At 69.9% G+C, this 57,671-nt stretch carries 46 protein-coding genes, 1 tRNA gene and 1 riboswitch (2 of these 48 running past the window's edge); of the genes, 16 read left to right on the forward strand and 31 right to left on the reverse strand.

Annotated features, from left to right (window positions below):
- The 3 genes from AB0B50_RS30800 to AB0B50_RS30810 form a co-directional block, all read left to right on the forward strand.
- On the forward strand, nt 1-233 hold the end of the coding sequence (locus tag AB0B50_RS30800) for a mobilization protein (RefSeq protein WP_362339016.1). It extends 397 nt beyond the left edge of the window; only the last 233 of its 630 coding nucleotides appear in the window; its start codon lies off the left edge, out of view; its stop codon occupies nt 231-233.
- Nucleotides 230-1,957, forward strand: a complete 1,728-nt coding sequence (locus AB0B50_RS30805; protein ID WP_362339018.1) for a relaxase/mobilization nuclease domain-containing protein — start codon at nt 230-232, stop codon at nt 1,955-1,957. Before AB0B50_RS30800 ends, AB0B50_RS30805 begins: the two co-directional genes overlap by 4 nt.
- 143 nt (nt 1,958-2,100) lie before the next feature.
- Entirely contained in the window at nt 2,101-2,433 is a 333-nt protein-coding gene (locus tag AB0B50_RS30810) for a hypothetical protein (protein WP_362339020.1), read from the forward strand.
- Nucleotides 2,434-2,789: 356 nt separating this feature from the next.
- Here the strand turns inward: AB0B50_RS30810 and AB0B50_RS30815 are convergent, their stop codons facing one another.
- From AB0B50_RS30815 to AB0B50_RS30895, 17 genes are all read right to left on the reverse strand, one after another.
- Entirely contained in the window at nt 2,790-3,167 is a 378-nt protein-coding gene (locus AB0B50_RS30815; RefSeq protein ID WP_362339022.1) for a hypothetical protein, read from the reverse strand.
- A 248-nt stretch (nt 3,168-3,415) separates the two neighbouring features.
- On the reverse strand, nt 3,416-3,796 hold the full coding sequence (locus AB0B50_RS30820; RefSeq protein ID WP_362339023.1) for a hypothetical protein: 381 nt from the start codon (nt 3,794-3,796) through the stop codon (nt 3,416-3,418).
- Nucleotides 3,797-3,990: 194 nt separating this feature from the next.
- A complete protein-coding gene (locus AB0B50_RS30825) occupies nt 3,991-4,740 on the reverse strand; it encodes a DUF317 domain-containing protein (protein ID WP_362339025.1) in 750 nt (249 codons plus the stop codon).
- Nucleotides 4,741-4,903: 163 nt separating this feature from the next.
- Complete coding sequence (locus AB0B50_RS30830; protein ID WP_362339027.1) at nt 4,904-5,602, reverse strand: restriction endonuclease; 699 nt, start codon at nt 5,600-5,602, stop codon at nt 4,904-4,906.
- Nucleotides 5,599-5,820: a hypothetical protein gene (locus AB0B50_RS30835; protein WP_362339029.1), complete on the reverse strand. Its 222-nt coding sequence runs from the start codon at nt 5,818-5,820 to the stop codon at nt 5,599-5,601. Before AB0B50_RS30835 ends, AB0B50_RS30830 begins: the two co-directional genes overlap by 4 nt.
- Before the next feature lie 866 nt (nt 5,821-6,686).
- On the reverse strand, nt 6,687-8,138 hold the full coding sequence (locus AB0B50_RS30840; protein WP_362339116.1) for an amino acid permease: 1,452 nt from the start codon (nt 8,136-8,138) through the stop codon (nt 6,687-6,689).
- Between the two features lie 122 nt (nt 8,139-8,260).
- A complete protein-coding gene (locus AB0B50_RS30845; protein WP_362339031.1) occupies nt 8,261-9,190 on the reverse strand; it encodes a hypothetical protein in 930 nt (309 codons plus the stop codon).
- Nucleotides 9,191-9,273: 83 nt separating this feature from the next.
- The gene (locus AB0B50_RS30850) at nt 9,274-9,924 is read right to left on the reverse strand and encodes a Sua5/YciO/YrdC/YwlC family protein (protein WP_362339032.1); all 651 of its coding nucleotides are present in this window, start codon (nt 9,922-9,924) and stop codon (nt 9,274-9,276) included.
- Nucleotides 9,925-9,928: 4 nt separating this feature from the next.
- On the reverse strand, nt 9,929-10,693 hold the full coding sequence (locus AB0B50_RS30855) for a phytanoyl-CoA dioxygenase family protein (protein ID WP_362339034.1): 765 nt from the start codon (nt 10,691-10,693) through the stop codon (nt 9,929-9,931).
- Nucleotides 10,677-11,513, reverse strand: coding sequence for a creatininase family protein (locus AB0B50_RS30860; RefSeq protein WP_362339036.1), 837 nt, complete (start codon nt 11,511-11,513; stop codon nt 10,677-10,679). Before AB0B50_RS30860 ends, AB0B50_RS30855 begins: the two co-directional genes overlap by 17 nt.
- Nucleotides 11,510-12,307, reverse strand: a complete 798-nt coding sequence (locus AB0B50_RS30865; RefSeq protein ID WP_362339038.1) for a methyltransferase domain-containing protein — start codon at nt 12,305-12,307, stop codon at nt 11,510-11,512. The genes AB0B50_RS30860 and AB0B50_RS30865 overlap by 4 nt, the downstream gene beginning before the upstream one ends.
- On the reverse strand, nt 12,304-12,969 hold the full coding sequence (locus tag AB0B50_RS30870) for an HAD family hydrolase (RefSeq protein ID WP_362339039.1): 666 nt from the start codon (nt 12,967-12,969) through the stop codon (nt 12,304-12,306). The genes AB0B50_RS30865 and AB0B50_RS30870 overlap by 4 nt, the downstream gene beginning before the upstream one ends.
- Nucleotides 12,969-13,412 carry a hypothetical protein gene (locus AB0B50_RS30875; RefSeq protein ID WP_362339041.1) on the reverse strand — a complete coding sequence of 148 codons (444 nt, stop codon included), beginning with the start codon at nt 13,410-13,412 and terminating at the stop codon, nt 12,969-12,971. Before AB0B50_RS30875 ends, AB0B50_RS30870 begins: the two co-directional genes overlap by 1 nt.
- Nucleotides 13,394-14,464: an enolase C-terminal domain-like protein gene (locus tag AB0B50_RS30880; protein ID WP_362339043.1), complete on the reverse strand. Its 1,071-nt coding sequence runs from the start codon at nt 14,462-14,464 to the stop codon at nt 13,394-13,396. Before AB0B50_RS30880 ends, AB0B50_RS30875 begins: the two co-directional genes overlap by 19 nt.
- Entirely contained in the window at nt 14,461-16,512 is a 2,052-nt protein-coding gene (locus tag AB0B50_RS30885) for a hypothetical protein (protein WP_362339044.1), read from the reverse strand. Before AB0B50_RS30885 ends, AB0B50_RS30880 begins: the two co-directional genes overlap by 4 nt.
- On the reverse strand, nt 16,509-17,555 hold the full coding sequence (locus tag AB0B50_RS30890) for a hypothetical protein (RefSeq protein WP_362339046.1): 1,047 nt from the start codon (nt 17,553-17,555) through the stop codon (nt 16,509-16,511). Before AB0B50_RS30890 ends, AB0B50_RS30885 begins: the two co-directional genes overlap by 4 nt.
- 200 nt (nt 17,556-17,755) lie before the next feature.
- On the reverse strand, nt 17,756-18,454 hold the full coding sequence (locus tag AB0B50_RS30895) for a haloacid dehalogenase-like hydrolase (protein WP_362339048.1): 699 nt from the start codon (nt 18,452-18,454) through the stop codon (nt 17,756-17,758).
- A 96-nt stretch (nt 18,455-18,550) separates the two neighbouring features.
- Between AB0B50_RS30895 and AB0B50_RS30900 the strand changes: the two genes are divergently transcribed.
- Nucleotides 18,551-19,330: an XRE family transcriptional regulator gene (locus AB0B50_RS30900; RefSeq protein ID WP_362339049.1), complete on the forward strand. Its 780-nt coding sequence runs from the start codon at nt 18,551-18,553 to the stop codon at nt 19,328-19,330.
- Complete coding sequence (locus tag AB0B50_RS30905; protein ID WP_362339051.1) at nt 19,317-19,784, forward strand: NUDIX domain-containing protein; 468 nt, start codon at nt 19,317-19,319, stop codon at nt 19,782-19,784. Before AB0B50_RS30900 ends, AB0B50_RS30905 begins: the two co-directional genes overlap by 14 nt.
- Nucleotides 19,785-19,788: 4 nt before the next feature.
- On the opposite strand, the gene AB0B50_RS30910 is transcribed toward AB0B50_RS30905, so the two are convergent.
- Nucleotides 19,789-20,352, reverse strand: a complete 564-nt coding sequence (locus tag AB0B50_RS30910; RefSeq protein WP_362339053.1) for an HD domain-containing protein — start codon at nt 20,350-20,352, stop codon at nt 19,789-19,791.
- Between the two features lie 268 nt (nt 20,353-20,620).
- On the opposite strand from AB0B50_RS30910, the gene AB0B50_RS30915 reads away from it, so the two are divergent.
- From AB0B50_RS30915 to AB0B50_RS30925, 3 genes are read left to right on the forward strand one after another with little or no spacing between them, the layout of a single operon-like run.
- A complete protein-coding gene (locus AB0B50_RS30915; protein WP_362339055.1) occupies nt 20,621-21,820 on the forward strand; it encodes a hypothetical protein in 1,200 nt (399 codons plus the stop codon).
- The gene (locus AB0B50_RS30920) at nt 21,821-25,180 is read left to right on the forward strand and encodes a hypothetical protein (protein WP_362339056.1); all 3,360 of its coding nucleotides are present in this window, start codon (nt 21,821-21,823) and stop codon (nt 25,178-25,180) included. It abuts the gene before it with no gap.
- 7 nt (nt 25,181-25,187) lie between these two features.
- A complete protein-coding gene (locus tag AB0B50_RS30925; protein WP_362339058.1) occupies nt 25,188-27,887 on the forward strand; it encodes an RNaseH domain-containing protein in 2,700 nt (899 codons plus the stop codon).
- A 164-nt stretch (nt 27,888-28,051) separates the two neighbouring features.
- On the opposite strand, the gene AB0B50_RS30930 is transcribed toward AB0B50_RS30925, so the two are convergent.
- The 7 genes from AB0B50_RS30930 to AB0B50_RS30960 all read right to left on the reverse strand — a co-directional run bounded on the left by AB0B50_RS30930 (nt 28,052) and on the right by AB0B50_RS30960 (nt 35,724).
- Nucleotides 28,052-28,270 (reverse strand): DUF397 domain-containing protein, encoded by a 219-nt coding sequence (locus AB0B50_RS30930; RefSeq protein ID WP_362339060.1) that lies wholly within the window; start codon nt 28,268-28,270, stop codon nt 28,052-28,054.
- Complete coding sequence (locus AB0B50_RS30935) at nt 28,270-30,678, reverse strand: tetratricopeptide repeat protein (protein ID WP_362339062.1); 2,409 nt, start codon at nt 30,676-30,678, stop codon at nt 28,270-28,272. The genes AB0B50_RS30930 and AB0B50_RS30935 overlap by 1 nt, the downstream gene beginning before the upstream one ends.
- A 70-nt stretch (nt 30,679-30,748) precedes the next feature.
- The gene (locus AB0B50_RS30940; RefSeq protein WP_362339064.1) at nt 30,749-30,952 is read right to left on the reverse strand and encodes a DUF397 domain-containing protein; all 204 of its coding nucleotides are present in this window, start codon (nt 30,950-30,952) and stop codon (nt 30,749-30,751) included.
- Nucleotides 30,953-30,995: 43 nt separating this feature from the next.
- Complete coding sequence (locus AB0B50_RS30945) at nt 30,996-33,269, reverse strand: tetratricopeptide repeat protein (RefSeq protein WP_362339065.1); 2,274 nt, start codon at nt 33,267-33,269, stop codon at nt 30,996-30,998.
- Nucleotides 33,270-33,334: 65 nt separating this feature from the next.
- The gene (locus AB0B50_RS30950) at nt 33,335-33,742 is read right to left on the reverse strand and encodes a hypothetical protein (protein WP_362339067.1); all 408 of its coding nucleotides are present in this window, start codon (nt 33,740-33,742) and stop codon (nt 33,335-33,337) included.
- A gap of 1,293 nt (nt 33,743-35,035) precedes the next feature.
- Nucleotides 35,036-35,479 (reverse strand): PIN domain-containing protein, encoded by a 444-nt coding sequence (locus AB0B50_RS30955; protein ID WP_362339068.1) that lies wholly within the window; start codon nt 35,477-35,479, stop codon nt 35,036-35,038.
- A complete protein-coding gene (locus AB0B50_RS30960) occupies nt 35,476-35,724 on the reverse strand; it encodes a type II toxin-antitoxin system prevent-host-death family antitoxin (RefSeq protein ID WP_362339070.1) in 249 nt (82 codons plus the stop codon). Before AB0B50_RS30960 ends, AB0B50_RS30955 begins: the two co-directional genes overlap by 4 nt.
- 450 nt (nt 35,725-36,174) lie before the next feature.
- Between AB0B50_RS30960 and AB0B50_RS30965 the strand changes: the two genes are divergently transcribed.
- From AB0B50_RS30965 to AB0B50_RS30990, 6 genes are all read left to right on the forward strand, one after another.
- Complete coding sequence (locus AB0B50_RS30965) at nt 36,175-37,701, forward strand: MFS transporter (RefSeq protein ID WP_362339072.1); 1,527 nt, start codon at nt 36,175-36,177, stop codon at nt 37,699-37,701.
- Between the two features lie 234 nt (nt 37,702-37,935).
- Nucleotides 37,936-39,120 carry an alginate lyase family protein gene (locus AB0B50_RS30970; RefSeq protein ID WP_362339074.1) on the forward strand — a complete coding sequence of 395 codons (1,185 nt, stop codon included), beginning with the start codon at nt 37,936-37,938 and terminating at the stop codon, nt 39,118-39,120.
- A gap of 46 nt (nt 39,121-39,166) precedes the next feature.
- Nucleotides 39,167-39,240: transfer RNA gene (locus tag AB0B50_RS30975), tRNA-Met, on the forward strand.
- Nucleotides 39,241-39,458: 218 nt separating this feature from the next.
- Nucleotides 39,459-40,613, forward strand: a complete 1,155-nt coding sequence (locus AB0B50_RS30980; protein WP_362339076.1) for a PP2C family protein-serine/threonine phosphatase — start codon at nt 39,459-39,461, stop codon at nt 40,611-40,613.
- A gap of 221 nt (nt 40,614-40,834) precedes the next feature.
- Nucleotides 40,835-40,982: riboswitch (cyclic di-AMP (ydaO/yuaA leader) on the forward strand.
- 11 nt (nt 40,983-40,993) lie between these two features.
- A complete protein-coding gene (locus tag AB0B50_RS30985) occupies nt 40,994-42,067 on the forward strand; it encodes a M23 family metallopeptidase (RefSeq protein ID WP_362339078.1) in 1,074 nt (357 codons plus the stop codon).
- 183 nt (nt 42,068-42,250) lie between these two features.
- Nucleotides 42,251-43,195 (forward strand): aldo/keto reductase, encoded by a 945-nt coding sequence (locus AB0B50_RS30990; RefSeq protein WP_362339080.1) that lies wholly within the window; start codon nt 42,251-42,253, stop codon nt 43,193-43,195.
- Nucleotides 43,196-43,208: 13 nt separating this feature from the next.
- Here the strand turns inward: AB0B50_RS30990 and AB0B50_RS30995 are convergent, their stop codons facing one another.
- The 4 genes from AB0B50_RS30995 to AB0B50_RS31010 form a co-directional block, all read right to left on the reverse strand.
- Nucleotides 43,209-44,561 carry a PrsW family intramembrane metalloprotease gene (locus AB0B50_RS30995; RefSeq protein WP_362339082.1) on the reverse strand — a complete coding sequence of 451 codons (1,353 nt, stop codon included), beginning with the start codon at nt 44,559-44,561 and terminating at the stop codon, nt 43,209-43,211.
- A 42-nt stretch (nt 44,562-44,603) separates the two neighbouring features.
- The gene (gene trmB, locus AB0B50_RS31000; protein ID WP_362339084.1) at nt 44,604-45,428 is read right to left on the reverse strand and encodes a tRNA (guanosine(46)-N7)-methyltransferase TrmB; all 825 of its coding nucleotides are present in this window, start codon (nt 45,426-45,428) and stop codon (nt 44,604-44,606) included.
- Nucleotides 45,429-45,617: 189 nt separating this feature from the next.
- Nucleotides 45,618-46,835 (reverse strand): L-2-hydroxyglutarate oxidase, encoded by a 1,218-nt coding sequence (gene lhgO, locus AB0B50_RS31005; protein WP_362339086.1) that lies wholly within the window; start codon nt 46,833-46,835, stop codon nt 45,618-45,620.
- Between the two features lie 252 nt (nt 46,836-47,087).
- Nucleotides 47,088-48,536 (reverse strand): MFS transporter, encoded by a 1,449-nt coding sequence (locus AB0B50_RS31010; RefSeq protein ID WP_362339088.1) that lies wholly within the window; start codon nt 48,534-48,536, stop codon nt 47,088-47,090.
- A gap of 799 nt (nt 48,537-49,335) precedes the next feature.
- Here AB0B50_RS31010 and AB0B50_RS31015 point away from each other — a divergent pair.
- Both AB0B50_RS31015 and AB0B50_RS31020 read left to right on the forward strand, forming a co-directional pair.
- Nucleotides 49,336-51,420, forward strand: a complete 2,085-nt coding sequence (locus AB0B50_RS31015; RefSeq protein WP_362339090.1) for an asparagine synthase-related protein — start codon at nt 49,336-49,338, stop codon at nt 51,418-51,420.
- Between the two features lie 145 nt (nt 51,421-51,565).
- Nucleotides 51,566-55,009, forward strand: a complete 3,444-nt coding sequence (locus tag AB0B50_RS31020) for a BTAD domain-containing putative transcriptional regulator (RefSeq protein WP_362339092.1) — start codon at nt 51,566-51,568, stop codon at nt 55,007-55,009.
- A 19-nt stretch (nt 55,010-55,028) separates the two neighbouring features.
- Here the strand turns inward: AB0B50_RS31020 and AB0B50_RS31025 are convergent, their stop codons facing one another.
- Both AB0B50_RS31025 and AB0B50_RS31030 read right to left on the reverse strand, forming a co-directional pair.
- Nucleotides 55,029-57,008: a sigma-70 family RNA polymerase sigma factor gene (locus AB0B50_RS31025; RefSeq protein ID WP_362339094.1), complete on the reverse strand. Its 1,980-nt coding sequence runs from the start codon at nt 57,006-57,008 to the stop codon at nt 55,029-55,031.
- A gap of 237 nt (nt 57,009-57,245) precedes the next feature.
- Nucleotides 57,246-57,671, reverse strand: partial view of a helix-turn-helix domain-containing protein gene (locus AB0B50_RS31030; protein ID WP_362339096.1) — the 3' portion only. The gene runs 345 nt beyond the window's last position; the window shows 426 of its 771 coding nt (coding positions 346-771); its start codon lies beyond the right edge, outside the window; it ends in the stop codon at nt 57,246-57,248.

Genomic DNA, 57,671 nt, shown 5'->3' on the forward strand with positions numbered 1-57,671 from the left:
GCACCGCCGCGACCATCGCCACCGACCGCGACGTGCTGACCGAGTTGTTCGCCATGCGCCGCCAGCTCGGCTGGGCTGGCAGCAATCTCAACCAGGTCGCCAAGGCCCTCAACTCCGGTGGCGACGTACCGCATCTGGGAGAGGTGCTCGCCGACATCCGGCATGCGGCCAACGCCGTGAAGGAGGCCGCCGACCGGGTCACCCACCAGGAGCAAGAGGGTGAGGCGGCTTGATCCCCAGCATCCACCGCCAGGGCAGCAGCACCCTGGGCCTGCTCCGCTACCTCTACAGCAAGGGCACGAACGAGGAACACGTCGACCCGCACCTGGTCGCCTCCTTCGACCACATGGCCCCCGACCCCGGCCGCGACCCCAAGGCCACGAAGGAGGACCTCCAGCAGCTCCTCGACCAGCCCCTCCACCTGCTCGACCAAGACCGACGCCCCGACAAGCACGTGTGGCACTGCTCGGTGCGTGCCGCCCCCGACGACCCGATCCTGAGCGACGAGCAGTGGGCCGACATCGCCCGCCGCACCGTCGCGGCCACCGGCATCGACCCCGGCGACGGCGCGGGCTGCCGCTGGGCAGCCGTGCGCCACGCAGATGACCACATCCACATCATCGCCACCCTCGTACGCGAAGACGGCCGCCGCCCCGACCACCACCGCTCCGGCAAACGCGCCCAGCAAGAGGCCCGCCGCATCGAAGCCGACTACGGCCTCCACCGCGTCACCCCCGGCGACGGCACCGCCCCCAAGCCTCCCACCAGCGCCGAACGCCACAAGGCCGAACGCCAGGGCCGCGACCGCCCCGCCCGCGAGGAACTGCGCGAGACCGTCCGCCGCGCACTCGCGGGTGCCACCTCCACAGAGGAGTTCCTCGGCCGACTCAAGGACGCCGGGCTCCTCGTGCAGACCAAGGTGCTGCCCTCCGGGGACCTGCAGGGCTACAAGGTCGCCCTGCCCGACGACCACGCCAAGGGCAAGAAGCCGGTCTTCTACGCGGGCTCCACCCTCGCACCCGACCTGTCCCTGCCCCGCGTCCAGAAACGCTTCACCACCGGACCCGCCACACCCGAGACCGCCGACAGCGAGCGGCCGGAGAACCCTGCCGCCAGTGCGTCGGCACCTGCCGCGGCCCGGCGCACCACCGCCCACACGGCCTGGGCGGCGCTGCTCGTGATTGACCACAGCGGCGACGACGGCACCGTGGCCGCCCAGATTGCCGCGACCGGCGAGGTCCTCAACGCCCTCGCCAAGACCTCAGCCCTGAACACCCGCAGCGAACTACGTCAGGCAGCCTGGGAGTTCGAGCGGGCCGCCCTCTCCCACACCCGAGAACAGTTCCGCCACGCCCAAGACCTGCGCCGCGCCGCCCGCGACCTGGTCAACAGCGGGCCCGCACTGGGCCGGAGTGAGGACGGCGCCGGCACCGCGATGGCCATCGACATGCTCTTCTTCCTCGCCATCGCCGTCGCGCACTGGCACGCCCAGCGCCAGCACGCCCAGCAGGCCGAGGCCGCCCACCGGGCCGCCGAGCACCTGCAAGCGGCCTACCAGCAGGCCGCCGGTGAACCTCTCATGGTGCTGCGCGAGCGGGGCCGCCGTATCGCCCCGTCCCTGCGCCGCCACCACGCCACCACCGTGCGCGCAGCCCTGCCCGAGCTCGCCGAGACCATCCTGGCCGAGCCCGGCTGGGATGCCCTGGCCGCCACCCTCGCCGACGCCACGCAGGCAGGCCACGATCCCCACGCCCTCCTCGAAGAGGCCGCCGCCCGCCGGGAGCTGGACACCGCCGAATCCATCAGCGATGTCCTCCTCTGGCGCCTGCGCCGCACCGCCAACCTGCCCGGATACGCCCCGCACAGCCCCCAGCAAGCGGGCCGACGCACCCTCTCCCCCGCGCCTGCCACACAGCCGGTGGCCCGGTCGGCGAACGCCTCCGCTCGTCGGCGATGACCGCACAAGTCGCCGGAACATAGCCGATGATCCCCGGTTACCGAAACCGGGGATTCTCCGGAGCCTTGAACCAAGCACCCCCACCCCACCCCACCCCTGTGAGGAGAACCCCTATGCCCGCATCCACCCCTCGCCCCCATGTCATGGCCCTGCTGTTCGACACGGATTTCAACCGCCCTGAGGATTCCCTCGTCTACCGCCACCTCGACGGACGCCTCTTCACCGAGGAGGAACAGGCCATCATCCGTGACGCCACCATCGAAGAGCTCCAGGCCGCCGGCGTGTATGTCCACAACCCCGAAGCCGGAACCGAGGCCGCAGCAGCCGCACGGAAACTGGTCGAGCTTCTGCTCAGGTACGTCGTCTCCCACAGTGAAGTCCTCATCCCCTTCATGACCCACGAGGACATGCTCGAGTACGACCGGCTGGCCAACATCGTCGCTGCAGGCGCCGACCGTCTCCCGCACGGGGACTGAGCACACAGACAAGGCCCCAGCACGAAACCCGGCGGCCGGCGGCCACAAGTGCTCCCCGCCACCAGCCGCACCCGTCCATCTGGTCGGCCAGCACCCTCAACACCACGCGCCCATCACAGCCGACCCTCGCCCCCCGCACATGCCGCAGGCCCGACCGGAAACACCGGTCGGGCCTGCGGCATACCCACGCAACTCACGTGGTCACACGGGCTTTCGCCACTGCCTTCTCCACATGGGCATCGACCAGCGCGGCCGACCCCGAGAGCACCACGACGACCGTCCCGATGCGTACGGCCGTCTGCTTGACGACGCTGCTGCGCCCACCAGTAGTAAAGGTGAGCAGATGGCTCCACCGCTCATCCCCCCCCCCGCGGGGCAGGCACCCTCCGCGGCACGACCGTGACAGGAGTGCCACCAGCGAGCACTTCGTAGGCCGAGCAAGCCGTCATCGCCTCGACGATCCGGCTCACGCCGCGGGAGAGCTCCCCCTTGGTGGCGCTGTACAGCTCCTCTGCCAGCTCCGAACCGCTGCCGCCCGCGTACGTGAAGGACACCTTCGCCTGGCGAGGGAAGGTGAGGCTGCCCCCAGCCGCTGCCTCGCCGAGCTTGGCCAGCGCGGGGCAACCAGTCACCGTGACGTCGTCGTGCCGCTCGGGCTGTTCCAGCCTGCGGATGTAGCCCTCGCCCAGGTCGCTCTCGTCCAGGAGCCGATCACGCAGCGCGGCCGAGGACAAAGGCGTGCCCGCCGGGGTACTCCTGTGCCCCTGGCGGGCAGCAGCCGAGGAGGTCGGGGCCGTGGCGGGAGTGCTGCCGACAGAGCAGCCTGCCAGGGCCAGGACAGCGAGGGCACTCAGGTGGAGGACGGCTGTGGTGTGAAAGCGCATGTGAAACCCCAGAGTTGGTGCCGAGCGGACGGTCTGACTGGGCCGGCCCTCCAGGCGCCGGCGATACGCAGGAACAGGGGAGTCGGGTTTCTGGGGATTCAGTGGCCGAGGTGGCGCAGGCCGTCCTCAAGATTCGGGTGGTAGCAGTCGGCCGGACCGGAGTTGCGGTTGTACCAGGCCGAATCCAGACGCCGCTCACGCGTGTAGTGGTCGGCCTGGCAGCGCAGCCAGATCGCACCGTCGCGCATGTTGAAGACGACCCAGTTCCGGTACGCGCCGCACGTCGGGCACGCATGGACCTCCCCGTCGATGACGAGCGGCTGGTCCCAACGCATCATGAACCCGGAGACATCCTGCAGGGACGGCGCGCGGAAGTCCGGCGGCAGGAAGTCGGCCACCACCGCCGCCTCCGGCACAGCGGCCGTGGCCGCGCCAGAGACCGGGCCATGAAGGTCGGGCGCCGGCAGTTCGGCGTGCATCGCAAGCATCGCCTGGCCCGCACGCTGGGCCTCACGCCACTCACGGTCGGCGCGAGCACGGCGCCGGATCATTCGGAACATACGAACTCCATCTCCGTCATCAATCAAGGCAGGGAACAGGCAGGTCAGGGAACAGGCGCGTCAGGGACCCGGCAACGAGCGGCACAGCGGCCGCTCCAGGGCCGTGGGTCGGCTCAGCTGCGGTGGATGACGCTGAGCCGGCCCTCGGCGCTCTTGGGCAACGTGCGGCGGGGCACCGGGATGGGCGAGGCGAGCGAGGAGGCGAACGCGGCGACCAGGTCATGGGGGACGCTGGCACTGAAGCTGGCACACCACAGATACGGGGCGCCGAGCACGGGTTCCGCCCATGCCTGCCAGCCCAGCAGGTCGTGGCGGAGGTCTGCGTCCTGGATGAGCGGCGGCAGCGGCTCCAGAGAGACGCTGCAGGAGAACCCGGGGTCCATAGCGGTGGTACGGGGCCGGTCCACGTCGCGGATCCAGCCCTGGGCACCGAGCGCGGCAAGGACCGACTCCGGCCCCTCGAATCCGACATCAGGCGCCTCAGAGGCATCGAGCGCGACGAGGAGATCGGCGAGCGCCTCGTGCGGGACGTCGGCGGTGAAGTACGCGTTCCACTCCGTCATCGCAGAAGCGGCATCCGGGCGGGCGCTCAGCTGCCAGGCAACCGGCAGTCCACCCAGCTCGAACGGATAGCCGGCGAGAATCCACTCGGCACCGCACAGCCCGTCCGGGCGCACATACAGCAGGGTGTTGCGGGAGGTTGGCCACATACGCCAGCCGAGACTGACCAAGATGCCGCCGATCTGCTCGGCGAGGACGCCGTCGTTACCGGCAAGGTGGCGCGGGGTGACCCAGTACACCGGGTCCGTCGTATCGGGGCGGGAGGGAGTGGTGGGGTGGTGCGGATACAGGGGCGCCTCCACAGGCTCGGGGGTAGAAGTCCCAACAGGGCGTTGTAGGTTGGCATGCCGTTCCGCAGGGCACCAGTCCTTGCCGGGCTATTCCTGTCTGCCTCCGGCGAACTGCTGAAATGGCGACCAGATTTGCCCCCGGTAAGCACCCTGCGGCCATTGCGCTGTCCCCGAGTCAGGAGAGCTGCGTCGGCCGACGCGGCGGTGGGATGCGGTCCAGCAGGTCCCACAGCGGGCGCGAGCCTGCGGCCCACTCTCCGAGCATGCGGCGGTCGACGAGATGGATGCGGTGCTCCCTGCCCCAGGGGATCGCCTTGGAGGAGAAGCGGCCGTTGGTGAGGACGACGGCAATGTCCGCCCCATGAATCTGCCGGGCGGTGCCGTTGACCTGCTGGAGCACCCCGACGCCGACGGCTGAGCCACGGTCACCGTCGCGGCGATGCTTGCACTGGATCGCCCACACGCGGCCCGCCGGGTCGACGGCACGCACATCGCAGGCGTTGTCCCCGGCGCCGCCAAGCTGCTCGGCCTGGCAGCCATCCCGGCGCATCAAATCCCGTATGGCGAACTCGAACGCGCGGTGATCCAGGGCATCTATCTCGGCGATACCCAGCCGCAGGGCCTGGGCACGGACGCGTGCCCACTCCGCCCGCTGCCGTACCTGCCGGAACCACAGGCCACCCCCGCCGGTGGCGACCAGCGCGGCGAGGGCGAGGACCCACCAGTGCACGAGCAGCCACTGCACGACCGCGGCGACCAGGCCGATCGCAACGACCGCAGCCACCAGCAACGCGACCTGCTCGTCCTGCTTCCTGGAACGACGGAGCACCGGACGACGCCGCGAGGTGCGCCGTACCGGGCGGCGGCGGCTCATCGGAGCCCGCCGGGCTGTGCGGGAGCGGTGGAAGGGGAGCGGTGCGGCGGAGGCGTCCTGACCTCGCCCTCGAACTTGATGCCGCCCTCGGAGGCTCCCCAGACCAGGAGCGCGACGATGGCCGCGATCGTGAGCTGACGCCCGGATCCGGGATAGGACCTGGTGTGCGCTCGTACCGGGACACCGCCCCGCACGTGCGCCTTCACCTGAACCGCCATGGAAGAACTCCCCCTCCAGCCAAGGTTGTTGGTCGCGAATCCCCGCGTAGTTCGCATGACAGCACGCAGCACTGACATCACGTCAGGGATCGATCACCGGGAGTGCATCGCTTTCGGTCAGGACGGCCGCGCACCCATGCGTCGGGGAGTCGGCGACCTGCGACTTCCATGGCCCATTCGGCTGACTTCAGCCGTTTCCACCGTTCTCGGACGGTCGGGTGGCGGACGCCCCGGGCATCCAGTCACTGCGCAGAGCCGGGGCAGCCCGAAACCTCAGCGCACGCTATTGCCGGGCTCGGGCACGTTCGAATGGGCCGGTCTTGTCCGGTCAGGGGAGGGCGTGGCTGTGCTGTCGTGGTCGCTGACCAGCCACGCACCAACGAGGAGGCCCACGACGAGTAGGACCAGGTGACGGTTCTTCCTCCACCAGGTCGGTGAGTTGGGCTTGGTTATTACGTACTCCACGCGCGGGGGCTTCGGCACGGAGGTCCTCCCTCTCTTCTCGAGCATCCCGGAAGAGGCGTGGTGGTGCCCTGGTCCGGGAGCGTGTGAACGTGCAGGCATAGGTGCTTGCGGGAGCGGAGTTGCCGACAGGCAGTGACCCAAGTCGCAGTGATGGCCGCGGGCTTGCGGGTTGGAACGCTCGGGCATGGACAGTTCCCGCTGCCAAGCGGGTTGCCTCGTATCGGCCTGGAGTCAAGTGTGGAATACGAGGTCGCCGGAGGGCCACAGGATTAGCGGTGCTACAGACGTGACGAGCACTGCGAGCCGGAGGTACTCGACCGAGCGGCCAGGGCTGTCGCACTCAGACGTCGCCTGGCCCGCACCGCTTTGGCGCGGGCCAGGCGATGCCTACTGAAGCCGATCTATGAGCGAGCCGCTTCTTGTCCGTGAGCGTGATCGCGAGCGGGGCTGGCGTTGCGGGGGTGGGCTGGGTTGAGGAACCACTTGCGGGCCGAGGTGAGCCACCAGGTGCCGCAGAAGGCGACGACGACGCCGACCGCGATCGGGGCGTAGTTGAAGGTGTCCACGGTGACCGGGGAGCTCTGCGGCAGCATGAACAGCACCGTGATCACCACGACCCAGGCAATGGCGATCGCGCCGACGATGGTGGACCAGGAGCCGAGGTGCCAGGGGCCGCGCTCGAACCGGCTCCCCAGGCGCAGCCGCAGGAAGGTCGGGATCACATACGCGATGTACAGGCCGATGGTCGCGATAGAGGTGACGGCCGCGTACGCGGTGCTGTTCCACAGGTAGGGCAGGCCGAGGACGAAGGCGCCGCCAGTTGCGAGCCAGACGGCGTTGGTGGGGGTGCGAGTGGCGGGGTTGAGCTTGTGCCAGGTCCTGGAGAAGGGCAGCGCACCGTCGCGCGAGAAGGCGTAGATCATGCGGGAGTTGGCCGTCACCGAGGCCATGCCGCAGAACAGCTGGGCGACGATGATCACCACGAGGAGCCACTTGCCAGCCGCTGCACCAAGCGCGTCCATGAGGATCTGTGCCGGGGGTACGCCGGTGCCGGAGTCGAGGGCGCCGGTGTAGGAGTCGATGGCGTAGGTGAAGCCGAAGAGGAGGACGAATCCGGCGGCGAGGGAGACGAGGATGGAGCGGACGATGCCCTTGGGGCCGGCGGTGGCCGCGTCGATGGTTTCCTCGGTCATGTGGGCGGAGGCGTCGTAGCCGGTGAAGGTGTACTGCGCCATCAGCAGCCCGATGAGCACCACGTACACGCTCGACGAGAAGCCGGTGTTGTTAACGAACTCGCCGAGGACGAAGTGAGTCGACTGGTGGTGGTCGGGGATGAGCACCAGGGCGCCGCAGATGACGACGACGCCGAGGATGTGCCACCAGATGGACACCTCGTTGAGGAAGGCGACGATGCGCACGCCGAACGTGTTGAGGATGCCGTGCAGGACCAGGATGATCCCGAACAGCGTGATGGTGTGCCCCGGCGTGGCCTCGAATCCGAACTGGAGATCAAGCAGGGCATTGAGGAAGTTGGCGGCGCCGAAGTCGATACCCGCGGTGACTGCTATCTGGCCCAGGGTGTTGAACCAGCCGGTGAACCACGCCCACGCTGCCGCCGACCGCCTGGGAGCCATGCGGTGGGCCCAGAAGTACAGGCCAGCGCTGGTGGGGTAGGAGGAGCAGACTTCGGCCATGGACAGTCCGACGAAGAGGGTCATGAGGCCGACGAATAACCAGCCCCACATGATGACCGCGGGGCCGCCGGTGTTCATGCCGTAGCCGTACATGGTCATGCAGCCGGACAGGATGGAGATGATCGTGAAGCTGACGCCGAAGTTCGCGCGGCCGGACATCGAGCGCGACAGCGTCTGCTGGTAGCCGAGTTGCTTGAGGCGTTCCTCGTCGGAGACGCGGGAGACATCGAGAGGCACAGGGGGTTCCGTCCTTCGCAGGTAAGAGGGGATGGTTCGGGTGCTCACTGGCCTCGGCGCCGCGGCGGGCTGTAGGCCCAGCCGCGGTGCCGCAGGAAGAGGTCGCGGGCCTGGCCGCAGTACGACCACGGCACCTGCGTGGCGTACGGGCCGATCGCGTCGAAGACCTCCAGGGCCTCGTGATGGCGGTTCGCGAACGACAGCGCGTGAGCGAGGTAGTTGGCGTCATCCGCGAAGCAGGCGTGCGGGCGCGGTGCTCGGTAGCGCCACCAGCGCTCCAGCACCACGTCGATCTGCGGGCAGTCGACCCAGGGGTGGATCGTCAGGCCGTACGTCTTCTGGTCCCGCTCCTGGCGGGACCGGTGGGCTTCTGCCAGGACGACCAGGGGCAGGACGGCGATGGGCAAGCCCTGGGGAGCGATGGATGCCTGCTCCTCAGCCCACCACGCGGCCTCGCCCGGCTTGCCGTGGTGGCGGGCGAGCAGGTAAGTGACGACCTCGTGGTGCGCTTCGCGGTTCCACGGGTCGCGCTGCTTGATCTCCTCCCACACGCGGCCGAGCGTGTTCCGGTCGGGAGCATGAGTACGAAGTAGCGCGAGCATGACAATCAGTGGGGCGACATCCCGCGACCACATGTCCAGCGCGGTGCGGCAGGTGGCCCAGGCTTCCTCCATCAGCCCCCAGCCGCTGTCGCGCCCGGCGATCATCGCGCGCAGGGCCTGCACGTTCGCAAGGAGAGCCAGCGCGTGTGGTGAGCGCGGTTCGGCCTTCGCCCAGGTGTCGGCGAACCTGAGCCGCGCCCCCGCTTCGGCGAGGACCTGGAGGCGGAAGACCCGGCGGTCCCAGTCCGACCCAGTGGAGGTCAGGAGATCGCGCGGGCCCTCCCAGCGGCCCATGGAGGCGTCTTCGAGGACCCGCCGTAGCGCCTCGTCATCCCGTGCAGGGTGCGCGTCGAGGAGTTGTCTGGGGTTCATCCCTTCTCATCCCCGTCCCCACTCGGCCGCCGGCCTCCGGGGCCTCGCTATCCGTCTTCGCGCAACGCGGTTCGGTAGCTCCATCAGGAAGGCCGCACTTCCCGCCCAAGAGCCGCGGTAACGGCCCGCTGGTGGACGAGGCCGGTGCGCACGAGCTTGGCCTCCGGGGTGAAGCAGTCCACGATCGTCATGTGGTTGGCCGCGGGGCATACCCCGCCGTCGACGATGACGGACACCGCGAGGCCGGAGGCGGCGAGGAAGGCGTGGACCTCGGCGAGGGTCACGGCGGGACCACGGTCGTTCGGACCGGCGTCGCCGGAGATGTTGGCCGTCGTCGCGGCGACGGGGACCTTGGCCCGTGCCGCCAGTTCGCCGAGGACTCCGGGAGCCATGGTGGTGAGCGCCGGCGAGCCGACAGCGGCATGGCGTGCGGCGTCGTCGGGGTCTCGCCAGGGCAGGAGGAGTGCGAGGTCGCCGGGCCAGAACTGCTGGGCGAGTTTCCGTGCCTCGGCACCGAGTTGGAAGTGCTGCTCGCAGACGGCGAGCGAGGGAACGACGTAGGCGAGGGACTTGCCGCTGGGGCGCCGCTTGCCCGTGAAGATGCTGCCGGAGGCGTCCGCGTTGCTGGCGTCGGCGCAGATCATGTACCAGCGGTTGGTGGGGACGATGACGAGCTCTCCGGCCTCGATGGCACGGGCTGCGGTGTCGAGTTCGCCGGGGTGGATCGTGCGCATGGTGCTACTCCTGGAAGGTAGGCGTGGGGAGGTCCGTGAGGGGCGGGTAGTCGAGCCAGGGGTCGCGGAGGGCTTCGAGGCGACGGCTCGCGTGGTCGGGGTGGGAGATGCGGAAGTACGCCATCACCCTGGGGAAGGGCATGAGGTTCTGGGCCACCGTGTGGGGGACGAGGTGGTGCATCAGCAGGACGTCCCCGGGCATGCCGAGGAACGGGGTCCCACGCTCCCGGTCGATCTCCGGCGGAACCTGCTCCGTCATTCCAAGTGACCACTCGTCGGCGAACCAGCGAGCCATGGTGAGATGCCCGCCGGGGAGATAGTGCAGGGCACCGCACTGCGGGTCGCTGATGTCGGACAGGACGACGCCGACGAGCAGGGAGAACGTGCGCAGTTCGCGCGGGTCCAAGTGGGGGCAGGAGACCCCGTCAACGTGCATGGCCTTCTCCGGTTGCACGCCGGGGAACTCGCCTTCGGGCACACGGATCTGGACCTGGGCGGTCGTGACCGGGGCCGTGTCGCCGAGCAGGTCGCCAGCGAGCCCGGCCGCACCGGTCTCCGTGTACAGGGAGAGCAGTTCTGCGCTGTTTCCAAGTTCCGGGGCGAAGGTGCGCCGGGAGTACGCGGGTATGTCGTCCGCGGTCATCTCCTTGCGGTACGACGCGTCGATCAGGGTGACGGCTCGCTTGACCAGGTCGGGGGCGGCCAGCCCGCGGCGTATGAGGACGCCGTCCCGCTTGAAGGTCGCCTTCTCCTCAGCTGTGAGACCCATGGGCCCTCCGTACGTCGATCGGTTCGTGCGATGTGGGTGGGGCGAGCCGGTCGAGGACGTCCGCGCAGGCGTGCAGGGCGGCGGTGACGAGCATCTGGCCGTGCTCCGCAGTGGCCTGTCGCGGATCGCCGCCGATGACGCCGTGCGTGGAAATCGCGGGGTTGTCGGACGACCAGGGCCAGGTGGCGCCGCGGCCGAAGACGAGGCGCTGGACCTCCTCCCGCTGGCCGGGGTCGGGGATGGGCCCGTTCGGGAGGAGATCCAGCCGTACGTGGTCGGGGGCGAGGGCGAGCATGAGGGAGGTCTCGCGGATGCCAGCGTGGACCTCGAGGAACTCGCCGTCGGCCTGGAGCTGACCGGCGGCGAGGGAGCCGGGGTTGACCACGCAGGTGGCCACGTCGTGGGTGCGCTGGAGCTGGTGCACGAGGGCCTCCAGGACGCCCTTGTTGCCGCCATGGCCATTGATGATGAGGATCGCCCGTGCCGGTGTGGAGCGGACGTACTCCCCCACGAGCGTCTCGATCAGGGAGGTGTAGAGCGCGATGTTCAGGGTGATGGTGCCGGGCGCCCACGCGTGCTCGGGGGAGAGCCCGTAGGGCACGGGTGGCACGACCCAGAGATCGTGCCGGTCCGCGACGTGCGTGGCCAGTCGGGCGGCGAAGCGCTCGGCGATGACGGCGTCGGTGTTGAGCGGCAGGTGCGGGCCGTGCTGCTCCAGTGACCCGAGCGGCAGGCAGAGGATCGACCGCTCGCTCAGCTCAGACGTGACGCGCGGGGCCGTCAGCCTGCCGTACGACCTGTCCTCGCCGTCAGGCGTCATTTCCTGCCCCGCCGTCCGAGCCGGATGAGGAACTCGTTCTCCTCGGGGAAGGTGTCGTTGCCGCTGAAGTCCGTCAGCCGGTCCTTCAAGGCGGCCTCAAACTCCTTCAACCGGTCACCGAAGAGGTGGGGTGCGGCGAACGACGTGGAATAGAGGTAACCGAGGATGCTCTCGGCACTCCAGGTGCGCTGGACAGGGACGCGCACTTCCTCGACCTCGTTGAAGGGCGATTCCTCCATGATCTCGCTGTAGGGGCGGTTGTGGTGCTGGAAGGTGCCGGCCCCCGCGCGGCGCTCCTCCCCGAGGAAGCTCTTCACCACATCCCGGACGGCTTCCTTCCAGGGGCTGCCCGCGGCCCAAAAGCTGTTGTCCCCGAAGATCGCGACCACCCCGTCGGGAGCGACCTGCCCGTCCAGCAGGGTCAGGACGGCGGCTTGGTCGAGCCAGTGGAACGCCCGGCAGATGGTGACGAGTTCGGCCTGCCAGCCAGCCGGTGGGGTGAAGTCCTCGGCCGTGCTCTGGACGAGGGACAGGCTGGAGCCCTCGGGGAGCTTCGGCCGCAGCGCCGACTCGGCCGCGGCGAGCATGTCGGCGTCGTTGTCGACGGCGATGAGGTCGTCGAAGCGGTCAAGCAGGGCCTCGGCCACCAGGCCGGTCCCCGTGCCGACGTCCAGGAGTCGGCGGGGGCCGTCGGGGCGTGCGGGGGCGGCGCGGTCGAGTACCGCTGCGACATCCTCGGGGATGCCAGGGCGGAACTGACGGTAGTACGAGGTGGTACCGGTGAAGAGGCTCATGTGACGCTCCCTGCTGCGAGGTGTTCGATGTGCGTGGCGGCTGCCGTCAGGTCGGTGGCGACGAGCACACCGTGGTCAACGACCAATGATTCATCGGGGACTTGGCGACCGCGGGATATCCAGACAGCCCTGCAGCCTGCCTCGACAGCCCCCACGATGTCGCAGGTCCAGTCGTCGCCGACGTGGATCACACGATCGGGGCCAGCGCCGAGCTGGTCGACGACGGCGTGGAAGGCGCGCGGGTCCGGCTTGGTGTGGCCGATGCGGCAGGAGGGGAAGAAGTCGCTCACCCAAGGGGAGAGCAGGCCGCGCAGTCCCTCGGTATCGGCGTCAACACATGTGACGTTGGACAGCGTGACCACCCTCGCCACGGCACTGATCCGGCGCAGGGCCTCCGTGACGCCGGGAAAGAGACGGAACGGGGCCGGGGCAAGGTCGCGGGGAAAGGCTTCCGATGGCATCTCCAACGCCTCGCAGACCCCTGCCACCACGGCGTCAGTGAGCTCGGGTTGGGTGTGGAGACTGGCCCGCATGACCGCCCGAGCCTGAGCTGCGGGCAGCGGGGAGGCTTCGGCCAGCCGCATCGTCAGGCCGGGTCCGTCGGCGGTGCCGAGGGTTCCGCCGACGTCGACCGTGACCAGGAGCAAGGGTTCGGTGGTCATCAGGGCCTCTCCGTGGTCGTCGGCAGGGCGGAGACGATGGCCTCGACGCGGGCCTGCCGGATGGCGGTGGTCGTGGACTCAGACAGGAAGGTCAGGACGTAGCGCAGCTCCGCCTCGTCCAGCGCCTCCAGGGACCGCCCCTCCTCTGCGGCCACCTCCTGCAGGTCCGGCGGAATGGCTTGCGGACGCAGACCATGCGGCAGGCGGAGCGTCCCCTGCCATCCCGCGCCCAGATCGGGAACGGCGGAGTGGTCCGCCGGACGCAGCACGGTGACGTCGTCCAGGGTCAGGATGCGGACGGGGACTGATGAACTTCCCACGTCGAGGCTCCCCTTGAGGAACGTGTCATGTCCGTCGAGCCGTTCGGAGAGAACCAGCAGCGGTCCGTCCGGGCCGTGGCTGACCGTGCCGGTCACGGGGAGGTTCAGCGATGTGCTGGGCATGTCGTGCTCCTCGGGATCGTGCCGAGACCAGGGGTGTCCGGCAGGCCGATGCGTCCGTGCTCGAGGCGAAGGGGAACGTCGTACAGGAGCTGGCGCCGTGGCTCCCACTGGAGCCGGTACTCGACGGCCGGTACCGCGTCGGGGAAGGCTGCCGCGAGGTGGAGGCCGGGAACGATCGAGCGACCGTGCGGGTATATGGGGACAGCGTGGGCGTGGGCCAGATCGAGGATCTGCGTCGCGCGGGTGAGCCCGCCGCAGCCGACGATGTCGAGAGTCAGCGCGTTCGGCTGGGCGTATTGGATGAGGCCGACGGGGTCTTCGTCGCAGTGCACGCGTTCGCCGACGGCCAGGGGCAGCCCGGTGGCGGTGACGAGTTGGTAGATGTCCAGGTCGTGGTGCGGCAGCGGGTCCTCCAGCCAGCGCAGGCCGGCGGCCTCCACGCTCCGCGCGAAGGCCATGGCCACAGCAGGGGTCCAGGTTCCGACGGCGTCGACGGCGACAGGGGCACCGACGGCGTCGGAGCAGCGCTCTACAGCTCGTGCCATTCGCGTAGCGGCCTCGTCGGAGGGGTCCTTCGGGGCTCGGCGAAGTCCCCACTTGGTGAAGCGCCAGCCGCCCGCCGCGACTCCGCGCAGCGCTTCCAGGTCGTTGCAGCTGGTGAGGTTCTGGGAGAGCCACGAGGCATAGGCCGCCACGGATGGTTGCGGCGTCCCGGGGGCGAGGAGATCGGCGACAGAGCACGAGGTGAGGCGACCGTGGAGGTCCCAGGCTGCGCAGTCGACCGCGCCGACCGCCCACGAGGAGATGTCGGACGGTGCGGTGCGAGCAGCCTGCCGCAGTCGGTTGAGCAGGCCATGGTGGTCTGCGGCATTGCTCCCCCGCACTGCGGACGCCAGCGTGTCTCTCGCGTAGACCCCGATCCGTTCGCTGACCGGGCCATAACAGCCGCTCTCGCCCGCAGCATGGACCAAGACGAAGAGCGCATCGTCCCCCGGGCCCGTGCCCTCACGTACCTCGGTGACTTCCAGCCGTTCGATGGTGAAGGAGGTCATCGGACCACCTCGCGGGTCGTGAGCAGGAGCCCGGCGGACTGCTCCACCCCTGCCCGGTCCATGCCGAGGGTGTGGGCGAGCAGCCGCTGGGGCATGGGGCCGGGTGGTTCTTGCCAGCCGATGACATCGACGGGGCGGTCGAGCCGTCCGGCCAGCAGGCTCCAGACAGCGGCGGGGTGGCCGAGGGTGAGAACGAGGACAGCGGCGTGGGCGCCGAAGTAGTGGTCGATCTCCTGGGTGCTGAGTCCGCGGGGCCACAGCTGGGCAGCTCCAAGGACGGTCAGATCGAGCAGGTTCACCACGCGGATGCGGTAGCCGTGCCGTTCGCGGAGGTAGCCCACCGCTTCAGCGGCGACGGCGGCCGGGATGTCGCCCGCCGTGACGATCGTGAGGTCGGGCTCTGCGTCGTCGCTCAGGTGCGGCCAGATCGCGAGGCCCCGTTCGCATTCCTCCTGGATCGTGTCCGCGGGATGAGCGGTGCGGGTGTGCTTGCTCGCGACAACGAGATTGACCCTGTCGACCGAGTCGAACGCCTCGGCCAGGACGGCGGCGGTGCGTGCCGGATCGGCCGGCGTCAGCACGCGCACCGCAGGAACGCGCAGGCCAAGGAGAGTGGTGGCAAGAGACGGGTCACCGTGGCTGTGGACGTTGTGCCAGCCGTAGGACGTGAGCAGGAGGTTGAGGCTGGGAAGCCCTCTGGCACCATCCATGCGCCGCTGCTTGATGTGACTCACCAAGCCGCTGGTGAGCAGCGGTGCGAACGCTTCGTACGAGACCATCACCCCTCGGCGCCCGCTGGCGGTCCAACCGGCGAGCCACTCCAACAGCACCTCCTCCGCAAGGAGTTCGTGCGTCCAGCGCTCGCCGACGAGAGCCGGAAGCCGGTTGGAGGACAGCTCGTCCGGGCTGAGGACACGGAAATCCCCGCGTGTGGCGTGCTGCTTGACGACGTCGGTGACTGCCTCGGTGAACGTGCTCACCCGCTGGTACGCCGAGGCTCGCTCCTCCTCGCCCAAGGGCTCGGCGGGTGCGAAGGAGCACCAGCGAACCGTGGCCACCGCCTCGGCGAGTGCACCGCGAGGACGCCCGTCCGCGCCGAAGAGATCTGCAGGCCGGTAGGAGGCGAGCCAGTGGGCCAGTCTCGTGAGCTGATCCGGGTCGGTGCGCGGGCTGACCAGCGGTGTCTTGTGCAGGTCGGGGGTGCCCAGCAGGGCACGGTCTCCGAGCGATGCGGGGCCGCCCCATCCCTTCACGCAGCGCAGGATCAGCACGGTCCGCCGCCCCACGAGCGTCTCCTCCAGCGTGTTCCACAACGCCGTGTGGAAGGCGCTGTGCTCCTGCGGAGTCCCTGTCACGACATGGACCACCTGGGCAGCCCAGCCCAGGCCGCCGAAGTACGCGCGCAGCTCTTCGTCGTTCATCGCGCCGAGCAGCGACTGCTGCCCCATGCGGAAGCCGTTGACGTGCACGATGGGCAGGACCGAGGCGTCGGGAACGGCTCTCTGTCCCAGCCAGCTCGCGGCGGTCGTGGGGGTCTCGCACTCGCCGTCCCCGATGATGGGCACGACAACCCTGTCCGGGGCATCGAGGGCGGCGCCCTGGGCGAAGGGAAGACAGCCGCCGAGCCGCCCACCCAGGAAGCCGCCGGCGGGGAGAGCAGGCGAGACCTCAGATCCGAGGCCGTCCACGTCCGGGAACGCCCGAGCCAGTCGCCGCAGGCCATCCGCATCCGGGCCGAACCGCGACCGTACTTTCCCGAGTTCCCCGGTCACCCACGCCGCGGCGAGCTGGACAACGCCAGCGTGCCCCGCGCCCAAGAGCGGCACCAGCTCCACTCGCCGGTCCAGATGCCCGGCAGCAAGCGCGACGTGGCACAGCGCCCACGCAGTGCCGGGCACAGTGCCCCAGTGCCCGGAGGGGCGTTCCTTCACATGCTCGGCAACCAGCGTCTCCGCGAGCAGGACGTTGTCCCGCAGGTGCAGCTGGCAGACCGAGGCGTAGACGGTCGCCCGCCACAGAGCATCGGCCACAACGGCGGTCTCGGTCACCGCACACCAACCAAGGGCTCGCCAGCGAAGGTGAAGTACCACAGGGGCCGGTAGCACTCCCATGCGACGGGTCGCAGGCCAGTGGAGCCCATGATGTCCTCGATCACCACGCGCGCCTGGAGGTAGTGCTCCAGGTCCTGGGCTCCGGGGCTACGCAGACCCGCCATGACCGAGTTATGGGCCTGATACACCTGGAAGTTGGGGAACTCGGTGACGTACGGGGCCAGCGCACTGACGCCCGCGTGCAGCGCTGCGAGTCCGTCCAACCCCACGATGTAGGTGAACGAGGTGCCATGACCGGCGGCCAGCGCACGACGGAGCACTCCCGGCATCTCCGAGGCGACGAGGACGGCCTTACTGGCCTTCAGTAACAGATCCCGGCGCGTGAAGCACTCCGCGGTCAGGCGGAGGACGAAGGGAGCGACATCGGCAGCGAGTTGATCGAACGCCTCCTCGGACCCCAACACCGACGTCAAGAAGCCGATACGCGCTTTGACACCATGCTCGCCGAGCACGGTCCGCAGAGTGCGCAGGTGCTGCACCGCCGCCGACTCCCGCTCGAAGCAACCGGTCGAAACGGTCACCTCGCGCAGTTCCGTCAGGTCGCGGCGCGGATGCTGCTCCCGCAAGGCCGCGAAGAGCTCCCGTAGGTCCCGCCCCTCCGAGAGTCGGGGATCAGCCGCAGCCTCAAGGGTGTTGGGGCAGAAGGCGCATCCCACACAACGGCTGCGCGCATTCGGATTGAGCGTGAGAGCCGCGCCGCCGTCGCGGAAGTACCCGCCAACCGCCTCGTCCGCATCAATGCGCTCGACGGTTCCCACCGGCGCACCGCCCAGTGTGAGGTGTTCGCCCCTGAGCCGGAACGGGGAGTCCGTGACGTTCAGGGGGACTATGAGCTGCCAGGGCACCGATGGGGCGCTCGCCAGCCGGACCTGGACGCGTGCCCGGTGGCGTGGCAGATCGGAGTCGATGCCGTGCAGGTTGACCGCGATGAGCAGCGCGTCCTCGACGGGCACGCGGTACTTGGCCGCGAGCTGTTCCACCTCCCCGAGCGTGGAGGTCGTGCTGGTCTGTCCGCTTAGTAGTGCCGTCATGCGCGTGCTCCGTCCCAGTCAGCCGGAGGGGGGTGGGTGCGCCGGCGGCCCGTGGAGGAGTCAGCCGCCGACGACACGCAGAGACTGTCGTGGAACGCGAGGACGCCGAACGCCGTCCTGGGATCTCTCCGGGACGTCCTGGGACGTTTTCAGTTGCTGACGCGGGCCAGCGAACGCAGATGACTCACCAGAGCGGGGACGTCCCGCAGGTCAGAAAGCACGACAGGCGCCCCGGCCGCCCGCAGCTCGTCGACGCTGTGGATGCCGGACGCGACCGCGATGACATGAGCGTCAGAGTCGTGGGCGGCCTGGACGTCGCGGGGGGTGTCCCCGATGAGTACGACGGGGGTGTCGTGCGGAAGACCATGGGCCTGCTGAATGTGCTCTCGGGCCACCTTGACGAGGGCGGCACGGTCCACGGAGTGCTCGCCGTATGCCCCGCACTCCATATCCAGGAGCACATCGAGCCCGAAGGCCCGCAGCTTCACACCGGCGTTGGCCGCGATGTTCCCGGTCAGCACTGAGGAGACCATGCCCGGCTCCGCTGCCACCGCGGCGAGAGCTTCACGTACGCCGGGCAGAGCACGGCCGCGCGCCGCGAGGTCCGCTTCACGCCCCGCACCCGCGGCCTCCAAGGCGACCACGATGCGCTCCCAAGCCGGTGGTTCCATCCCGTGGTCCCGGAACATCTCGGCGAGAATCAAGCGGTCGGTCCGGCCTTCCGTACGGGCCGGATGACGAGGCGTATGACCAGCGACCGCAGCGAAGGCCGCCGCGTAGATTTCTTTGCTGACACCGGAGTTCTCGATCAGAGTGTGGTCGATGTCCCAGAGCACGATGAGTGGCACACCGCCAGCGTAGGCATACGCGCAGGTCTCAGCGTTCCACTGCGATGTCGGAAGATGCTCTTGCAGCAGGCGGGGCGGTCCGGTTGGCTTACCTGAGTGAATGAGCGACTGCGCTCCGCACTCGTACAACGCGGGCTGGAAGTAGAGGAGATGGCGAAAGCCTGCGCCGTCGACCCCAAAACGGCCAGTCGCTGGATCGGCGGCCGGGTTCCCCACCGTCGGCATCGCTGGACCGTCGCCAACTTGCTCCGTGTGGACGAGACTTACCTGTGGCCAGAGGCAGACCAGAAGACGTCGCGCTTCGGTTCCACCCAGTCCGAGATCGCGGACACGTACCCGAACCGCGCGAGCGTCCCCCGCGACGTCTGGATCTCCCTGCTGTTAGGGGCGATGAAGCAGATCGACGTCCTGGTCTTTTCCGGCACCTTCTTCGCCCAGACCAACCCCCACATCGCGCGCATGCTCCAGGAACGCGCGCAGGCCGGTGTGCGAGTACGGCTGTGCTTCGGCGATCCGACGGGAGAAGCCGTACGCATCCGTGGCCACGAGGAAGGCATCGGCGACACTCTAGCCGCCAAGATCAGGGCTTCGCTCACCTACTACCGCGCCCTCGTCGGTCACCCGGGCTGCGAGATCCGGTTGCACGACACGACGCTGTACAACTCGATCTTCCGCTACGACGACCACCTCCTGGTCAACCCCCACATCTGGGGCCAGCCGGCCAGCGCGAACCCGCTCTTCCAGCTCCGCCGCACCGCCAACGCAGAATGGTTCGACCGGTACGACGAGAGCTTCGAAGCGGTCTGGAAGACAGCGCGCCTCTGGGCGCCCGACAACACCGACAGCAAGGAGCACCACCGCAGTGGGCAGGATTGAGTACTACAACGACCCCAAGGCTCCCAAGGCCAACACCCTGATCCCCGCCAGCAACATGCTCGTCGTCAACGACGAAGGCGAGATCCTCCTGCAACGGCGCCGCGACACCGGCCAATGGGCTCTGCCCGGAGGCGCCCAGGACATCGGGGAGACCGCGGCCCAGTGCGCCGTCCGCGAATGCGAGGAAGAGACCGGCATCGTCGCCGAAGTCACCGGATTCCTTGGCGTCTATACCAACCCGCACCACATCGTTGCCTACACCGACGGCGAGATCCGCCAGCAGTACGAGAACACCTACATCGGCCGCCCCATCGGCGGTAAGCCCACCATCAACGACGAGGCCGACGGCGTCCGCTTCGTCCGGCCCGACGATCTCGACGACTACGACATCCACGCCAGCATGCGCCAGCAGATCGGCGACTACCTGGCCGGCACCTACCCCTACCTGGGATAGCCGCTCAGAGCACCACACCCAGCTCGTCCGCCGCCGCCCGCACCCGGCCCACGCTCCCGTGGATCTCAGGTGCGGCCCGGCGGATGAACCGCCCGACGACACTGTCCTTGCCGTAGCGGCCGAGGATCTCGGCCACCCGCTCCTCGGACGTGGTACGCCCGCCGTCCGGCGTGGTGGTCATATCGCAGTACACCAGGGCGTCCACGAGCAGTGGATCATCGAGCAGCGGGAACTCGTCGGCCAGCTCAGCGCGAAGCCCACGCTCCTCGGCCTCCAAGAGGGCGAAGGAGTGGTTCGCCACCAGGCGCACAACTCGATCGTCGACCGCGTCGAGCGTCCGCAGATGACGCGCACCGTCAAGCGGGTGGAAGCCGGTGACGACCAGCGGCGGCGCGTACCCGACGTCGTGCAGGACGGCAGCCGCCTCCAGGGTCTCAGCTCTCGTCCCGAGTAGGGGCGCGAGCCGCCCGGCGCAGGAGGCCACCCCCTGCGTGTGCGCCCACCTCCGTGGCAGGCTCTCACTCAGTAGTGCTTCTGCCAGCTCGTACGCATGCCCGAGTGTTGTCATCCCGGGAGGATACGGCGGAAGCAGTGCGCGGGGATGGCGATGGTGACAAGCCTCGCCGCGAAAGCCTGCGTCAACGCCGGCGCGAGTCGACTGGCATCTATCGGGCGACCAGGCTGGTCCAGCGGTGACGTGACCGTACGTGCTTGGTATGCGGCCCTTCTGAGCCTGGCGTGGCGAAATGAGCTGGTAGCGCCCTCTTGCGTAGGCGGAAGTATCGATCACGCGCAGTTACTATCCGTCGCTACTAGGGCCACTGAGAGGACAGAACTTGCTCGTTGGGGACGTCGCGACGGACGCATCGCGGTCGGCGCGCTTGACGCAGGTGTCGCCCGACCTGTCGGACGACTACATGACCGTGCAGCTGCTGGCGGCCGGGCTCGCGCGCATCCAGATGGAACAGCACGGAGCGTTGTGGAGTACTCCGTCGCTCGGCGCGAAGAGCGTGGGCCTGCCCCCGGCGTGGAACGCCGGGGTGAACCGTCTGTGGTGGCGAGCCCTGGAGAGCGGGCTGGCTCAGCTGCCCACCCACATGGATGTTTTCGCGTGGTGCACGCGGCCACTCGGGCAGTGGCCGCTCGCCCTAGGAATCAGCGAGAGCGACAGAGGGCTCCTGCTAGTGGAGGACAGCCGTCCCTCGGCGTTCGCCGACGAGGCCGCCAGGCTGGCCATGGCCAAGGATCCTGAAGCCGAACTGGTCGAGAACCGTTCCTTCGAGCTGCTCATGTCCACGGCTGACCGCAACGCCGACCACGAAGCCCAGGTGCAGGAGAACTATGTGGAGCTGCGTGGCTTCCTGATCGACAAGGCGGTCGCCTCCGATCTGGACCTCGCGGCTCTGATTCGACGCTTTCCGGCGAAGAATTCCCACGGCCAGCCGTGGGTGAAGGAGTGGTTTCTGCACGCCTATCAGCATCGTGCTGCATCAGGGACGACGACGTTGGACGTGTGCGACGGATGCGACAACCCGCTGCCTGCTGGCAGACAGGCGCGCTGTGGCACTCCGGGGTGCGCCGGCCATCCCGCCCGGCAGGCCGTGGAGTCCATGTCCGAGCTGTATGTGCAGCGCATGGCTATTCGTCGCTTCTTCCACGACCCGGGCCTGGCCGAGCGCCGACTCTTTGAGGCCGTACGGCCGACGCTGGCGGAGCGCATGTATCCATGGTGGGGCATGGACGCCGTGGACTTGGCCATCGACTTCGACAGCACCGGCCGCATGGGGGAGGGCGAGTGGTGGGCCGCCGACGTGAAGGATCACGCGAGCGCTGCGCTCCTGGGGAGGAACTTCCGCTGGGACCCTCGGGCTAACGCGCGCCGCCGCTTCCTGGTGCTCGCCCAGCATCGGTTCGAGACGCGGGACTACATCGCCGACCTGAAACACGCTATGGATGGCCGGGTCCGCGGTGTTGAGGTCGTGGGCGAGGAAGACTTCATCGCTGCGGTCCTTCGGCGTGCGTCGGAGCGTGACTGAATGGCCCGGGACATCTCGGCGTGGAGCGACCAGCTCGAGAAGGAGGCCAAGGCCACCGGCTTGAACTCACTGATGCAGCCGCTCGAACCCCGTGCGTTCTTCCGCGTGGAGCTGGGCCTGCACTTCTTGACCGAGTACATGCCAGGCCAGTCGGCCACGGTGCTGCGAAAGGTGTTGGACGGCTACCTGAGCGCGGGTCCGGACACCGCCCCGATGGTGCGCAACCTGCGCCGTCGCATGGGGCCCACGGCCCGCGGCGGGGACTGGAAGGTACGCCTCAACGAGTACTGCAAACTCTCGCCCCATCTACGGATGTTCGAGCTGGAGAACCCAGAGGCCCACAGGGTGGTACACGGCAGCGTTTTTCGTGCACGCGGTAGCGCAGTGCTTCCTGATCGGGCCGGAGCATACCGGGCCGCACTGCACGATCCCGTGCCGTACAAGCTGCGCCCGGTGCGCGAACCGGCTCCGGCGGGTGGGCTGCTCTGGTTCCGGCGTCACGACGGCAAGAAGGAACGACTGCGTGTGCCCGACTGGGTCACCGCGCAGATGAAGGCGTCCCTCCTTTACCCCAAGGAACGGCGTACACGGATCCGATTCCCAGACGTGACTGACGACGACCTCAAGCAGGCCGCCAAGGAGATGGACCACCTGCTCGCAGGCGATCCGCGCTATTGCGGCGAGAATTTCTCCGGCCGACTGGAGAACATCGTCTTCTCGAGAGTCGATGCCGAGGCGGGAGAACTCCGCGATGGACTCGGAGTGTTCAGCATCGATGGCGTGGCCCAGGTCGTCGGTCTCATGAACTCCGGGAAGACCACCTTCAACGACATCCTGGTAAAGATCTCGGTCGACCGTGGCCTCAAGGTTGGCTACCTCGTCTCGTCGGTCGGCAATGCCCTAGCGAAGGTCCGCTTCTTCCGGGCTCTCGGCATCCGGGCTGTGCCGCTCATTGGCCGCTCCACGCGCGATGAGCACCTGGCGCGGTACTGGGACGACTTGCTGTATGTCGGGGATAGCAAAGACGTGGCGCCGCTGCCGTCACAGGCGGATGCGACCGCACCATTCACAACGGACCTGTGTCCCCTGGAGATGCTCCTCGAACCCTCCGGCCCGGTCGCCGAGCCCTTGGCGCTGGAAGACCGCCCCTGCCGGGACAGGCTCCGTGTCGTCGGAGCGACGAAGAACAAGGAGCGCGTGGACTGCCCCCTGCTGTCGGTGTGCCCGTTCCAGAGCGCCACGCGTGGCGTACCCGACGCCCAGGTGTGGGTGACCACGCCCGCCGCGCTCCTGGCCAGCGCCGCCGAGCCCGCGGCCTACACCGCTCGCTGGATCACCACCGTTCAACATGAACTGGACCTGCTGGTCGGCGATGAAGCGGACCAGATCATGAGCCAGTTCGACACGAAGTTCCTGCACCACGAGCCGTTGACCCAGCCGGATGGCTGGAGCAGCCGGATCGCGGTGGCCTGGCACGAAGGTCTCGCGACAGACTGGTACCGTCCCCTGGCCCACAAGCACGGACAGCGATTTCAGCAGTACGCGACGTACCACTCGCAGGCGCTCGCCGGCCTTCTGCCCCTGCTGATGCTGCCCGCCGGCGAGACGGCAGAGGCGAAAGAAGCAGCCAAGGAAGTCCTGGCCGAGACCGTGGACGACGGCCCCTTCAGCGGACACACGTTGCTGACTCGCCTGGCCCGTCTCCTGCACGGAATCGAGGACCGCGCAGAGCGCGAGGAAGATTCCGAACAATGGGAGGCAGCCGAGCAGTACTTCGATGCCCACTTCGCCGAGGTAACCAACGCGCCCTTCGACGCCCCACCCGGCCACATCACCGAATTGATCGACTCTATGACCGCCGGCTACGCAGCCCAGCGCCCGGTTCAAGAAGTGGCCGAAGAGTGGCTTACGGAACATGAACCGCCCAGTGTCCCGGGCCAGAAGCTCGCCCTCCGAGCCGAACTGGCAAACCTGCTGATCGCCGGCATCTGGGCCGCGCGCGTGACCACGTCCTACTTCGAGCTGTCGGCCATGCAGGAAACCCTCCGCGAGGTGATGCCGCTGTCCATGGGCGGGAGTGTTCTTGCCCATCAACCACATCCCGAGCTGCGGACTCTGGTTCCGGAGTTGCCCATGGGCAACATGATGGCGCTGCAATGGACTCCCAGCCGGAAGGGCAGTGGCGGCTCCCTCGACGTGCTGTGGTTGCGCGGCGTGGGCCGCTGGTTGCTGTATCACCTGCACGACATGCTGGCCTGTGAAGGGGTGGAGGGTCCGCACGTCCTGCTCACCTCCGCGACCAGCTACGACGCGTACTCGGCGCGCTACCACATCGACATCCTGCCGTCGCTGATCCTGCGTGAGCCGCCGGAATGCGTAGACGCCCTACGCGCCAGCAGGCTGCTCTTCCGTCCGCGTAGGCGACCCGGCCACGAACGGGGTGTGTACGTCTCGGGGGCCGGGGGACGCCAGGCGCGGCAGAACGCGGTGCGGATCATGACCGATGCCGTGTGCACCCCAGACCCAGGAGCCACCATGTCGCTGCTGGAGCAGGCACTCCAGAGCGCAGATGAGGACCGACGCCGAGCCCTCTTCGTGGTCCTGAGCACGCAGGACGCGGAGACCAGCGCCCTCTACATGAACACCCGCACCAGTGTGGTGGCCTGTCACGTGGTCCCCGACAGCCGACCTCCTGGCCCCTACGGTCTCGCTCACCGCCGCATCGCGGAATTCCCCGCTAGCCAGGCGACGGTGATGGTGGGGGCTGAGGGGTCCGTGGGCCGCGCGCACAACATGCTCAACGCCCGTGGTGTCGCTGCGATTTACCCCATCTTCTATCTGGCACGCCTCCACCCACCGCCAGACGACCTTTCCTTTCCGCTGGCGGTACTGAACTCGCAGGCGATGGCCCGGCTACTCGATCCCGTTCGCTGCGATATGCCTGGTAGTGACCCCACCCTGGAAGTCCGTGCGCTCATCCGCCAGGCCCGCGCGACGTGGAGCGCGATGATGGGGCGCCCGCTGACCTTCCGCACGCTGCCCACCGAATACCTGCGCCGAGCTTTCGTCGCGGACCAGCTCCACTCCTTCAACCAAACCACCGGCCGTGGTATCCGCGGCAACGTACCCGTCCGCGTCTACCTGCTGGACGCCGCATTCGCGCCTCGCGCTGCCGACCCCCGCGACTCCGCCCTCGACACGGAGCGCACCAGCGTTCTGATCGCCGGTCGGTCACTGATGCGCGAACTGCTTGCTGAGCCGGGACCTGGGGCCGATGCCGAGGCACGCGTCAAGTACGCGATCTACACAGCCGTGTGGGGACTGCTCGCCAACCTTCTTGAGAACATCGACTGGGGATGACACGACCGTGACTGAAACCGACAACGACTCCGGCGCAAAGAGGTCCGCACCACCGCGTTACGACAACACCTTGGCCCCCGCCTTCACGGCTGTCCCGGACAAGGCGCTTCCGCTTGAAGTCCACCGGGCACCCTTCCCTCGCTCGCTCCTGCCCCGCCTTCAGCGGGCCTGGAGCAGCAAGCCCAACAACCGTTCGACCTACCTGCCGACGCGAGGGCTGCGCGAATTGGTGGAGTGCGTCGGCTCTGGCGTACTCGCCGTTGGCAGCGACCTGGAGGCCGACACCTGGCTGCACGCCGTGCGCCCGCCCGAGAACGAACTGCCTCTGCAACTTGCCCTAGAGGCGTGGATCACTACCGAGGTCGCGCCTCACCAAAGCGACGTCGACTGGTTCTCCCTCGTCAAAGCCGCCTTCCCACTGGAGTGGAGCCCCACCACCCTCGACCTGCTGGCCCACGGCAAGGCTCCCAACGGGACGGCCCGCCCCCGCGCGCACGTCTATCAGCTCCTTGCCTCGTACCTTGCCACTCAGTGGATCGACAACAAGTGGACGCTCCCCGGACAGAAGCAGGACGAGGCCGCCATCCTCGGCCCGATCGGGGAACGCGGCGAACGAAGTGTCTACCTTGGGCCGCCGCGCGAACTCACCGACGAGGACGGCGCGTACGGACTGTGGACCCACCAGACGAAGTTCCGCGTCAGGACGATGCCGCACGATGACCGGCTCATCATCCGCGTCACCCCTCACATCACTCGCTTCGGTGGCACCACACCCGTCTACATCCCACGTCGCAGCCCGGACAAGCCAGCGAGTGCCACCGTCCTGCTCCATGTCCCCGGCGGGGTGCTCAGCGGCATCGAGCGCGCTCAGTTCCTCCGGGCGCCCGTCCTGGTCACCGGCCGCGCGGACGCCATGAACTGGTCCTGGATGCCCGGCATCTCTCGCGTCGTCCCCTCTCTGCCCACTCCGCACCTTTACCCGGATCCGAACGCCGTCCGTGCAAATCCACGTGCACACAACGGACTTGGTCGCGATGAGCGTCACGAGAAGGATCCCGTCGCACTACTGCTGCACAGCACCGGGTACACATACCTCCTGGACGCACCAGATGCCGAAGCGGGACGCAAGGCCGACGGCCACCCGGCTGAGACGGGACTGCAACCGATCGACCACCTGCTTCTGTTCGAGCAGCTGAAAGTGGTGCTCCCCGGCCTGCACCTTGAACCTGTCGTCCCCATTGCCAAGATCCCGCAGCGTCGCGCACCCCGCCTCGAAGCCGCAGCGCCGGGCGCGATGTACCGCCTCGAACTGGGACACACCGCTCCCCGCACCTATGAGGCTGTGCACCTGGCCCTGACTGGATTGCTTGGCTACACCCATGCCGCCAAGCGGACCGAAGCGGGACGTGAAGTTCACACCTACCGTGGCGACACCGAGATCCAACTGAGCCTGTTCAACCCCGGCACCTTGGTCTCCGGCATGCCCTGGCCGACCGAGAGCACGCGGGAAGAACGCGCCGAGACCCGGCGCCGGCACCGTGAAGAAAGGACCTGGGCCCTGCGTGAGGCGCTCCCTGACGACGGGCAGCTGACCGGCTCACTCATCGAGATTGGCAAACCCGTCTCCTTCAACGCCGCGCACCAGGACGACCCGAAGCCTCTGCTCAAGAAGGCTCTGCCGCCACTGGGACGTCACGTGCAGTGCCTGCACCCCGTGACCCGTACCGCCACGCCGGACGCAAAGAAGGACGCAGCCAAACCCTTCCAGAACTCGCAGATCCGTCGCGACGACGTCGAGCGCGCCGCTTCCGCGGTACGCGACATCCTCCGGTCCGTCGGACACCTGCCCAAGCTCCCCCGCCCGCGCAACGTCGCAGGCCCCTTCGAACTCACCGCCATGCACCTGGCGCGCGCACGGGGCGGCCTCGTCCCCCTCCTCCTACGCGCGACCACTGAAGGTGACGTGACCGCCCAACTCGCCCCCAGTTCCAGCCATCCACACGAAGCGCCCATGCCCCTGGTCGACCTGCCACACGCCCTGGTCGAAGGACGCGGTCGGGTCCGCGCCCGGGACCGAGCACCCCTCGCCGACTTCCTCACCCATGCCCTGGCCCTGGACAGCAGCGCTGATCGACTCCTGGTGGTACGTACTCAGACACTGCGGAACTCGGAAATCTGGCCGTGGCTCCAGAACGACCTGATTTCCCCCGACGCACTTGTCCCACCGGGCGTCGACTGCAGCTCGGTTGACCCCACCGCTCGGCGCACCCCAGCAACTCTGCCTGGCCTGCGTATCGTCCGCATCAACGACGACTCCGACGAGATCCCCCTCGTCTTCGGAATGAACCCGCTGGACGATCCGGAGACCGAGACCGACGGCGATGAACTCCCTTACGAATGGGGTCGATACTCAGGCTTGATCCCCTGGAACGATCGCACCTATTTGGCCGTCAACCCTCGCCCGGACACTCACCAACTGGGCAAGTCCGTTTCCAAGTACTTCGGGAATGACCGCGATATCACTCGTCACGGAGCCAACCCCACGTCGCTGGAGATCCACGTCTCGTTCAAGCAGCCTGCTGACAAGGCTGTCGATCTCGCCGCCTACGTGAACGGGTTGCGACGCTGCCACCTGCACACCAAGGCGCCGACCCGGCTGCCCTACTTGCTGCACCTGGCACGACTCATGGAGGAGTACATCGAATGAAGGACTCTGTCAGGTGTGGTCGCCTCAGATCTCTGCTCGATATCACGCTCCACCTTCGCGGGGTGACTCTGCTGGCTTGGGCGGTCTGAGCTAAAAGGCGCCCTAGCCAGAACAGGGCGTCACGAAAGCCTTTGCCGACTGGTTCCATCGAGTTTCCTCGTCGGCTACTGAAGTTCTTCCCTGGCACCGTGCATGTCCTGTGCGACACCGCGTACAAACGAAGTCCATGACGAGGCACGGAAGACGATCAAACGAACGTGCGGATCCTTTGAATCGCGGACGATGGCCTTGCCCGGTGGGGGGGGGGTGAGGAATTCCATGCAGTTGTTGTTGTGGCCGCTATAGCTGCTCTTGATCCATATGCGGCCCGGGGCGGTGTCCATCAGCGCGGCACATCCTTGTCATGGCCAGTGCCGGACTGGCCGTTGTCTTCGGGGATCGGCCCAGCCTTGAGGTGGGCCTGCTGGCAGGCGCGCGTGTCGGGGTGTTCTTCGCCGAGGGTGCGGATGCACGCCTCAAGGTTTCGTGTGGCCAGGGAGCGGGCTTCCGTCAGGTCGCCGGCACCGGTCAGGATGCGGATCAGCTCGGTACGCATGGCCAGGGTGTGCGGATGCTCAGGGCCGAGGACCTCTTCGCGGACGGTGAGGACGGCACGCGCTGCGGCTTCGGCCTCGGTCCACCGTTCCTGGCCGAGCAGGATGCTGGCGAGGAGGTCTCGGATGGCCAGGGTGCGAGGGTGGGTCGTGCCGAGAGAGCGCTCCTGCTCAGTGAGAGTGGCGTTGGCCAGGCCCTCGGCCTCGCGGAGTTGTCCCGACTGATACAGGGTCCAGGCCAGGGTGTGGCGCGCTGCGAGCGTGTACGGGCTGGTGGGGCCGTGGGCCGCTTCGCTTGTGGTGAGGTTTCCGCGGGCGATTGCTTCGGCTTCGTCCCAGCGTTGCTGTTCGCCGATGGCCTCGGCCAGGCATGCGGTGCTCAGGATGGTGTCCGGTGCGGCTGGTCCGAGCACCTGGATCCGACCCGCTACAGCGCGGCGCAGGTGTCGCTCGTCCTCCGCCCATTCGCCAAGACCGTACAGAGCGAGACCGAGTGCGTGTGCGCTCTGAAGCGTTTGTACATGGTCGGGACCGAGGTGCTCCTCGCGCTCGTGCAGGACTTCGCGGTGCAGCTCAACGGCCTCCGTATAGCGCCCCAAGTCGGTCAGTGAGCAAGCAAGTTCATATCGATCCGTGAGCAATTCGGCCTCCGTGGCGATGGACACGGATGAGGGAACGCGGACAGCGGCTTCCGCCAGGACGTGCGCGGTGGCGTAGTCGTTCTGTTCGCGACTTTGGTCGCGAAGGTAGCGGACCAGGCAGAGAGCCTGCGGGGCTGCGGCCGAGTGGGCTGCTGCGGAGCGGTGCAGCAAGGCCAGCGTGTGAGGCGCGAACAATCGTAGGGTCTGGGCGTCGAGGCAGGTGCCTTCGTCTTGGTTGCGATGAAGCAGGCCGTCCAGGAGTTGGGCCGCTGCGGCGAAGACGATCTCCCTTTGGTCCAGCGGGATGCGGCCCGCGACGGTGTCGAGGAGGAGCCCGGGAGTCTGAACGGACCGCACCAGGGGCTGGCCGACGTCTCCGGGAACGTCGAGGACCGACACCATGGTCTGCGACAGCAGGCCGTACAACGCGGTCTCCGCCTTCTGCGCGGGCAACGGCGGCTCAGCGGTGGCCAGGTCGGTAAGCCCTAGGCGTTGGGGGTGAAGCAGGCCGAGGGGGAGGGGATCGGAGGCGTAGCACGACAGCAGCCACATCAGTGTGGTGGCTTCGGGTATGCCTCGGTCGGCCAGGGCGTTCAGCGAGATCTGCCACGTGGAGCTGATCAGCCGACGCAGGTCACGTTCGGAGGGGTCGGCCGCCTCGTCCAGGGTGCCGCCGGGGTCGTCGCGCAGACGACGGAGGAACTCCTCCACGGTGACGGTGTCCAGGAGACGTCGACCGAGGTACTGGCCGGCGAGAGTGAGGGCGAGGGGATGGCACCCGAGTCCACGGGCGAGTTTCTCCAGGGCGGCCTGGCCGTAGCCCGTGACATTGAGGTCGCGAAGGACATGAACGGCGTCCGCCAGCCCCAAGGCATCGACGCGGCGTTGATCGGCATTCCGCCACAGATGTGTGTTCCCGTGTCGTGTGGTGACGAGAACGGTGCCGCGGTGGGTGTGCCGCAGCCAGATGCCGTCGCTGAACACACTCGGGTCGTCGGCATTGTCGAGAACCAGCAGCCACTGCTCAGCAGAGGATTCGAGGTGCTGCCACACGAGATCCGCTGCCGGACGGCGCCCGTCACGAGCGGCTTCCACCTGGTCAGGGTCGGCACCACGGTCCAGGGCGACAGCCAGCATGCCCGAGCGGAAGGCGACCTCGGTGGCCGCGTTCACCCAGAGACCCACCACGCCGTGCGAAGTGACCGCTTCGTCGAACATCGTCTGAGCGAGGGCCGTCTTGCCGCTCCCCGCAGTCCCGTACAGGACGAACTCGTGCGCGGACGCTTCGGGATGCCTGATGGCGTGCTGAAGATCCGCTCGTAGGTCGTCGCGGTCCCTGACAGGGGAGGGCGAGCGTGCCACGAGCGGCACGCGGACCGAGTCCGGTCCTGAGAGTCCGGAGTCCGGGAGGGCCCGCCGCTCGCCGTGGTGGGAGACGTACTGACCGATCTCCACGATGTACTGGTCCCGGGCGGAGCTGATCCACCGAGCTCGATCCCGTACGGACACGTCGCCCACGATCGCGTCGGGCGGGAACGGCCTGGTTGGTTCGTTCATCGCTGTACCGCCGCGCCCCGTGCCGCGTCCGAGCCCGGTGAAGGGGCGGCTCCGATGTTCCTGCTCGCGGTCATACTCTCCACAATTCACCCTGCTGCAGGGCTTGGACGAAAGGCAGCCAAGAACGGTCAGAAAAGTTGATCACCGGTCCTTCGGGGAGCTTCGAGTCGCGGATCGGGGCGCTGTGCGGTGGGGGGGGGGTGAGTAGTTCCACGCACCCGTTGTCCGCACCGCTGTAGCTGCTCTTGCGCCACTTGCGTATCGGCTCGATCACAACTCGTCGTCCTCCTGGTCAACTTCACTGCAGTGAACCGACATCATTCGACATCTCCGAGCGCGGCCCTGTGCTCGGCGCGGCACGCCAGCGTATCCGGGTGATCATTTCCCAGGACGCGGACGCAGACGTCCAGCGTGTGTACGGCCAACTCCCGTGCTTCTGGGGCGCGTCCTGTGCTCCGGAGGATCCGGACCAGCACGATCTCGATGGAGAGGGTGTGCGGGTGTTCCCGGCCGAGGACGCGCTGCCGGGCGTCACGAACGGCCTGGGCCGCTTCCAGGGCCTGGGGCCACTGTCCAAGATGGGACAGGACGTCCGCCAGACGCTGTCGTGCTGCGAGCGTCCGCGGGTGATCAGCGCCCAGCACTCGCTCGCTTCCCTCCAGCGTGGCGCGTGTGTGGACCGCTGCTTCTTCCCATTCCCCTACGCCAGCGAGCACCCAGGCCAGGGCGATGCGGCTCAGCAAGGTGTGCGGATGGTCGTCGCCGAGGGCCTGCTCACTCTGCGCTAGGTTCTCGGCCGCCAGTTGACGGGCCTCGTCCCAGCGTCGCTGCTGCCCGATTGCCTCTGCCAGTCGGCCTCGGCTGTCGATTGCATCCGGATGTGCGGCACCCAGAACACGTACACGCCCTTCGGCCGCCCGGCGCATGTACAGCTCGTCCTCTGCCCATTGGCCGAGACCGTATAGAGAGATGCCGAGAGCGTGAGCGCTGGCCAGCGTATCCGGGTGGTCAGCCCCGAGCAGTGCCTCGCGGGCTTCGAGCGTGGCACGGTGCGCCGCGCTCGCCTCATCGAATCGCCCCAGAGCGGCCAGTGCCCGGCCGTGCTCATGCTGATCCGTCAGCGCCTCCGCAGTCCCATCATTGCCGGTGACACGGACGGCGTCGTCAGCGAGAGCGTGCGTCGTGGCGTAGTCGCCGCGCACGTACGACTGGTCACGTAGAGCGCGGACGACGGCCAGCGCCGACGCGGTGGCTGCGTCAGCGCGGTGCGCGGCGGCGTTCCCTAGCAAGGCCGAGGCGTGAGGTGTGAAAAGGCGCAAGGTATGCGGGTCCACGTAGCGGTCCGACTCCGTGGACAGGAGGCGACTCAACAGGTCGGTGGCGGATTCCAGCAGGAGCGCTCGCTGGTCGACAGGGATGCGGGACGAGACCGTCTCCAGGAGCAGCGGGTGGGCCTGCACACTGCGCACAGCGGCATGCTCAGCGCCGGCTGAGGCATCGATGAGCGAGACCAGAGAGTGGGCCTTGAGCTGTTCGAGCGCGAGGTTGGCGCGTTCGCCGGTGAGCGGTGGGTCGGCGTGGGTCAGCCTGGTGCTGTCGAGACGGGCCGGCGCGAGTACCCCTACAGGCAGCGGCGCCGCAGCGAAGAACGACAGCAACCTGAGCAGGGTCAGGGCTTCGGGGACACCTTGATCAGCCGCAGCGTCCAGAGAGATCTGCCAGGTTCCGGTGATCAGCCGCCGCAGTTCCTGTTCCCCAGGGGCCGCCCCACGGTCGAGCAGCGACGGGTCGGTGTCGAGACGCTTCAGATATTCGTCCACTGAGACCGGCTCCAGGAGTTGTCGGCCGAGGTAGGCACCGGCGAGTGACAATGCCAGCGGGTGACAGCCAAGGCGTCGCGCCAGCAGCTCCAGCTTGGCGGAGTCCTCCGTGCTGATCGTGAGATCCCGCAGCACGTCGACGGCGGAGGAGACGTCGAGAACATCCAGGGAGTGTCTGGCGGCCCGGCGCCACTCCGTCGCATCCTGGAGGCGGCTCGTGACCAGTACGATCCCGCGGCTGCTTGACCGCAGCCAGGCGCTGTGGCGGAACACGGAGGGATCGTCCGCGTTGTCCAGGACGAGCAACCACGGCTCGGGCGACCGGTCCAGGTAGTGCCAGACGAGATCAGCGTCCGGACGTCGGCCCTCCCGCGCCGCGTCGACCTCCTGTTGCGCGGCCCCGCGATCGTGGGCGACGGCCAGCATCCCGGAACGGAAGGACGAGCGATCAGAGGCGTTGACCCATAACCCCACGACTCCGCGGCCCGTCACGGCCTCGTCGAACACGGTCAGCGCCAGTGCCGTCTTGCCACTGCCCGCCATACCGAGCACAACGTGCAAACCGTTCGCCGCGGCCGCTGGGTCACTGATGGCCTGCAGGAGCGCGCGGCGCACTTCGAGCCTGTCCCGCAGCGGCGATCCCAAGGGCGCGACCAGGGGAGTGCGGACCGACTCAGGACTGTCCCAGCCCAATCCACTGCCTGACGTCGGCGGCTCGGATTGCTGGACGGTGTACTCCAGGATGAGCTGGCTGCCAGCGGCTTGGTACACCCGACTGTGCCCGTCGGCGACGGTCCGTAGGACGTGGTCCCCATGAGGGACGTCCGGTTGCGCTCTCATCGCTCGACGATGTGCTGGTCCCGGCCGGCCTGGTAGACCCGCGCGTGGCCCGACGCCTGCACCTGCATGTGCACGGTGGGAACAGGGGGTCGTTCGTCCTCGGGCAGGGAAGCGCGTGCCTGCGCCAGCACTTCCTCAAGATCTTCGGCAACGGACGGATCGGCTTCCAGAAGACGCCGCAGTCTGCGGCGCCAGTCCCGCTCCAGATCCTCGGCGCCTGCCGAGTCGCCCTCACACCGGAGCACGAGGATCTCTTCACGAGTCTCTTCCAGCGCCGCGCCGACCTCGTCGGCCTGGACCGGACGTACCCGACGCCACAATGCGACCACGCCTTCGCGTGTCCGCTGCCAGGCGTCGGTGGCCATGAGCGCGACGACTGTGGCCCCTGCGGTCTGCGCCAGCATTTCTGGCTCCATGACCAACTCCCCCGCAACTCCGGACACGTGACCTCGATGATAGGCAGCGGCCGCTCGGCCTAGAAGATGATCTGCCGCCATCGACCCGCACGTGGCGCATGTCTGGCCGAAACCAACTGTGCGGTGCAATGGTCACCTGCCCCTGGGACCTTCGGTTGGTCGACAAGGGGAACCGCGCGCTACTTCGACACTGCCTGGTGACCGAGGTTCGGGAGCCATGCGGAATCCTCGGAGGGGGTCTGCATGTGCTGTGCCGATGGCTTCGGCGCGTTCACGGTATCGAACTGGCCACGGCTCGCAACGACGACACAGATGTCGAGTAGCTCTCCCGCCCTCCTCCGGAGGTGCAGGTCAGACGCACCAAATGCGTGAGCGATGCGTGAGCGGACGGCGCCCCACAGCTCCTTCTCCGATGGATCACGCAACAGCCAGTACCCTCTCTGACCTGGCGCCCTCGGACCATGAAGGACCGCCCGGACCCACCCGGACGACCCCCTCCAGGACTTTTAATCCATTGGTTGTGGGTTCGAGTCCCACACGGTCTACCAAACGAATCAGCCCCTGACCTGCGGTGGAAGCCGCAGGGCGGGGGCTGAGTCGCGTCTGAAGATCATTTGCTGGCCCCCTGCTGGCCCGAGCGGAAATGGTGAGACGGGGTCGTACGCAGGTGCCGTTCTGTTGTGTGTGGGGGCTCTTCGCGCTGAACGGCGTGACGTTCGCTGTGTCGGCGGTGGTGCTCGGGTGGCTGGCCCGTCAGTACGCCGTGGCGACCGGCGAAGGAGCGGTTGAGCGCCCCGGCAAGGCGCGGTCGGCGGTTCGTGCGTGGCCGGTGGTCCGGGCGCACCCTCGTGTCGGTCTGGCGGTCGGGCTGCACGGCGTCGCCCTGTTCTGCTGGGCCGTGACGGCGGTCGGCATGCCCGCGTTGCTCGCCACTCGATACGGCGCCGGGGCCGCGGTCTACGGCCTCGTGACGGCGGCTGTGGGGGTCGGGGCGCTGCTGGGGAACCCGCTTGCCAGTAGTCGTCGTTCGGGATCCGGAGGGACCGGCGCGGCTGGATCAAGGTCTTTCCAGAGTCGTACCCCGACGTGTCACAGCGTCGGGCCGCCCGGATCGCCTGGGAGATGGGGCTGCGCCCGGAAGCGGTAGGCAACCGGGGGCTCATGGCGATTCAGGGGATGGTGCTCGAGGAGGTACCGCTCGACTGAGCGCGCAGCAGGGCAGACCTCGCCGGTGTGAAACGGAGCCCTCAGGCCCCCAGCTCGTCGAGGCTGACGCACTTTCTACAGATCGTCGGGCAGGAGTTGGAACGCCTGGTGACCGGTCAGAGGTCGGATCATGCGGAAGTGGCGGTCCGAGGTGAACATGACGTTCGTGCGGTATGCCGCGGCGAGCGCCACGTTCATGGCGTCCGTCAGGCCGACACCCTTGCCGCTGTCCGCGCCCTTATAGCCGTCGGCGATGGCGATGGCGGTGTTCAGCTGGGGGGCGATGTCGGGGATTTCGAAGCGGCGCCGCGCGGTGTTGGCCTCGATGAACCGGGCTGCCGTGAGTGCCTGTTGGACGCCGGAGCGTGCGGTGATCATGTAGTCCAGTTCGGCGAGGACGAGTGGAGAGATCACCAGATGCTCAACGGTGGTGAAGGCATGTTTGTGTTCGGTGTGACCGGTCATCCTCGGGTCCAGGAGACGGACGAGGGCGTTGGTGTCGGCGATGACGACGTTCAAGAGCCCATGCCCTTCAGGATCTCCTCCATCTCGTCGTTGGTGAGGTCGCCGCCGAGGTCCAGTTCGGGGACGTCGATGCTGTCCCCGATGGGGCCGGTGGGGTAGGGCGGGATTTCGGCTTCGCGGTAGGGGGTGATGGTGGCGACAGGGCGGCCGTTTTTGGTGACGGTGATGGTCTCGCCGCGCTCGGCGGCGGCAAGGATCTGTGAGGACTGTTGATTGAACTCGCGGGCAGTAGCTTCCATGTACTACATGGTACTACTCTGCTGTCGGGCGTGCGGACTTCTCGCGGGGAAACGACCCGTACGTGCAAGGTCAAAGGGTGCAGGATGCGGGAGCGTTGCGGGGGCGGACCGCCCTGGGCCGACCCCTCGCGAACTCCCCGAGACTGCCCCGGCTGGACAGGCGGCAGTCTTTGACCTGCGAGGGAATCCGCGAGCGGGGCCAAGATCCTCCGAGCTGGATGATCCCTTCTCGACTCTCAACCCATTGGTTGTGGGTTCGAGTCCCACACGGTCTACCTCTCAGGCCCGGATCGGACAGCACGTCTGATCCGGGCCTGACGCGTTCTCGCTCCCTCCCGCGCGCATGGCGTTCGCCTGTTGCGCACAGCGTGCGCTGTGCGTACAGTGTTCGCAACGAGGGCACGTCGTACGCAGTGTATGTGCCGCCCAAGTCCCGAGGGGGTTTTCGCGATGGAAGAGCGCCGTCACCCGCGCCGTTGGCTCATCCTGATCGTGCTCTGCCTGAGCACGCTGGTCCTGGTCGTCGACAACATGGTCCTGACCGTCTCGGTCCCGCCGATCGCCGCGGATCTGAAGGCGGACGCGCAGGACATCCAGTGGATCATCGACTCGTACATCCTGGTCTTCGCCGGCCTGCTGCTCACCGCGGGCAGCCTCTCCGACCGGTTCGGACGGCGGCGGGTGATGATCGTGGGGCTTGCCCTCTTCGGCGCCGCGTCCTTGCTGGCCACCGTCGCCCAGAATCCCGAACAGCTCATCGCGGGGCGGGTGTTGATGGGCATCGGCGGCGCCCTCGTCATGCCGAGCACGCTGTCGATCCTGATCACCGTCTTCGACGACGAGGAGCGCCGCAAGGCGATCGGCGCCTGGAGCGCGGTGGCCGCGGTCGGCCTGGTCGGCGGGCCCGTGCTCGGCGGCGTGCTCATCGCCCACTTCTGGTGGGGCTCGGTCTTCCTGATGAACGTCCCGATCGCCGCCCTCGCCATCGTCGCCGCGCTCGTTCTGATGCCGGAGTCCAAGGGCCCCGCCCGCAAGGCCGATCCGCTGGGCATGATCCTTTCGGTGGTCGGCATGACCGCGCTGGTGTGGACGATCATTGAGTCCGCCGAGGCCGGCCTCGGTCACATGAGCACGCAGCTCTCGCTCGGCGTCGCCCTCGTCTCCCTGGCCGCCTTCGTGATCTGGGAGCTGCGCACCGAATCGCCGATGGTGCCGCTCTCGCTCTTCCGCAACCGCGTCTTCAGCGGCGCCAGCTTCTCCCTGGTCCTGCTCACCTTCGCCAACGGCGGCCTGATGCTGGTCCTCACCCAGTACCTGCAGTTCGTGCTCGGCTACTCGCCCGCCAAGACCGGCATCGCCTTCGCCCCGATGGCCGTCGCCACGCTGGTCTTCAACGGCGTCGGCGCCACCCTCGGCAACAAGATCGGCAACCGCCCGATGACCGCCGTCGGCCTGGCCGTCATCGCCGCGGGCTTCGGCACCCTCGCCTCCCTGCCCTCCGACGCCGGGTTCGGGATGCTCTCGGCAGCCATGGTCCTGATCGGCGTCGGCGGCGGCCTGGCGATGCCCGCGGCGACCGCCGCCCTGATGAGCGCGGTCCCCGCCGAGCACGCCGGCGTCGGCTCCGCCCTCAACGACACCGTCCAGCAGGCCGGCGCGGCCCTCGGCGTCGCCGTCCTCGGCACCGTCCTCTCCCGCACCTACACCGACGCCATGCCCGACTCGGCCCCCGCCGCCGCTGGCCACTCCGTCTCCGACGCCCTCGCCCTGGCCGCCTCCTCCGGCGACACCGCCCTCGCCACGGTGGCCCGCGAAGCCTTCACCGAGGCGATGTCCGCCAGCTTCTGGGCCGGCGCCGCGGGCGTCCTGGCCGCGGCCGCCCTGGCCGTCGTCCTCATCCGCGACCGCAAGACCCCGCAGGCGACCGAGGCCCAGCCCGAGCCCACCCGCACGAGCGACCTCACCACGGCGGCCTGACCATGGCGGCCTGACCCTCACCCCCATCGCGTACGACACCACGGCGCCCCGCCCGGCTTCGGCCCGGCGGGGCGCCGTGGTGTCCGTGCGCCGTGGGCCGCCCGAACGGAGTAGGTCAGCCGTGCGGGCGGCAAGGCTGCGGGACACGCTGGACTGCCAGGTTTGCTGGGGTCGACCCGGAGGTGCGGCATGGCGGCTCGTGACGGTGGGGCTGGGCGGTGTGTTCTTGTGCTCGTGCTTGTGCCCCTTCTCGCCCTTGCCGCCGCCTGCGGCGGCGGGGGCTCGGGTGGTGGTTCGGGTGGCCGGACCGCCGCTGCTCGGCCGCTCGACCTGCCGTTCACTCATCCCGGCGTACTCGTCAGCAAGGCGCAGCTCGACCGGGCCCGCGCGCACGTCCAGGCCCAGGATCAGCCCTGGCTGACGGCGTTCGAGCAGATGCGCGACAGCAAGTACGGGGCCGCCGACTACCAGGCGACTCCGTACGCCGTCGTGGAGTGCCCGCCCGACACCCGCCCCGGCCGCGGCTGCGTCGAAGAGCGTGAGGACGCCCTGGCCGCGTACACCCAGGCCCTTCTCTGGAACGTCACCAAGGACCGCGCACACGCCGAGAAGGCCGTGCAGATCATGGACGCCTGGTCGAAGGTGATCACCAAGCACACCGAGGCCAACGCCGGGCTGCAGACCGCCTGGGCCGCCTCGTCCTGGGCCCGCGCCGCCGAGGCCGTGCGGTACACCTACGACGGCTGGACCGACGGCCAACTGCTGCGGTTCGAGCGGATGTTGCGCAACGCCTATCTGCCGCAGGTCAAGGACGGGTCCGCCGACTTCAACGGCAACTGGGACCTCGTGATGGCCGACGCCACCATGGCCATGGCCGTCTTCCTCGACGACCACGCCACCTTCGAGAAGGCCGTGCACCACTTCAGGACGCGCGTGCCCGCGTACTTCTATCTGGAGTCCGACGGGAAGCTGCCCGTCTCCCCGGAGGGCAGCGGCATCGACACCGCCGCCGAGCTGAAGAAGTACTGGTTCGGACAGGACACCTTCGTCGACGGGCTCTCCCAGGAGACCTGCCGCAACTTCAAGCACGCCAGCTACTCACTCGCCGCCACGTCCCACATGGCGGAGACCGCCCACCACCAGGGCGTCGACCTGTACGGGGAGGTGCGGGAGCGGCTGCGGGCCGCCTTCGAGTTCCACTCCGAGTACCAGCTGGGCGCCAAGGCCCCTGACTGGCTGTGCGGCGGCACGGTGCAACGCGACATGGGGCCCGACACGGAGGTCGGGCTGAACCATCTGCAGGGGCGGCTGAAGCTGGAGATGCCGCAGACCGCGAAGTACACCGAGCAGCGGCGGCCCGAGGGTACGGACGACCTCTTCGTGGCCTGGGAGACCCTCACGCACGCGGGCAACGCCTAAGTGGTTCGACGCACCCCTCCGGATGGCGTACTGTTGTGTTCACCGACGCGGGGTGGAGCAGCTCGGTAGCTCGCTGGGCTCATAACCCAGAGGTCGCAGGTTCAAATCCTGTCCCCGCTACTGAAGGCCGAGGGCCCGGGACCATTGATTGGTCCCGGGCCCTCGGTGTTTTCGTGATCCCGTGCCTTCGGCCGTCCCGTGCCCCCCGGCCGTCCCGGACCCTCGGCCGTCCCTGCTCTCCGTAACCCGGTCGGCCCACATCAGGTCGCACCCTTCCCCCGCTGCGGGAAGCCTGGACGGAGCGCGGTGATGGGCGCGGAGTCGGCGGGAGACAAGCGGTGGGGCAGCGAGGAGGATCCGGCGACAGCGGTGCCACCACCCAGGAAGCCACCCACGAGTGGGCCTTCGTGCGGTCCCTGCCCTTCCTGCTCCTCATCGTCGGCGTCGTCTTCGACGCGTTCACCCCGCCGGAGTTCACCGCGGCCCCCCTCTTCACGGCCGCCCCGCTGATCGCCGCCCCCTTCTACTCGCTGGCCAACACCGTTCTGACCGGCATCGCGGCCTCGGCCGCCGTCTTCTTCCTGCACTACGGCAGGGCCGTCGCCAGCCATGTCGAGGCCGTCACCGAGCTGATCACCGTGATGACCGTCGCCGCGCTCGCGATCGTCATCAACCGCGTCGTCCGCCGCGGCAACGCCAAGCTCGCCACCGCCCGCTCCATCGCCGAGGCCACCCAGCGCGCCGTGCTGCCCGAGCCGGACGCCCGCATCGGCGGTCTCGACATCGCGGCGCGGTACGAGGCCGCGCAGGCCGACGCGTTCATCGGGGGCGATCTGTACGCGGTGCAGGACACCCCGCACGGCGTACGGCTCATCGTCGGCGACGTACGCGGCAAGGGCATGGGTGCGGTCGCCGCGGTCGCCGTCGTCATCGGTGCCTTCCGCGAGGCCGCCGAGCAGGAGGCCACCCTGGAGGCGGTCGCGCAGCGCCTGGAGCGGGCCCTCGCGCGTGAGGGCACCCGGCGCGACGGGCTCGACGCCTTCGAGGGGTTCACCACCGCGGTCCTCGCCGAGATCCGGCACGGCGAGGGCGTCGTACGGCTGATCAATCGCGGGCACCCGGCACCGCTGCTGCTGCGCGGGGACGGGCGCCTGTGCGTGCTCTCCGCGAGCGAGCCCGCCCTGCCGCTCGGCATGGGCGACCTCGGCACCTGGCCGGACCGGGCCGACGAGACCGACTTCCCGCCCGGCGCGATGCTGCTCCTGTACACGGACGGCCTGTCCGAGGCGCGCGACGTGGCGGGGGAGTTCTACGATCCCGCGGCCCGGCTCGGCGGGCGGATCTTCCCGGGGCGCGGGGGACCGCACGCGCTGCTCGCCGCGCTCACCGAGGAGGTGCGGCGGCACACCGGCGGCGGTGCGACCGACGACATGGCGCTCCTCGCGGTGCGGCGGCCGGCCGCCGACGATCCCGCCGTGACGCCCAGTGACTGAAGTGCACCCCTCCGCATAACAACTGACGCACTGTCAAGGGAATGTGAAGCTCCGGTGCGCGTGCATGCGGGGGCAACTCGCCCCGTTCCGAACCCCGGTGTCCCGGTAAGTACGGCCGAAGAGCGTTAACGATCAACCGGAACGGCTTGGAATACCGACCCGCCGTCTATTAACGTTCGATAACGCAGCGCGGTCGTCCCAGCCGTCACTCGAGGCGGCTCCGTGCGCACGCGCCTAATCCCGCAAGGGAGCCGGGGAACCACCAACTTGGGGTGAATCGGGCATCTGTGCATCCGTGCCAGATGTTCGTAGGAGACCTTCCTGCTCCGAACCCGTCAGCTAACCCGGTAGGCGAGAAGGAAGGAAAGGAGTGCGCCCCAGTGGCGTCCAACCGGCCTGCCCCCCGAGCCGTGTACGTGCCGAATGACGACGACTTCGGTTCGTACGACGAGGAACCCTTCGAGGAGTGGAATCCCACCGAGGAGTCCATCCGTCCCGTCCGCGGCAGGCACCGTGTGCACAAGAAGAGCGGCGGCGGACTCGCCCGCAGCTCCACCGTCCTCGGCGTGGGCGTCATCGCCGCCGTCGGCGCGGGCGGCATCGCCACCGCGCAGGGCGGCAAGCCGCCGGTCTCCATATCGATGCCCGACCTGGGCACCGTCACCGACTCGCTCCCCGAGGCCAAGTCCCTTCCGGGCGTGGGCTCTTTGATATCCGACGACGACACGTCGGACACCACGACCGCCGCGGCCGCCTCGGCCCCCCTCACCGCCGCCGGTGTCAGCACCGCCGACGCCGAGCAGGGCACCACCGACGCGGGCGAGGCACTGCGCGCCCGCATCATGCAGCAGGCCGAGAACCAGCAGGACCAGGCGGACGCCGCCGTGCAGACCGCGGCCGAGGACGCCGCCGTCAAGAAGGCCGCCGACGAGGCCGCCGCACAGCAGAAGGCCGCCGAGAAGGAGGCGGAGGCCAAGGCCGCCGCCAAGAAGAAGAAGGAAGAGGAGGCCAGGAAGGCCAAGGCCGAGGCCGAGCGCCTGGCCAAGCTCGCCAAGAGCTATGCCATCCCCACCTCCTCGTACACCCTCACCTCGCACTTCGGCGACGCGGGATCCATGTGGTCCTCCGGCCACCACACCGGCCTCGACTTCGCGGCGCCCACCGGCACCCCGCTCAAGGCCGTGCACACCGGCACCGTCAAGGAGGCCGGCTGGGCGGGCGCGTACGGCTACCGCACCGTCCTGGAGCTCGAGGACGGCACGGAGATCTGGTACTGCCACCAGTCCTCGCTGAACGTCAGCGCCGGACAGAAGGTCACCACGGGCGAGGTCATCGGCCGCGTCGGCGCGACCGGCAACGTCACCGGGCCGCACCTCCACCTGGAGGTCCACACGCCCGACGGCACCGGCATCGACCCCCTCGGCTGGCTGCAGGGCAAGGGCCTCAACCCCTGACGGGGGCTCAACCTCTGACGTACCCCCGGAACCCCGGCGGTCCTGGCGGCGACCCCCCGACGCCAGGGCTGCCGGTTCGGTGTATCCGGACGACGGTTCGGCGTGCCCGGACGGCGGATCGATGTACCCGGACGGCCGCGGCTGTTGCGGAATTCCGCTTCCGGTAAGCGTGTTGAGGAACGTATGACGTCTCTTCGTACACTTGGCTCATCCGACCTCGAGGTCTTCCCCCTCTCCCTCGGCGGCAACGTCTTCGGCTGGACCGCCGACCGCGCGGCGTCCTTCGCCGTGCTCGACGCCTACACCGCGGCGGGCGGCAACTTCATCGACACCGCTGACGCCTACTCGTTCTGGGTGGAGGGCAACAAGGGCGGCGAGTCCGAGACCCTCATCGGTGAGTGGCTGGCCGAGCGCGGCAACCGTTCCGACGTCGTCATCGCGACGAAGGTCGGCGCCCTCCCCGAGTACAAGGGCCTGTCCGCGAGCACCATCAAGGGTGCCGCCGACGCGTCCCTGCAGCGCCTCGGCACCGACTACATCGACCTCTACTACACGCACTACGACGACCCGTCGGTCCCCGTGGAAGAGATCATCGGTGCCCTCGACGAGCTGGTGCGGGCCGGCAAGGTGCGGGCCGTCGCCGCCTCCAACATCACGCCCGAGCGGCTCCAGGAGTCCCTCGACTTCTCCGACCGCGAGGGCCTCGCGCGCTACGTCGCGCTGCAGCCGCACTACAACCTCGTCTCCCGCGACACCTACGAGGGCCCGCTCCAGGAGGTCGCCTCGCGCTCCGGCCTCGCGGCCGTCCCCTACTACGCGCTCGCGTCCGGCTTCCTCACCGGCAAGTACCGCCCGGGTACGAAGGTCGAGAGCGCGCGCAGCGGCAAGGTCGCGGAGTACGCGGGCACCGAGCGGGGCGACCGCGTCATCGCCGCGCTCGACGAGATCGCCGAGGCGCGTGGTGCCGAGGTCGCGACGGTGGCGCTCGCCTGGCTCGCGGCCCAGCCCACCGTGGCGGCGCCGATCGCCTCCGCGCGCACGGTCGAGCAGCTGCCCGCGCTGCTCGCGGTGGCGGACCTGGAGCTGACGGAGGCGGAGGTCGCGGCGCTGACGGCTGCCTCCGCCTGACGCCCCGTCCTTTTCAGGAGCGGTAGGGGTTGTACGTCGGATAGCCGTAGGCCGGGTAGGGCTGCGGCTGCCCGTACGGGGGAGGGCCGTAGGGGGCGGGCCCGTAGGGCGGCATGCCGTACGCCGCGTACGGCATGGGGGGCATGACTGGCGCCGTCGCCTGGGCCGCGTACGCGAGGGCGGGGCGGGCCGGCTCGCGGCGCTCCCAGAGCTTCTCCAGCAGCTCGCGCTCGCGTACGACGAAGTCGGCGCCGGCCCGGCCGCGGCGGCCCCGGTGGCGCAGCGCCGCAAGGGACGTCGCGTACTGCTGGTACTCCACGACCGTGCGGGCCGCCGCCTTGCCCCAGGTGTACGACGCGTAGTCGCGGGCCAGGGCGCGGGCGCGCATCGAGCCCAGCGCGTACGGCTCGGGTGGGGTGAGCCAGCCCGCCGCCGCGTACACGGGCAGCTCGGCGCGGATCGTGCGCAGCTCGCGCTGCCGGGTCCAGATCGCCAGCCAGGTCAGCAGGCCGAACGAGGGCAGCATGAAGAGCGCGTACACGGTGAAGAAGCCGTACTGCCCGAAGACCGCCGAGCCGTTCCACAGCGCGTGCATGCCCATCGCGAGCAGCAGCCCGGCGAGCGGGAGCAGCACGCGGCGCACCTGCTGACGGTCGGCGCTGAGCGCCGCGATGCCGAAGCCGATGCCGGTCAGGACCGTGAACAGCGGATGCGCGAACGGCGACATGACGACGCGTACGAAGAAGGTCGCCGCCGTCACGGAGGCAAGGCCGCTGTCACTGCTGAGCTGGTCGGTGACGTAGGCGTTGCCCAGGTAGAGGATGTTCTCGGTGAACGCGAAGCCGGTCGCGGTCACCCCCGCTATGACGACGCCGTCGACGATGCCCGTGAAGTCGCGTCTGCGGAAGAGGAAGACGAGCAGGACCGCCGCCGCCTTCGCGCTCTCCTCGACGATCGGGGCGATGACGGTCGCGCCGAGGGTGTCGGCGCTGGTGGGGTCGGCGGTGGCGGTGGCTATCCAGCGGATCGCGAAGCTGTTCGCGACGATCGCGATGAGCGCGGCCGCGCAGGCACCCCACGAGAAGGAGAAGAGGAGGTTCCGCCAGGGGCCCGGTGCCACCCGGTCCAGCCAGCGGAACGCGGCGACGAGCAGCGGCACGGGCACGGTCGCGAGGCCGAGCCCGACCAGGAAGCCCTGGGTGCCGGTCTGCTCCCTGACCAGGGCGAGGATCACCAGGCCCGAGAGGGCGAGCAGCGTGACGAGGGCGGCCACGCGTATCGCGCGCCGCTGCCACCAGCGGGCACGGCGCAGCTCCCCCGGGGCGGGCGCCTCGGGGGGTATCGGATACGGAGGACTGATGGCCACTCGTTGACCCTAACGAGGGATGGGGGTGGCCGCGACGGTGCCTCAGCTCTGCGGGGCGGAGCCGGACCCTCCGGTTTGGCTTCGGCGGAACAGCAGGTCGTGGACGACGTGGCCCTTGTCCAGGCCCTGGCCCTCGAAGCGGGTGAGGGGGCGGAAGGAGGGCCGCGGTGCGTACCCGCCGTCGGGCTGCGTGTTCTCGAAGTCGGGGTGCTCGGTCAGCACCTCCAGCATCTGCTCGGCGTACTCCTCCCAGTCCGTCGCGCAGTGCAGGATCGCGCCGGGCTTGAGGGAGGGCGCGGCCAGCGTCAGGAACTCCGGCTGGATCAGGCGGCGCTTGTGGTGGCGGGCCTTGGGCCAGGGGTCGGGGAAGTAGACGCGCAGGCCGTCGAGCGAGGCGGGCGGGAGCATCTCGCGGAGCAGGATGATCGCGTCGCCGTTGGCCACGCGGACGTTGGTCAGGCCGTTCCGCTCGGCGAGGCCGAGGAGGTTGCCCTGGCCCGGGGTGTGCACGTCGACGGCGAGGATGCCGGTGTCCGGGTCGTCGGCGGCCATCTGGGCGGTGGCCTCGCCCATGCCGAAGCCGATCTCCAGGACGATGCGCTCGACGGGCCGCTTCTCGTCCTCGAACAGCTTGGCGAGGTCCAGCGTGCGCAGCCCGTCGATGTCCAGGCCCCATGTGGGCCAGAGCCGGCGCAGGGCGTCGCCCTGGCTGGTGGTCACCCGGCTGCGACGGGGCTGAAAGCTGCGGATCCGCCGCTCGTGGTGCGATCCCGCGGGGTCGGGCGACGGCCCGCCGGGAAACCGCGGCGCGGCCTGCGGACGACCGGTCGGCCGGTCGGCTTCGGGGGTGTTGGGTGAGTCAGACACAGTGCGGCAATTTTACGCGGGCCTGTGACGTCGGCAGCTTCGCCGTGGGGCGAGCAGGGCTTCTGCCAAGGGGCGTGGGCCTGTGACGTCAGCAGCGTCGCCGCGGGTCGAGCAAGGCTTCTCCCAAGGGGCGCGGGGAACTGCGCGACCAGCCACATCCGACCTGCAGACAAGCAGAGCCCCCCAGCCTCAGCCCTCGCCCCGCAGCGCGCCGAGCGCCCGGCGGGCGACTTCCCTGCCGATGGGCAAAGACGCGGTAGCCGCAGGCGACGGCGCGTTCAGCACGTGCACCGCCCGCGCCCCCTCCCGTATCAGGAAGTCGTCGACCAACGTGCCGTCCCGCAGCACGGCCTGTGCCCGCACCCCTGCGGGGGCGGGCACCAGATCACCGGCTTCGACCGCCGGCAGCAGCCGACGCACCGCGTCGGTGAAAGCGGACTTGGAGGCGGAGCGGCGCAGCTCACCCGCCCCGTACCGCCAGTGGCGGCGGGCTATGTGCCAGGAGCCGGGCCAGCCGAGGGTCCCGGCGAGCTCGCGGGGGCGGACGACCGACCAGTCGTACCCCTCGCGGGCCAGGGCGGGGACCGCGTTCGGCCCGACGTGGACGCCGCCGTGGATGCCTCGGGTGAGGTGGACGCCGAGGAAGGGGAAGGCCGGGTCGGGCACGGGGTAGACGAGGCCGCGCACCAGCTCGGGCCGGGCGAGGTCGAAGTACTCCCCGCGGAACGGGACGATCCGCATGCCCGGGTCGTCCCCGGTGAGCCGCGCGACCTCGTCGCACTGCAGCCCCGCGCAGTTCACCAGGACCCGGCCACGGACGATGCCGCCGTCTGCGGTGCGGACCGCGACGCCGAGGTCGGGGCGGCGGTCGATGCGGACGGCCCTGCCCCGCGCGCCGTACCGGATCTCGGCCCCGGAGGCGTCGGCCAGGCGCTCCGCCACCGCGCTGTAGTCGCAGATGCCGGTCGTGCCGACGTGGATGGCGGCGAGGCCGCGGACCTCCGGCTCGTACTCGGTGATCTGGGCGGGGCCGAGCTCGCGCACCGGGATGCCGTTCTCCCTGCCGCGTTGGACCAGGGCGTGCAGGCGGGGGAGCTCGTCGCGCTCCGTGGCGACGATCAGCTTGCCGGTGACCTCGTGCGCGATGTCGTGCTCCGCGCAGAACTTGACCATCTCGGCGGCGCCCCGGACCGCGTACCTCGCCTTGAGCGAACCAGGGCGGTAGTAGATCCCGCTGTGGATCACGCCGCTGTTGCGCCCCGTCTGGTGGCGGGCCGGGCCCGCCTCCTTCTCGAGCACCGTGACCCTGGTGCCGGGCGCGGTGCGCGTGAGGGCATACGCCGTCGCGAGCCCGACGATTCCGCCGCCGATCACCAGCACGTCACAGTCGTACGCGACCTTCTTCACCGCGCCTCACCTCCCACCACAGATATTGCCCTGCGCCACTGACAACGCCGCCAAACCTCGGGCGCCGGATCCTTCCTGCTTGCTCCGCGCCGGTTCACGCGGAGCCACCCGCTCGTTCACCTGTTGCCTGGCTCGTGGCGCGGCCTGCTCCCACGCCTGCTGGATGCTGCGGGGTGAACGGGTGGGGGGTGGGAGAGATTCCGCCGCGAAGCGGCGGTCCAGACCGGACACGACCCGCAGACGAAGACGGACCTACGCCGGCGCCATCAACAACGGCCGCGCCCGCTCCCGCAGCTCCACCACCCGAGGCTCGTCCCCGTAGGGCTCGAGGCGGTGCAGCAGATCCTTCACGTACTCCGTGGTCCTCGCGGACGAGATCCGCCCGGCGACCTCAAGGGCACGTGTCCCCTGCTCGCACGCCGCGTCGAGGTTCCCGGACTCCAGCTCGGCGACCGCCGACACCACCAGGCGTAAGCCGTGCGACCGCACGAACTCCTCCGTGGGCCGGGACAGTGCCTGCTCCGTGAAGCGCCGCACCTGGCGCGGCGCCTTCAGGTCGCGGTAGCACTCGGCCGCGTCGGCGGCGAAGCGGTCGTACGAGTAGAAGCCGAGCCAGGAGGGGTCGTTGTCGCCGTCGCGGGCCCGCTCCAGCCAGCCCTCGGCGGCCCGCAGCGCCGCCCCCGCGGCCTGCGCGTCATTGGCACGCGCGTGTGCCCGCGCTTCCACGAGCCGGAAGAAGCTCATGGTGCGCGCGGTGGCCAGGCCCCTGTTCCGCTCCAGGGCGGCCTGCGCGAGGTCGACTCCCTCGTCCCCGAAGCCGCGGTACGTCGCCTGGAGGGACATGGAAGCGAGGACGTAGCCCCCGAGGGGGACGTCCGCCGCCGCCCTGGCGAGCCGGAGCGCCTGGATGTAGTACCGCTGGGCGGCCTCCTGTTGGCCCGTGTCGAACGCCATCCACCCGGCAAGCCGCGTCAGTTCGGCCGACGCTCCGAAGAGCGCGCGCCCCACCTCGTCGGAGTAGGAGCCGAGCAGAAGGGGTGCCGCCTCGACGCGCAGGCACTCCGGGACCATCGAGGAACGCCAGTCGCCGCCGCCGTACTTGGAGTCCCAGCGCCGCGCGTCCTCGGCGGCCTCCCGCAGCTTCAGGACGTCGCTGTGACCGACCTTCATGGGCGCGCCGGTGTCGTCGGCGTGGGCGGAGTCGCGCGGCACATCCCGGGTGGCGTCGCGCGCGACGGAGCTGTCGGCCGGGGTTATCAGCCAGCGCGAGGCGGGTGTCGCGTACGCGCTGACGGCGAAGGAGCCGGCCAGCGACTGCCAGATGCCGCCGCTGCCCGCGCGCCGTCCCGCCAGGTCCAGGCGGTACAGCTCGGTCGCCGACTTCACCGCCGCCCCGACGTCACGCGGGAAGGCGAGACCCACCTCCGGCGCGGGATCGGCGTCCGCGAGGCCGATCTCGTGCAACGGCACGGGGCGGCCCAGCTTCTGCCCGATGGCCGCCGCGATCAGGTGCGGGGCGGCGCCCTGCGGCACCATGCCCTTGGACACCCAGCGGGCCACCGATGTCTTGTCGTAACGGAGCGTCAACCCGCGTTGTGCGCCGAGGTCGTTGACCCGGCGGGCGAGTCCCGCATTGCTGATTCCCGCGAGGGCGAGAACGGTGCCGAGCTTTTCGTTCGGCCCGCGTTGCTCCCTGGACATGCGCCACCCCTCGACACAGACGGCTGCCGGGCAGTGGCTGGACCGCGCGGCATTCGTGCTGCGTTCCCCCGGGGGCAGGGGCACCCGTCAACCACGCGCGCGTGGCCGGAATCCCGGCCGCAAGAGCGCTTGGCCGATCCTCCAGGTATATGCCTCCGCGAAAACATCAGCACACACAGCGTAGTTCGCCGCATCCCAAGCGTTAAGAGGCGCAGTTCCGGATGGCGAGATTGTTGTCCGTGCGGAAGCGCGGCGATCCCGGATCGTGCTCCCGGTGTGTGGCCGTGCGCCTCTTCGTGCGCTCTTCTCCGGCCATGGGGGGAGCGCTTCCATTGGCGGTGCGTGGGTCGGCCCGCTGCGCTGGAGTCAGTGGGCTGGGGGACACCGCCGCCTCCATCCCCGCGGGCGGCGGACCGGTCCGGGAGGCGAACACCGCCTCCCGGACTGAGTGTTGCCTTCGAACGGTTCCGTTCTGGGCTCATCCCAGGCCGATTTGGCCGAAAAGCGCCTACGTGCGCGGGTGGACTCGGCAGCCCCGCGCGAGGCGTACGCGAGCGTGTGTGCGAGGCGCGCACGTCGTACGCACGAGCTCTCCGCAAGGCATCCCCAAGAGGGAGGCCTTGGTTCCGCCCTTCAACTACCGCTGCCCCGGGGCGGATTCACTGTCGCACAAGCGGCCCCGCAGCCCCTCCCGCGCGCCTCCTTCGTGGCAGCATGGGACCCCAGTTCTTCGGTGCACTGGTCGGCCGTGCCCGGTGGCGCTCCGCCGCCGGTCCGTCCACAGCCTGTGGAGGCAGCGATGCGGTGGTTGGTGGGGTGGAGCAGTGCCGCCGCGAGGTCCTCGGCGGTGGGCTCGGCCGGGGCCACCGGTGACGACGGGCAGACCGTGCACCCCGTGGGATCCCAACTCCTGTGGGGCGACCCGGATCCGCTCTGGGCGGTCGGCGACTGGCGCGCCGACGAAGTACGCACAGTGACGGCCGACGAGCAGACCCGCATAGCGGTGCTCGGCACCTGCGGCGCCTCCGACGAGGAGCTGCGGGTCGGCCTCCTCGCCGCGCGCGGCGGTGCCCTGCGCCATCTGACCGCCTGGTCCGGCAGTTACACGGCGATCGTCCAGGTCGGCCGCCGCGTCATGATCGCCGGTGACCTCGCGGGCGCGCGGCCCGTCTTCTACACCCCCTGGGCGGACGGCACGGCCTACGCGACGGCCGCGCTGCCGCTGGCCGACCTCATCGAGGCCCACCTGGACATCGGCCACCTCGCGGCCCTGCTCGCCGCCCCCGACGTGCCCGAGGCGCTGCACGACTCGACGCCCTACCAGGGCGTGCGGCGCGTACCCCCGGGGCACGCCCTGATCCTGCGCGCGGGCGCACGGGAGGTCGCCGGGTACGAACCGGTGGCCTCGCTCGCCGTCGCGGCCCCCTCGGCCGACGCCACCAGTGCCGTGGACGGCGTCAGGGACGCCCTCATAGAGGCGGTACGCGCCCGGCTCACGGCCCCGCGCCACGTGCCCGGCACGGACATGGACCCCGGCCCCGTACCGGGCATGGGACCCGCCGAGCGGCGCGCGGCCCGCGGCATGCCGGTGCCCGGCATCGGAGCCGACCTCTCCGGAGGACCCGCCTCGGGAACCCTCGCTCTCCTTGCGGCAGGTCTGCCCGGCATGCCCGGCACGGTCCTCGGGCACGGCACCGGCGCGGGGGAGCGGCTCCTGGCTGTCACCTTCAACGACCTGGCCGTCAACGGCCGCGAGGCCGAGCTGGAGCGGGCGGGCGCCATCGCCGCCAACCCGCGCCTGCACCACGTGGTGGTCGCCGCGGGCGAAGAGGCCCTTCCCTACGCCGACTTGGAAGGCCCCCTGACGGACGAGCCGAGCGGCGCCCTGGTGACCGCACAGCGCCACCGCGCCCGGCTCTCCTCGGGCAGCGCCGACCACTTCACGGGCTACGGCGCCCGGCAGGTTCTCGACGCCCACCCGGCCCGCCTCGCCGACCTCCTGATGGACCGCAAGCGGCGTCACATGGTGCGCCCCGTGGCGGCGCTCGCGAAGGTCGACGGCTCGGTGATGGTCCCCGCGCGCGTGTACGGCGCCGCCCGCAAGCTCGCCCGCATGCCGCACCGCTCGGGCGTCGAGTCGCTCGCCGACCGGCTGCTGCACCGCCGATTCGACGAACCGGGCGGAGCCGTGGGGGCGTCGCTCGCCGCCCTCGCGTGGGCCAGACCCGGCCCCGCCGCGCGCTGGCTGACCGGCGAGGCCCTCGCTGAAGTATCGGTTCGCCTCAACGACACGACGATGCGTCCCGGCGGTCCAGGCCAGCGCCCCGGCGAGTTCCGCGCGCGGGCGGCCCTGGCCCGGCACGCCGCGGACCTCCGCATCCTCGAGCAGGCGGCCGAGGTCCGCTTCCAGCGCCTGCACGCTCCCTTCCTGGACAACCAGGTCGTCCGCGCGTGCCGGGCGCTCCCCGAGGCCCTGCGCGTCCAGCCGGGGGCGCGGGCGGCGATCCTGCGCACGGTCCTGGAGGGCGCCGGGGTCGCCGATCTGCCGTCCGGCTGGGGCGCCCCGTCCCACGCCTCGAACGCGGCCGCCGCACGCACCGGCCTGCGCGTGGCGGTGGACGATCTGATCGCCCTCTTCGACACGCCTCTCCTCGCCCAGGCGGGCCTGGTCGAGGCCCGCGTCGTCCGCAAGGCCCTGCGCGAGGCCGCCGAGGGAGAACCGCTTCCGCTGGACGGCCTGGCGGACCTCGTCTCCACCGAGCTGTGGCTGCGCCGTCTGCTGTCGCGAAGAGGAACGTGCTGGACGGGGACTCCAGCACGGCAACGGGCGGTTCCTACGGGGAGTGTGGTCCCGCAGAGGGGCGCACTAGGAGCGGGGCGTTAGGAGCGGGGCGTCAGCCGCTCCGCCGACAGCCGTCCGCGGCCGTGGACGGACGGTTCCATCGACTTCCGTGGACAGGCGATTCCATCGGCGCGCGTCCGCAGGGAAACCACGCGCCTCGGCGCGCCCCTCCGGGGAGAATGACCCGGTGCGGTACCGAATCCTGGGCGCCACCGAGGCGTACGACGACCAAGGCGCCCCCCTGCCGGTGGGGGGCCAGCGGCTGCGCGCACTCCTCGCCGCCCTCGCGCTCCACGCGGACCGCACCACCGCCGTGAGCGCCCTCATCGACGAGGTCTGGGCCGACGATCCGCCGGCCGACGCCCCCGCGGCCCTGCAGGCCCTCGTCGGCCGCCTGCGCCGCGCTCTCGGCAAGGACGCCATCGCCTCGGCCCCCGGCGGCTACCGCCTCGCCGTCGCCCCCGACGACGTCGACCTGCACCGCTTCGAGCGGCTCGCACGCGAGGGCAGGACCGCCCTGGACCGAGGGGACCAGGCCCTGGCCGCCCGCACCCTGCGCGACGCGCTCGCCCTGTGGCGCGGCCCCGCCCTCGCCGACCTGCCCGACCGCAGCGCGGCGGCACGCCCCGAGGCCCAGCGCGCGGAGGCCGTCCGCGCGCGGATCGAGGCGGACGTACTCCTGGGGCGCGCCTCCGACGTCGTACCGGAGCTGCGGTCGCTGACCGCCGCCCAGCCGTACGACGAAGCGCTGCGCGCCCTGCTGATCCGCGCCCTGCGCGATGCCGGACGCGGCGCCGACGCCCTCGCCGCCTACGAGGACGCGCGCCGCGCACTCGCCGACGGGCTCGGCACCGACCCGGGTCCTGAACTGCGGGGGCTGCACGCCGAGTTGCTGGCTGGGCCCGAGCCGCGGCGGCAACCGGCGGAGTCCGGCTCCCCATGGCGGCCACGGGGATCGGACGGGACCGGGAAGGAGAGCGCCGAGCGGAAGGCCGCCGAGGGCAAGGCGGCTGAGCGAAGGGCTGCCGAAGGGACGGATGCCGAGCGAAGGGCTGCCGACGGCAAGGATGCCGAGCGGAAGGCCGCCGAGCGGAAGGCCGCCGAGCGGAAGGCCGACGAAGGGAAGGAAGCCGAGGGCAAGGCTGCCGAGGGCAAAGTGGCCCAGCGGAACGGGAACATCCGTACCCGCTTGACGTCTTTCGTCGGCCGGGAACCCGAACTCGCGGCCATCCGTTCGGACTTGCACAGGGCCCGCCTCGTCACCCTCACCGGACCGGGCGGCTCCGGCAAGACCCGCCTCGCCGAGGAAGCCGCCGCCGGGCATCCGCAGGCATGGCTGGCCGAGCTCGCCCCGCTCGACCACCCCGAGGCGGTGCCCGGCGCTGTCGTCAGCGCGCTCGGTCTGCGCGAGACCGTGCTGATGACCAGCGAACTGACCGCCCCGCAGGACGACCCGGTCGCCCTGCTCGTCGAGTACTGCGCCCCGCGCAGCCTGCTCCTGCTCCTTGACAACTGCGAACACGTCATCGGCGCCGCCGCCGAGCTCGCCGAGACCCTCCTCACGCACTGCCCGGACCTCACCGTCCTCGCCACCAGCCGCGAACCCCTGGGCGTGCCGGGCGAGTCGGTGCGCCCCGTGGAGCCGCTCCCGCCCGACCCGGCCCACCGCCTCTTCGCCGAGCGGGCCGCGGCGGTGCGGCCGGGCTTCGCCCCTCAGGAGGACGCCGAGGCCGTCGCCGAGATCTGCCGCCGTCTCGACGGCCTGCCGCTCGCCATCGAACTGGCGGCCGCCCGTCTGCGGATGCTCACCCCGCGCCAGATCGCCGACCGACTCGACGACCGCTTCCGCCTCCTGACCAGCGGCAGCCGCACGGTCCTGCCCCGCCAGCAGACCCTGCGCGCCGTCGTCGACTGGTCCTGGGAGCTCCTGGACGAGGCCGAGCGGACCGTCCTGTGCGAGGTGTCCGTCTTCGCCGGGAGCTGGGACCTCCCGGCCGCCGAGGCCGTCTGCACCGGACCCGCCACGGACCTGATCGGCGCCCTGGTCGACAAGTCCCTGATCGTGGCCGTCCCGTCCGCGCGCCCCGAGGACGACGGCATGCGCTACCGCCTTCTGGAGACCATCCACGAGTACGCGAGCGAACGCGCCGCCGAGATCCCCGGCCTGCCCGAGGCCGCGGCGCGCCGCCACTGCGCGTACTTCCACGCGCTGGTCGAGCGGGCCGAGCCCCTGCTCCGCTCCGCGGAGCAACTGCCGTGGATCGGACGTCTTGAGACGGAGCTCGACAACATCCGGGCGGCCTTCCAGCACTCCATCGACACCCGTGACACGGCGACGGCCATCTCGCTCGCCCTGAACACCGGATGGTTCTGGTGGCTGCGCAACTTCCGCAGGGAGGGCGCCGAGTGGATGGGCCGCATCCTGGACCTCGCCGCCGGGCCCTCCCGCTTCGACACCGCGGCCCTCCCCGACGAGGACGACCCGCTGTACTGGCCGTGGATGAAGCTGAGGCTGCTCCACCTTTTCATGGAGGCGGAGTCCCGGCCCGCGGAGGCGCTGACCACCCACGGCGACTGGGTCCACAGGGAGTACGTCGAGCAGGTCCGTGCCGTCTTCGGGCGGCCGATCCCCGAAGCCGCCCAGTTCCCGGGCCTGATCTGGCCGTTCACCATCTTCTTCACCGGCGGCACCCCCGACGACGCGCGCCCCGCCCTGGACGCCGCGGTCGAGAACTGCCGCCGCTTCGGCGACGCGTGGGCGATCTGCGTCATCCTCATGTTCCGCACGCACATGGCCGTCGACATGCCCGGCAACCTCTCGGGCGTCGACGAGGACCTGGCCGAGCTGCGGACGCTGAGCGGGCGCGTGGGCGACCGCTGGATGATCGCCCAGGTCAGCAGCGCTGCCGGCGAGGCCGCGATGGCCCGCAGCCGCCACGAGGAGGCCCGCGTGGCGTACGAGGAAGCGCTCCACTTCGCCTACGAGGTGGGTGCGTACGCCGAGACGCCCTTCCTCATCGCCCGGCTCGCCGAGATCGCCTACCGCGAGGGCGACAGGACCGTGGCGGAGAAGGCCCTCGACGAGGCGAGCGTCGAGGCGGACCGCCACGGCGTGACCGACTCACGCGCCTTCGTACGCCTGCTGCGCGCGCTGTTCGCGCTCGACGACGGAGACGCGGCCAGGGCCAGGGCGCTGTGTGTGGAGGCCCGCGCCGAATCGGCGTACGGCACACCGCCGCCGCAGTTCAGCGCGGCCATGCGCGGTGTGGAGGCCCGTGTCACCGCGGCCGAGTCCGGGCCCGCGCTGGGGCTGCCGGAGCTGGTCGAAGCGCTGCGCGAGGCCATGGCCGCCCAGTGCTCGGAGGTGATCGTCGCGTCCCTCGTGGACAGCGGCGCCACGCTCGTGAGCGAACTCGGCGACCACGCGCGCGCGGCACGTCTGCTCGCGGCGGGCACCCACCTCCGCAGCGGCCATCCGCGCCCGCTGCCCGAGGCGTCCGCCGCCGACCGCGTCGAGACCGACGCCACGGCCGCACTGGGCACGCGGCGGTACGAGGCGGAGCGCACGGCGGGCGCCGCCCTCACCGTCGACGAGATCCTCCAGGAGCTGCTCGACGCGGTGCCGCGCTAGAGCTGCCGCCGCCAGGCCCTCAGGTGCAGCGCAGCCGCGACTGCGCCCAGTCCGCGAGCGCCACCGAGTCGAACGGCGTGTGCGGCTCGACGACCAGACGGATCGTCTTGCGCCCGGTGATGTTCACCTGCACGGGCACCGCGGGGTCGCCGCCCTTCATCATCGGCGACTGCCACAGCCGTGCCCCGTCCGCGTAGACGGAGAAGCGCAGCTTGCCGAGCCCCATCGTCATGTCGTCGACACCGACGAGCGCGTCGTACGTCGAGCAGCTGCGGTTCAGGTCGATCGTCACGGAGGACTCCCCGTGCACGGTCACCCCGTGGCCGTACTGCTTGTCGGCGATCGACATGCCCCAGCGCTGCCACACCCAACTGCTCTCGCCGAGCCGCATCTCGGGCTTGGTGCCGTCGCCGGTGGCGCCGTACTCCAGCTCGTTCCACTGGTAGACCTTCGGGGCCGGTGGCGGCGGGGGCGGCGGCTTCGGTGTCGGCTTGGGCGGAGTGGGCTTCGGCGTCGGCTTCGGCGGGGGCGGCTTCGGCTTGGGCTTCTCCTTCGCCGGAGGCTTCGGCTTCGGCGTGGGGGTGGGCTTCGCCTTCGGAGGCGGCGGCTTCGGCGCGGGCGCCGGTGGAGTCGGCTTGGGCTTCGGCTTCGGGGGCGGCGGCTTCTGCGGCACGATCGACTCCGACACCGCGGGCTCCTCGGCCTTCGGCGGCGGGTCCTCCTTGGGCTTGCCGCCCCCTCCGGTGAGGGCGATCGCCGCGGCGACACCGGCCGCCACGACGACGCTCGCCGCGATACCGGCCTTCGCCGGAGCGCCGAGCCCCTCGGACGCGGCGGCACCGCCACCCGCTGCCGACCCTCCGGACGAGCCGCTCGCGGCGGCCGCACCCGCGGCTCCCGCGGCACCGGCGCCGACCGTGCCGCCGCCGATGAGCGCGGCCACCTTCGCGTACCCGGCGGCACCGAACCAACCGATGACGGCGATCGGCACGACCGCGGGGATACCGCTGGCGACTTCCTTGATCTGGCCCGCGGCCAGACGGCACTTGGCGCACTCCTCCAGGTGCTTGCGCAGGCCCCGCTCGGCGCGGGTGCGCAGGCCGCCGCGGGCGTAGGCACCCAGGCGGTCGGCGTAGCGCGCGCACTCCTCGCTCTCGGTGAGCGTGGCGCTCACATGCGCCTGCAGATAGGCCTGTTTGAGTCCCTCGCGGGCACGGCTCGCGAGCACGCGCGTGCCGTTCGCGTCGAGGCCGAACAGCGTGGCGACGTCGCTCGGGGACTCGTCCTCGATCTCCGTGTGCCACAGCACGGCCTGCCAGCGCTCCGGCAGACTCCGGAACGCCTGCATGGCCATCGACTGCTCGGCCTCGTGCATCGCGCGGACGTCCGCGCCCAGGTCGAGCGTGTCGTCGTCGGAGACCTCGGCGCCGCGCGCGGCCTGCGCGGCGAACACCGCGAAGTCGTCGACCAGCTGCTCGCGCTTGGCCGACTTCGTCCAACCGGCGGCGACCCTGCGCACGGTGGTGAGCAGATAGGCGCGTACAGCGTACTCGGGCCCGCTGCCGCCGCGCACCGCCTGCAGCATGCGGGCGAAGACCTCGGCGGTGAGGTCGTCGGCGGTGTGGGCGTCGCGGCAGCAGGTGCGGGAATAGCGGCGTACGGCTTCCGCGTGACGGCGGTAGAGCTCCTCGTACGCGGAGTCGTCGCCCGCCCGCATCCGCGCGATCAAGTCGGCGTCGGAGAGCGGGGTTTCACCGCCTGCGGGCGCAGAGGCACCCGCACCGCCCCCGCGCTGCGGAGGCACACTGGGATCGGGCGCGCCGGACGCCGGGCCCGCGGAGCCGCCCGGGGCACCGGCAGGGGTCCCCGCGCTGCCGCCGGGCCCGCCCTGGTTCGGCACCTGCCGTGAGGGCAGCCCACCGGTCTCCGTGCCGCCGCTTCCCGAGGGGGTCTCCTCGCCGAAGCCGGCGGACGGCTCGTCCCGACCGTCAACACTCATCGCGGAACGCCCCCGGTTGCACACTCAGACCCGACCACCGGGAAAGAGTGCCATACGGCCGCGCTCCGGCCGATAGCGACGACGGGCAACCACCCATCCGGGGCGACTTCCCGAAATCGAGCACTACCGTTCACCCATTCGGGGAAGGCTCAACAACCGCTGTTCAGCGCGGAGTTGAGCCTTCCGCCGGATGGCGCGCGACATGGCACGCGACTGAGGTGCCGGAAAGAACCACGATCACGCGGGCCGCGAGCGCAGCCCTTCGAGCAGGATGTCGAGCAGCCGCGACGAGGCCGCCGCCTGCTGCGCGGCGTCCGGCAGCGAGGGCGCCGCCGTCGCTATCACCAGCAGGACGTCCGACACCGTCACGTCCGCGCGCAGCTCGCCCGCCGCACGGGCGCGCTCCACGAGACGGCCGACGACATCGAGCAGCGTCGCCGCACCCGAGTCGTCGCCCACGGAAGCCGACTCCTCGGCCGGCGCCTGGCGCTGTTCGATGAGGCGCAGCTCGGGGGCGTCCGAGACCGACTGCCGCTGCTGCGGCACCCGCGCCTCGTCCTCCTTGGCGGCGCCGTCCTCGACGCTCACCCGCAGCACCTGAGGCGGCAGCAACCGCCCCGCACCCGACGCCACGGACGTCCGCAGGAAGCGCGAGAGCGCCGA

This window comes from Streptomyces sp. NPDC041068 (assembly GCF_040647455.1).
Taxonomy (GTDB): Bacteria; Actinomycetota; Actinomycetes; order Streptomycetales; family Streptomycetaceae; genus Streptomyces.

What these genes read in the sequence shown, in the direction of transcription:
- AB0B50_RS30935 (WP_362339062.1), bottom strand. Translation starts at nt 30,678, where the DNA reads ATGAACGAACCAACCAGGCCGTTCCCGCCCGACGCGATCGTGGGCGAC.
- AB0B50_RS30950 (WP_362339067.1), bottom strand. Translation starts at nt 33,742, where the DNA reads ATGCTGGCGCAGACCGCAGGGGCCACAGTCGTCGCGCTCATGGCCACC.
- AB0B50_RS30810 (WP_362339020.1), top strand. Translation starts at nt 2,101, where the DNA reads ATGGCCCTGCTGTTCGACACGGATTTCAACCGCCCTGAGGATTCCCTC.
- AB0B50_RS30855 (WP_362339034.1), bottom strand. Translation starts at nt 10,693, where the DNA reads ATGGGTCTCACAGCTGAGGAGAAGGCGACCTTCAAGCGGGACGGCGTC.
- AB0B50_RS30840 (WP_362339116.1), bottom strand. Translation starts at nt 8,138, where the DNA reads ATGTCCGGCCGCGCGAACTTCGGCGTCAGCTTCACGATCATCTCCATC.
- AB0B50_RS30845 (WP_362339031.1), bottom strand. Translation starts at nt 9,190, where the DNA reads ATGAACCCCAGACAACTCCTCGACGCGCACCCTGCACGGGATGACGAG.
- AB0B50_RS30835 (WP_362339029.1), bottom strand. Translation starts at nt 5,820, where the DNA reads ATGGCGGTTCAGGTGAAGGCGCACGTGCGGGGCGGTGTCCCGGTACGA.
- AB0B50_RS30820 (WP_362339023.1), bottom strand. Translation starts at nt 3,796, where the DNA reads ATGCACGCCGAACTGCCGGCGCCCGACCTTCATGGCCCGGTCTCTGGC.
- AB0B50_RS31010 (WP_362339088.1), bottom strand. Translation starts at nt 48,536, where the DNA reads ATGTCCAGGGAGCAACGCGGGCCGAACGAAAAGCTCGGCACCGTTCTC.
- AB0B50_RS30870 (WP_362339039.1), bottom strand. Translation starts at nt 12,969, where the DNA reads ATGACCACCGAACCCTTGCTCCTGGTCACGGTCGACGTCGGCGGAACC.
- AB0B50_RS31025 (WP_362339094.1), bottom strand. Translation starts at nt 57,008, where the DNA reads ATGAGTGTTGACGGTCGGGACGAGCCGTCCGCCGGCTTCGGCGAGGAG.
- AB0B50_RS30910 (WP_362339053.1), bottom strand. Translation starts at nt 20,352, where the DNA reads ATGACAACACTCGGGCATGCGTACGAGCTGGCAGAAGCACTACTGAGT.
- AB0B50_RS30920 (WP_362339056.1), top strand. Translation starts at nt 21,821, where the DNA reads ATGGCCCGGGACATCTCGGCGTGGAGCGACCAGCTCGAGAAGGAGGCC.
- AB0B50_RS30990 (WP_362339080.1), top strand. Translation starts at nt 42,251, where the DNA reads ATGACGTCTCTTCGTACACTTGGCTCATCCGACCTCGAGGTCTTCCCC.
- AB0B50_RS30850 (WP_362339032.1), bottom strand. Translation starts at nt 9,924, where the DNA reads ATGCGCACGATCCACCCCGGCGAACTCGACACCGCAGCCCGTGCCATC.
- AB0B50_RS30860 (WP_362339036.1), bottom strand. Translation starts at nt 11,513, where the DNA reads ATGACGCCTGACGGCGAGGACAGGTCGTACGGCAGGCTGACGGCCCCG.
- AB0B50_RS30865 (WP_362339038.1), bottom strand. Translation starts at nt 12,307, where the DNA reads ATGAGCCTCTTCACCGGTACCACCTCGTACTACCGTCAGTTCCGCCCT.
- AB0B50_RS30960 (WP_362339070.1), bottom strand. Translation starts at nt 35,724, where the DNA reads ATGGAAGCTACTGCCCGCGAGTTCAATCAACAGTCCTCACAGATCCTT.
- AB0B50_RS30880 (WP_362339043.1), bottom strand. Translation starts at nt 14,464, where the DNA reads ATGACCTCCTTCACCATCGAACGGCTGGAAGTCACCGAGGTACGTGAG.
- AB0B50_RS30965 (WP_362339072.1), top strand. Translation starts at nt 36,175, where the DNA reads ATGGAAGAGCGCCGTCACCCGCGCCGTTGGCTCATCCTGATCGTGCTC.
- AB0B50_RS31015 (WP_362339090.1), top strand. Translation starts at nt 49,336, where the DNA reads ATGCGGTGGTTGGTGGGGTGGAGCAGTGCCGCCGCGAGGTCCTCGGCG.
- AB0B50_RS30875 (WP_362339041.1), bottom strand. Translation starts at nt 13,412, where the DNA reads ATGCCCAGCACATCGCTGAACCTCCCCGTGACCGGCACGGTCAGCCAC.
- AB0B50_RS30830 (WP_362339027.1), bottom strand. Translation starts at nt 5,602, where the DNA reads ATGAGCCGCCGCCGCCCGGTACGGCGCACCTCGCGGCGTCGTCCGGTG.
- AB0B50_RS30930 (WP_362339060.1), bottom strand. Translation starts at nt 28,270, where the DNA reads ATGGACACCGCCCCGGGCCGCATATGGATCAAGAGCAGCTATAGCGGC.